Here is a 52,083-nt window from a genome sequence, read left to right as displayed (position 1 = left end):
GCCTCCACCGCTTCAAGCACGCGCTGGTGCCCGGCGCGTGCTTGAAGCGGTGGAGGCCCTGGTCGGTCTCGGGGTCGGGGAAGCGCGGGGCGCGGAGCAGCGAGACGCGGACCGTGGTGGTCGTCCCCTTGTCACCGTCGGTGCGGACCGTGCGGGTCACATCGTGGCCGTACGTCGAGTCGTTGACGACGGCGACGCCGAAGCCGGGCTCCTCGAGGTGGACGAAGCGGTGGTTGCAGGCCTCGAACTTGGCGGCCTCCCATGAGGTGTTGGTGTGCGTGGGGCGGTGGAAGTGCCCGAACTGGGTCTCGGACGCATACCGTTCGGCGTGCACGTCGAGCGGGAAGGCGAGCTTGAGGAACTTCTCGGTCTCGTGCCAGTCGACCTCGGTGTCGATGAGCAGCCGCCGCTCCCCCGGTGCGAGGGACAGCAGTTGGGTGACCCGGGACGTGCCGAAGGACCGTACGATCCGCACCGTGTTCCCGTCGGCTACGACCTCCTCCGCGTCCGTGAGGTCGGTGACGGTGTTGCGGTAGAACTCGTCGACGTCCCAGGCGTCCCACATGTTCGGGAAGTCCGGGTGGAGTTGGAGCAGGTTCGCGGCCCGGCCGGGGGCGATGGTCTCGCGGTCGGCCTCGATGTCGTAGGCGGAGACGACGAGGCCGCGGCCGTCGATCTCGATGCGCAGCAGGCCGTTCTCCAGGACGTGGCCGCCGCCGACCCGGGTCGCGAGGGCCGTCTCGCCCTGTGCCGCCGGGGTCTGTGCGCCGCCCGCGGGGACGCCTTCGCGGGTGTGGGGCGCCGAGTTGAAGACGACGGGGGTCGTCCCCTCCCCCGCCAGCGCGCGCTGGGCCGCGTCGATGATGCCGTTCAGCTCGGCGGCCAGCCCCTCGTAGGTCTTCCGGGCCTCGCGGTGCACCCAGGCGATGGAGGAGCCGGGCAGGATGTCGTGGAACTGGTGCAGCAGGACCGTCTTCCAGATCCGGTCCAAGTCCTCGTACGGGTAGGGGAATCCGGCCCGGACCGCCGCCGTGGCCGCCCACAGCTCGGCCTCGCGCAGGAGGTGTTCGCTGCGTCGGTTGCCCTGCTTGGTCCTGGCCTGACTGGTGAGGGTGGCGCGGTGCAGTTCGAGGTACAACTCGCCGACCCAGACCGGTGGTTCGGGGTTCTCGGCCTGGGCCTTCTCGAAGAACTCCTTCGGGGTCTCCCAGGCCACGGTCGCCGAACCCTCGAGGTCGTGCAGGCGGGCCGCCTTGGCGACCATCTCGCGGGTGGTGCCGCCGCCTCCGTCGCCCCAGCCGGTGGGCGCGAGGGAGTGCCGGGCGACGCCCTTGTCCTTGAAGTTGCGTGCCGCGTGGGCGATCTCACGGCCCTGCATGGAGCAGTTGTAGGTGTCGACGGGCGGGAAGTGGGTGAAGATCCGGGTGCCGTCGATGCCCTCCCAACGGAAGGTGTGGTGGGGGAACTTGTTCGTCTGCGACCACGAGATCTTCTGCGTCAGCAGCCACTTGGAGCCGGCGGCCTTGATGATCTGCGGGAGTCCCGCGGCGAAGCCGAAGGTGTCGGGCAGCCAGGCCTCCTCGTTCTCGATGCCGAACTCGTCGAGGAAGAACCGCTTCCCGTGCACGAACTGACGGGCCATCGCCTCCGATCCCGGCATGTTGGTGTCCGACTCCACCCACATACCGCCGGCCGGCACGAACCGCCCGTCCGCCACCGCCTTCTTGACCCGCGCCCACACCTCGGGCCGGTGCTCCTTCACCCAGGCCCACTGCTGGGCCTGGGACATGGCGAAGATGAAGTCGGGTTCGTCCTCAAGGAGAGCCGTCATGTTGGACGTCGTCCGGGCGACCTTGCGGACCGTCTCGCGCAGCGGCCACAGCCACGCGGAGTCGATGTGCGCGTGCCCGATGGCGCTGATGCGGTGCGCGGACGGGACGGCGGGCGCGGAGAGGACGGCCGTCAGCTGTGAACGGGCTTGCTCCGCCGTGCCGTTGACGTCCTGGAGGTCCACCGCGTCCAGCGCCTTGTCGACGGCCCGCAGCAGGTCCCAGCGGCGCGCGGAGTCCACCGGCAGCTCGGCCATCAGCTCGCCGACCACCTCCAGATCGAGGACGAGCTGCCAGACGTTCTCGTCGAGGACCGCGAGGTCCATGCGGGTGAGCGTGTACTGCGGTTCGCTGCCGGCGGTCTCCTTGTCGCCCAACTGGGTGGGCAGGAAGGGGTGGTAGTCGAGGATGACGGGGTTGGAGGCGGCCTCGATGTGCAGCCGCACCTCCTCTCCGCCCGCGACCGGCGCGCCGATCCGCACCCACTGGTTGCGCGGGTTGAGGCCCTTCACCGGGGTGCCGTCGGGCCGGTAGACGAGGCCCTCGCACTGGAAGCCGGGCATGTTCTCGTCGAAGCCGAGGTCGAGCAGCGCCTCGACGGTCCTCCCGGCCCACTCCTGGGGGACGGTCCCGGTGACACGGAACCAACTGGTCCCCCAGGGAGCACCCCACCGGGCGCCCACCTCGATCGGTTCGGGTGTGCCCGCGAGCCCCTCGGCCACCGGCACCGGCTCGTCGGGCGCGTGCCAGACGGCCACCTCCAGCGGCACGGACTCGGGGTACACGGCGGGACGGATGCGCTCTTCGAGGACGCGCTTGAGGCGGGCTTCGACCAGGCTGCGGTCGTCATGCATGCGGGGTGCTCCGTAGCTCGGTTGCGGGTGGGTCGCGGTTCGGGTCTCGGGTGCTACCAGGTGTGCGCGACGGTCACGGGGGCCGACGCTGTGTACAGCTCCCCTGTCGCGCGCAGTTCGAACCACGCCTGCTGCTCGCCCTGTTCGGCCTGCTGCCCACCGACGAAGAACGCGCGCTGGCAGGTGCCGCCGAGGAACCGCCGGGTGCCGTCGGGCAGCAGCCGGTGGAGCGTGTAGTGGCGTACGGCACCGGGTGCGGCGTCCCAGGCGAAGCGCAGATCGCCTCCGCTCGCGGCGGTGATCCGCAGGCCGTCGGGCGCGGCAGGCGGCTCGGTGTCGTTGACATCGCGAACAGCAAGTCCGCCGAGCCGCCAGTTCACCGTGCTCCCGCTCGCGTCGGCCGCGGTCAGCCGCACACCGATCGCATGCAGCGTCCCCGAAAGCCCTGTGAGCGGCACACTCACCGTCTGCCACCCGTTGACCGAGTTCACAGGCAGATAGGTGTACGGCGGCGTCAACCCCGCGCTGCTCGGCTCGGCCGTGGCGACGGCCAGCTCGACGTTCACACCGCCGCTGCCGGTGTCGGTGCGGAAGGTCAGGTCGACAACCGTGTCACCACCGATCGGCAGCTGTGAACCGTACACATCCACCGTCGTCGGTTGATCCAGTACACCCGAGACCAGCACACTGCTGCCGCCCCGCCAGGCGTCCGCGAAGTCGAAGGTCACGGTGGGCCGTTGCCCGGCCGTCCGCACCACCCAGCGCCGGGACGGCAGCCGGTCCTGGAGTCCCAGGTGATTCCATGCCGTGCTCGATGTGACCACGCCGTCCTCGTACCAGCGCAGCCCGTGCCCGGTGTTGAACACGCTCGCGAACGGCAGCGCGCCGCCCACCGTCGAACGGTCCGCGACCGACACGGCCGGTGCCCGCCAGGTGTCCGTGCTGTCCGGCTTCGACGGGTCGAGCGAGCGCCCGGTCCAGAACCGGTCGTCGGCCGCGTGGAAGTCGCCCGGGGTACGGCTCGCGGGCAGATGGTTGCGGGTCCACTCGGGCCGGTAGAACCCGACGGACGTGATGTGCGCCTTGGTCGTCGGCACCATCGCGTCCCAACTCACGGACGTACTGGACCCGTTGGACTCGACGTCGACGCCCGCCCACAGCTCGTAGCGGCTGCGCCCGAGGCCGTCCGCCTTCGTCCCGGACGCGGCCAGTGTGCTCGTGCTCCACCGGAAGTCGATGAACATGGAGTCGGCGGCCTGGAAGAACGCCTGGTTCGAGGTGTTCAGGGCGCCCTGCCAACTGACCGTCCCGTTCACGGTCATCGCGTCGTACCAGGTCACCCGCTGGCCCTGGGCGGCGGCGAGGGACTTCAACTCCCGTACGAAACCCTGCATGTCGGTGCCGAGCGCGGTGTTCCCGCCGCTGGTCTCCGCGTTGACGAACCACCCGTCGAAGCCGTACGCGGCGGCCACCGCGACGAGTTGGGCGGCCAGCGGGTAGTGCCCGGCGGAGTCCTTCTGGACCAGGTCGCGGGTCCACTGGAGTTGTCCGCCGTAGGCGACGGGCGGCAGGAAGATGTTGCCGAGGACGGGGACACCGTGCCGGTGGGCGGCGTCCACGACGGGCGCGTTCGGGGCGAGGATGATGCCCTCGCCGGACGAGCCGCCCCAGAAGACGAGTTCGTCGAGGTAGGACCAGTGGGTGAGGGCGTAGTAGTCGGCGGTGGCCGCGCCCTGGGAGGGGTTGCTCGACGTCGGCCCGAAGGAGACCAGGGACTGGATGCGGGCCTGGCCCGAGCGCGCGGTGCTGTTCGCGGGGGTCGGGGTGAAGCGTGCGGCCAGCGGGACGGCGGCCGCGTTGAAGGCGAGGTCCGCGTCCGAGGCGGCGGTCCAGCTCTTCAGGCTGTTCCAGGTGATGCCGGTGCCCGGGGTGCCGCTGGGCAGGGAGTCCGGGTACCAGTAACTGGCGTACGGCTGCCCGGTGTTGGTGGCGGCCTGCGCGGCCGCGAAAGCGGGCGTGGGCAATGGGGGCAGCAGGGTCGCTGCCGCGCCGGCGAGCAGGACGGTGCGTCTGGTGGGGCGTCCGGGGTTCACGAGCTGGTGCCTCCTTGTGGGGTGGGGAGTACCTGGTCGGGAGTGACGACTTCGGTGATGCCGCGCGCGGCGAGGTGTTCCTTGTCGTCCACGCGCACGTCGAGGACGGTCGCCGGGCGGGCACCGTCGGCGACGAGTCTGAAGTAGGCGTCGAACACCGGCCCGCCGGGACCGCAGAGCGAGCGGACCGACGGATCGGCGGGCACGACGAGGGCCGTGGTGCGGACGGCGGGTTCGTACGTGGGCTCGCGGGCCGCCTCCGCCAGCACGAGCGCGATGTCCTTGGCCTGCCGGTCGTTGGTCAACAGGCCCAGCCCGTACTCGAGTTCGGGGAAGTCGGCGAGGTCGCGGGACACGTCGTGGGAGCACCACCAGGTGATGCCCCAGAGGTCGGGACAGTCCAGGGCGTTGGCGGTGGTCGCCGAGGCGAAGTCCGCCGCGTGCTCGGCGGGGACGAGCGGCTGGGGCGCGCCGACCTCCTGGAGCCAGACGGGCCGGTGCGCTGCGTCGGCCCAGGCCTTGCTCAACTCGACGAGATAGGCGGCGTGATGCTCGCTCTGCACGGAGGCACGGCCGTGGCGTTGGCCGGTGCCGTTGAAGACCCAGGAGTGCACGGCCGTCATCGCGCCGTGGCGGGCGGCCTGGGCCGGGGTGAACGGCATGTCGTCCTGGTACCAGGTCGCGTCGTACTCGGCGTGCAGATGCGGCTTCCCGGGCGCACCCTCCGCGCAGGCCGCGAGCATCCGTGTCAGCCAGGCGTCGATCTGCTCCTCCGTCGCCCGGTCGGGGTCCGGATGCGGGCCTGCCGAGAACTGGTTGACCTCGTTGCCCAGGGTCATGCCGATGAAGTTGGGGCGATCGGCGAGGGCGGCGGCGAGGGTGCGCAGATAGGCGGCCTGGCCGTCGAGGACGTCCGGGTCGGTGAAGAGGTTGCGCCGGTGCCAGGTGCGGGTCCATGCGGGGAGGTAGTCGAAACTGCTCAAGTGCCCTTGCAGACCGTCCACGTTGACGTCGAGCCCGCGCTCACCGGCCGCGTCGACGAGCTCAACCAGCTGTCCTACGGCTTTGGTTCGGATCAGGGTCCGGTTGGGCTGGAAGTACGGCCACAGCGGGAAGACCCGGACGTGGTCGAGACCCAGCTCGGCGATCGAGTCGAGGTCGGCGCGTACGGAGTCGAGGTCGAAGTCGAGCCAGTGGTGGAACCACCCCTGGCTAGGGGTGTAGTTGACGCCGAAGCGCACGGCAGAGGACATCGGGATCCTGGTTCTGTAGTGCGTATCTGAAGTGCGTATCCGTAGTGCGTGTCTGAGGGCAAGGAGACGTCAGCCCTTCACCGCGCCTTCGCCCACGCCCCGGAAGAAGTACCGCTGGAGGCAGGCGAAGAGGGCGATCAGCGGGGCCACGGCGATGACCGTTCCGGCGGCGACGAGGCGTTCGTCGTTGGCGAAGGTGCCGTGCAGATAGTTGAGGCCGATGGTGAGCGTGAACTTGGACGGGTCGCTGAGCACGATGAGCGGCCACAGGAAGTCGTCCCAGGCGCCCATGAAGGCGAAGATCGCGACGACGGCGATCGTCCCCTTCACCGACGGCAGCGCGATCCGCAGGAACCGCTGCCACACGTTGGCGCCGTCGACGTAGGCCGCCTCCTCGATCTCGTACGGCAGGTTGAGGAAGGCGTTGCGCATCAGCAGGACGTTCATCGCGCCGATGCAGCCCGGGAGGACCACCCCGATCAGGGTGTTGTTGAGGCCCAGCTCCCGCATGGTGGTGAACTGGGCGATGATGATGCCCTCCACCGGCACCAGCATCGCGAGGATGAAGACGAGGGTGGCGACGCGGCGGCCCCGGTAGCGCAGCCGGGCCAGCGCGTAGCCCGCGAGGGCCGAACCGACGCAGTTCGTCACGACGTTGGCGGCGGCGACCTTCAGCGAGTTGAAGGCGTAGTCCCACACGGGGATGGTGTCGGCGACCCTCTTGTAGTTGTGCAGGGTGGGGTGTTCGGGCAGGAAGGTCGGCGGTGAGCTGTAGATGTCCTCGGTCGGGCCCTTGAGCGAGGTGGAGAGCTGCCAGACGAAGGGGCCGACGGTGATGGCGAGGACGACGAGCAACAGCGTGTAGCGCAGGGCGAGTTCCCAGCCGCGGATGCGGCGGCCGTGCTCGTCGGTGACGCGGGGTTCGCGAACCGCCGTCTCCGGTACGGGTCTTCTGCGCTCGATGACGCTCAAGCGTCCTCCTTCCGGTCGGCCCGCAGCACGAGCAGCATCAGGGCGACGGTGACGACGAAGACGACGACCGAGAGCGCGGAGGCGTAACCGACCCGCCCGGTCAGACCCGTGCCCGTGCGCTGGACGAGCATCACGAGGGTGGTGTCCTCGCCGGCCGGTCCGCCGCTCGGGCCGGCCATCAGGTAGACCTCGGAGAACACCTTGAAGGCGGCGACCGAGGACAGCGCGCCGACGAGGACCATGGTGGAGCGGACGGCGGGCACGGTCACCGTGAAGAAGCGGCGGATCGCGCCCGCGCCGTCGACCGAGGCGGCCTCGTGCAGTTCGCGCGGCACACTGGCGAGCGCGGCCAGATAAATGATCATGTAGTAACCGAGGCCCTTCCAGACCGTGACGGCCATGGCGCTGAGCAGCAGCAGCCACTGGTCGCTGAGGAAACCGATCCGGCCGACGCCGATCGTCTCCAACAGCGAGTTGACCAGGCCGCGTTCGTCGAGCAGCCACACCCAGATCAGCCCGACGACGACGATCGACGCGACGACCGGGGTGTAGAAGGCGGACCGGAAGAAGGTGATGCCGGGGATGTTCTTCTGCACCAACAGGGCGAGCAGCAGCGGGAGTACGACGAGCGCGGGGACCACCCCGAGGATGTACAGGGTGCTGTTGCGCAGGCCGGTCCAGAACATGTCGTCGTGCCACAGCTCGCGGAAGTTGGCGAAGCCCACGAAGTGGCCGGGGATCAGCGTGCGCCGGTCCGTGAAGGAGTTGGCCACGGTGGAGGCGAACGGATAGAGCACGAAGGCGCCGACGACGAGCAGCCCGGGGGCGGCGAACAGCCAGGGACTGGAGGGCAGTTGGCGCCGCACGCGGGACACGTCGGCCATGGGACCCTCAGCCTTCCTGCTGGAGCAGTGTGTCGCAGGCCTTGACAGCGTTGTCAAGAGCCGTCTCGGGGCTCTCCTTGCCCTGTAGCGCCTTGGCGACCTCGTTGCGCAGCGCGGTCTTCATCTGCTCACTGAACAGCACCGGCGTGTAGTTCTCCGCGTTCTTCAGGGACTTGGCGGCGGCGATCCGCACCCGGGTCTCGTCGGTGCCGTCCTCCTTGGTGAAGTACGGGTCGTCGAGGGAACCGGCGGTGCTCGGGAAGATGGCGACCTTCTTCGCGAACGACATCTGCTGCTGGGCGTCGGTGACGTAGTGCGCGAAGGCCACGGACGCGGGCGTGTGCTTGGTCTTGGAGTTGACCATCACGCCCATCACGTACATGTTCACGTGCCCGGTGCTGGTGATCTGGTCGGTGATGCCGATGTTCTTGTACAGGGTGGGCGCCTGCTTCTTGAAGTTGTCGAGGTCCAGGGCGCTGCCCGGGTTCATCGCGACGGCCCCGGTGAGGAACTTCTTGCCGGACGACTCGGGGGTCGCGGTGAGCGCCTGCGGGTCGAGGGCCTTCGCGTCGTACAACTCCTTGTACTTGGTGAGAAGTTCGATGCCCTTCGCGTCGTTGAAGGCGAAGGCGGTGCCGGCCTTGTTCATGAGCTGGACGCCGTAGCGGCCGAAGTCCTCGACGGTGGGGACGTTGGCGAGGGTGGCGACCTTGCCGTCGGTCTTCTTCGCCAACTGGAGGGCCTGGGCGAAGAGTTCGTCGTACGTCTTCGGCGGCTGGTCGGGGTCGAGTCCGGCCTGCTTGAAGAGGGACTTGTTGTAGAAGAGCGGGCCGGTGTTGAGGTACCAGGGGAAGGCGTAGGTGCCGGTCATGCCCGGTATCTCGTGGCTGGCCCAAGCCCCGGCAAGGTACTCGCTCTTGTACTTCGCGGCCGACTTGTCGAGGTCGAGCGCCAGGCCCGCCTTGGCGAGCGGGGCGACCAGGTCCGGGGAGACGTTGACGACGTCGGGCAGGGTGCCGCCGGCGGCGTCCGCGCTGATCTTGTCGGCGTAGCCCTCGGCGGGCTGGTCGATCCACTTCACATGGGTGCCGGGGTACTGCTTCTCGAAGCCGGAGATCACGCCCTCGAAGTACGACTTGAAGTTGGCGCGGAGGTTCCAGGTCTGGAAGGTGATGTCGCCCTCGACCTTGCCCGAGGCGTCGGTCGAGCCGCCGTCGTCTCCCCCGGAGCCGCAGGCGCTCAGCGGCATGAGGACTACGGCGGCGGCAGCGGCGGCGAAGACTCTGCGGGAGATGCGCACGGAGTGTGGCTCCTTTGCGGTGGGGGTGGCCAATCGTGCCGGGGCAGACCTTGCACGCTCTCCGGCGGGCGAGTCAATGGATTCCGCTCAGCTAAATTCATTAGTTGGCCGGATCCGGCCAACATCCCTGATGAGAGAGGTGCGTTGGCATTCTTGCGGTCGATCACTAATGCGCTTTAGGGTGTGCTGACTCAAGCGCATTAGTGCGCAGTGCCGGTGGAATGGAGAACGGGCTTGTCAGGCAAGCGGTCGCCCGCGCGTCGGCCGACGATGAAGGACATCGCGCAGCGCGCCGGTGTGTCCGAGAGCGCGGTCTCCTTCGCGCTCAACGGCCGGCCCGGCGTCTCCGAGATCACCCGCGACCGGGTGCGCCGGGTCGCGGAGCAGTTGGGCTGGCGGCCCAGTACGGCGGCGCGGGCACTGTCCGGGGAAGGTGCGGCGACGGTCGGTTTCGTCCTCGCCCGTCCCGCGGAGACACTCGGAGTCGACTCCTTCTTCCTCCAACTCGTCTCGGGCATCCAGGAGATACTCGCCGAGCGCCATCTCGGGCTGCTCTTCCAGATGGCCGAGGACGTCGAGGACGAGTGCGCGGTGTACCGGCGCTGGTGGGCCGAACACCGCGTGGACGGCGTCCTGGTGGCCGACCCGCGCACCGCGGACCCGCGGCCCGATCTCCTCGACGAACTGGGCCTGCCCGCCGTGGTGATCGGCGGCGCGCCGGACGAGCAGCATCCCGGTCTGTCGACGGTGTGGGCCGACGACGCGGGCGCGATGGCGTCGGTGGTCGACGAGTTGTACACGCGCGGCCACCGCCGTATCGCGCACATCGCGGGCCTGCCGGGCCTCGCGCACACCGAGCGCCGGATCCGCGCCCTGCGCGCCGAGGCCGCGCGCCGCGGACTGACCGAGGTGCACTCGGTGACCACGGACTACTCGGACGCGGCGGGCGCCGCGGTCACCCGCCGGGTCCTCGAAGTCGCCGCTCCACCAACGGCGTTGATCTACGACAACGACGTGATGGCCGTCGCGGGGGTGGCCGCCGCGACCGAACTCGGCCGCTCCGTACCGGCGGACGTGTCGGTGGTCGCCTGGGAGGACTCCGCGCTGTGCCGCATGGTCCGGCCGTGGCTGTCGGCACTGTCCCGGGACAGTGTGGAGTTCGGCCGTACGGCGGCGCGCGAGTTGACCGCGCTGCTGGACGGCGGCCCGGCGCGCACGGTGCGGGTGCCGGTGCCGCGGCTGATCGAGCGGGACAGCACGGGACCGGCCCGGCTGTGAAAGTGCTGTGTCTCCCGGTTCGCGGCCGAATCGCCGGACACCGCCGGGTACTTCGTGTGAGGCTTTGCCCATGACCTCCGAAGACCCGCTGGCCGACCGGCTCCAGCTCGACCGGCCGCACTCCGCCCGTGTGTGGAACTTCCTCCTGGGCGGCAAGGACAACTACGCCGCCGACCGCGAAGCCGGCGAAATGATCATCCAGATGTTCCCGGACATCGCCCTGCTCGCCCGCCTCCAACGAGGCTTCCTGGTCCGGGCGGTGCACTATCTCGCCGCGGAGGCGGGCATACGCCAGTTCCTCGACATAGGAACAGGCCTGCCGACCGTCGACAACACGCACGAGGTCGCGCAGCGCATCGCGCCCGAGAGCCGCATCGTCTACGTCGACAACGATCCGCTGGTGCTGGTGCACGCGCAGGCGTTGCTCACCAGCGCCCCCGAGGGCGCCTGCGCCTACGTCGAGGCCGATGTGCGCGATCCCGAGCGGATCCTCGAAGCCGCGGCAGAGACACTGGACTTCAGCAAGCCGATCGCCCTGACGATGCTGGGCATCCTGGGCCAGATCCCGGACTCGGACGAGCCCGATGCCGTCGTGGCCCGCTTCCTGGAGGCGCTCCCCCCGGGCAGCTATCTCGCGCTGACCGACGGCACCGACACCAACGAGGCGCTCAACCAGGCGATCTCGGTGTACAACGCCAACTCGGCCAGCTCCTACTACCTGCGCAGCCCCGCGCGGGTGACGGCCTTCTTCGACGGTCTCGAAGCCGTCGAACCCGGCATCGTCCCCATTTCACGGTGGCGGCCCGAGCCCGTCGACGTGGGCCGTGGTCCGTCCGACGTGGACACGATCTGCGGTATCGGCCGCAAGGTCTGAGCAGCAACAGCGAAGCGGGGCACCGGCGTTGAGCCGGTGCCCCGCTTTCTTGTGTGTCCGGTTCCTTGTGCGTGCGGTTTCTTGCGCGCCCGGCGTCAGAGTCTGAACAGTGCCCACACCGTCTTGCCGCCGCCCGCCCGCAGGTTCCAGCCCCACGACTCGCTGAGCGCGGAGACCACTTGGAGACCGCGCCCGGACTCCGCGAACTCGTCCGGGCTGCCCTCCACGGGTATGCGATCGCTGTCGTCGGTGACCGCGCACACCGCGTACGGCAGCCGGTCCCACACCGCGAGCCAGAGCGAAGGCTGCGGTTCGGCAGGGGAGTTGGGCGCCCGGCCGTAGCGCAACGCGTTGCTCACCAGCTCCGACACGGTGACCGCCATGTCGTCGAGGACCTCGTCCCCGGCCCGGCCGGTCAGTGCCGCGCGAGTGAAGTCCCGTGCCACATGGGCCGATTGAGGCATCGGCGGGACGACCAGGACGGAACAGAGGGCGGGGTCGCGCCCGTCCCCGACCGTGGGGACCAGGGTGACGGTCTGTCCCGGCTCGGGCCGGCCCACCTCGTCCACGGCTCGGCACAGCCACTCCCAAGTCCCCTCGATGTGGAGGGTGTTGGTCGGCCGTACGACTTGCTCTGCGGACATCGCGACCCCTGAGACCCCTGGGAGGAGAACAACTGCGCGGCTACACCTGTCCGGAACATGGTCCTCCGACTGACCCTGCGAACGCAAGTGCATCGGCAATTACCGCTGCAATTGCAGATGATCTTGCGAGCGGTGTCCCCGAGGGCTATCGTCCTCCACATCACCAATGGGTGCAATTGAAGCTGCAATTGCATCTGATCTTCCGGGGGAGCGATGAGGCCTCAGATCGTGCACGAGAACGGCATGGCGGCGACCCTGCTGAACGGCGCTCAGTGGCGCAAGAGCCACCACAGCAACCCCGAGGGCAACTGCGTCGAGTTGGCCGCGCTCTCGGACGGTCACATCGCCGTGCGCAACTCGCGCCATCCCGAAGGTCCGGCGCTCGTCTACACCAGTGCCGAGATCTCCGCGTTCGTCCGCGGTGTGAAGGACGGCGACTTCGACGGCCTACTCCCCGGCCGCTGAGGTCAGGCAAACCCGCGGATCGGCCGGAAGGCGCCGGACACAGGCCGGCGCCTTCCGGCTCCTTCACTCCCCGCAGTTATCCGGAACCTCGGTGCTACGATCCTCCTTTGAGTCCCGAAAACTTGCGGACGGTATCGGCGCGACCGCCGAGGGGATGAACATGACTGCAGCTCAACCTGAATACGCGCCTTCGGGTTCGGACGTGCTGAGCCTTCAGCGCGGTGGTCCGACGGTCCAGCGCATCATGCTGGGCACGCGCCTGCGCCGCCTGCGCGAGTCCCTCAACATCAGCCGGGACACGGCCGCTTCGGCGATACGCGCCTCGGACGCCAAGCTCTGCCGCATGGAGCTGGGCCGCGTCGGCTTCAAAGAGCGCGACGTGGCCGACCTGTTGACGCTGTACGGCCTCCAAGAGCCCGACGTGCGCCAGGACTTCCTGGACTCGGCCCGCCGGGCCAACGAACCCGGCTGGTGGCGCGCCTACGGCGACTCCTTCCCGGCCTGGTTCGAGCAGCACCTGGGGCTGGAGGAGGCCACCTCACTCATCCGCACCTACGAAGTCCAGTTCATTCCCGGCCTGTTGCAGACCGCCGGGTACGCGGAGGCCGTCATCCGGCTCGGCCGCCCCACCGACACCCCGGACTCGATCCGCCGCCGCGTCGAACTCCGCATGACCCGCCAGGAGTTGCTCACCCGGCCCGGCGCTCCGAGGCTGTGGGTCGTGGTGGACGAGGCGGCGCTGCGCCGTCCGCTCGGCGGTGCGGACGTGATGCGCGAGCAGGTGCGGCACCTCATCGAGACGGCCGCCCTGCCGAACGTGACCCTTCAGGTGCTGCCGTTCCACGTGGGCGGCCATGCCGCCGCCGGCGGTCCGATCACCGTGCTGCGCTTCCCGGTGCCGGACCTGCCCGACGTCGTCTATCTCGAACAGCTCACCAGCGCTCTCTACTTGGACAAGCCCGACGAGGTCGACCGCTATCTCGCGGTCATGGACCGGCTGAGCATGGTGGCCTCGCCGGCCCCCGAGTCCGTGGCCTTCCTGGAGAAGCTCCTCAAGGACAGCTGACCGTCACACCCGCGACCGGTACAGCCCGAACTCCGCGATGCGTACGGCGTCCCGGGCCGCCGTCACCCGGATCCGCCACCGCCGGGCCTCTACGGGCGTGGCCAGCAGCAGGATGCGGCTCGCGCCGATCGTCCCGGCGCGGGTGACCTCCGTCCAGGCCCCGTCGAGGTACGCCTCGACCACGAAGCCCTCGACCTGCTGGCCGTAGCGCCCGATGTCCTCCGCCAAGCGGAAGCGGTCCACGGCCTGTTCCCTACCGAGGTCGACGGTGACCCGTCCCGGCGAGACGACTCTCCGGGCCCCGCGCGCCAGGTCCTCGGGCAGCTCCCGGTGCACGCGCTCGCGGAACTCACGCAGGCGTGCCACGTCCGGGGCGGCCAGCAGACCGTCCGTGTCCGGCGGCACGTTGAGCAGCAGGACAGAGTTACGGCCGACCGACCCGAAGTAGATGTCGATCAACTCCTCGACGCTCTTGGGGACTTGATCGGGATGGTAGAACCAGCCGTCGTGGATGGACACATCGCACTCGGCGGGCCACCACTGGAGGTAGTCGGTGGTGGGCTGCGCCGAGACGAGCGCGGTACGGCTGCCCTCGTCGGGGGTGTCGTACGACAGCGCCCAGTCCGTGCGGCCGTACTGCTCCTCCTTGACCGGGAGGACGCTCCACTCGTCCTGGCGCGCGGTGCCGCCCTCGTTGCCGACCCACCGCACATCCGGTCCGGTCACGGCGATCGCCGCGTCCGGGGCCAAGGTCCTGACCAGGGTGTACCAGCTGTCCCAGTCGTAGTCCTCGACCTTGCCCGGCGGGATACGGCCCTGGGCGCCGTCGAACCAGACCTCGTCGATCGGGCCGTACTCGGTCAGCACTTCGTAGAGGGTGTTGAGCATATGGGCGCCGTAGTCGGTGGCGTCCAGTGCGTAGAAGGCGTCCGGTGCGCGGTCGTCGCCGTCGACGAGTGTGGGGATCGTGTGTGTGGCGCGTGCGCTGCCGTTGGCGTAGACGCCGTGGAGGTACTGGTTCTCGTCGGCGGGCGAGAGATAGACGCCGGCCTTGAGGCCGTACCGCCGCATGGAGTCGGCGAAGGAACGCAGTACGTCTCCCTCCCCCGCACGCCAACTGCTGTGGGCGACCGTGTGGTCGGTGTAGCGGGAGGGGTAGAGGACGAAGCCGTCGTGGTGCTTGACGGTGAGGATGGCGAGCTTGAAGCCGCCGTCACGCAGGGCGCGGGCCCACTGGTCGGTGTCGAGACCGGTCGGCTGGAACACGTTCGGGTCCTCGTCGCCGGTCCCCCACTCCAGACCGGTGAAGGTGTTCACGCCGAAGTGCAGGAACGCCGTCCGCTCCAGTTTCTGCCAGGCCACCTGCCGTGCGGTGGGCCGGACTTGGGAGGCCTTGCGGACCAGGTCGGCCTCGGTGTCGTCCGGGCCGACGGGGATGCGGGAGCGGTCGCCGGTCGGGGGCAGGGGCGCCGCGAGTGCGGGCAGCGTGGTGGTGCCGGTCGCGGCGAGCGCGGTGGCCGAGAGGACGAAGAGACGTCTGGAGAGCGCCATGGGGGTGGGACTCCTCTGGTCTGGTCAGTGTGCGGTCAAGTGCCAGGTGGCGGGCGAGTGTTGGTCCGGCGGGTACTGGACGAGCCGGCCGTCGTCCGCGATGCTCAGCGCCATCCGCGTGATCGCGTTCACCAGCCGGTAGCCGCCCGGTGCGGGTGCCAACTCCCAGCGCTGCATGGTGTTCGCGGCGTCGCAGGGCTGCGGGGTCGCCGAGACTCCGGGCTGGAGCGGCACGTTGAGGGTCAGCTTGCCGCCCTTTGTCTCCAGGCACCCCTCTGCCGTCCGCACCGTCGCATAGCCGTCCGGGGTGCGTTGCACCGTGGCATCGAGGGAGGCGCCCGCCGTGCGGAGGGTGTACGTCCCGTCCGGCACCGGTACCCGGGTCAGGTCCCGCCACCCGGGCGCATGCCCGACCGCCGTGCCCCGCGCGGTGAATTGGGCGTAGGTGGCGTCGGGGTGCGGATCGCCCCAGGTCGCCTGGGCGAGGTGCCGCAGCGCGGGCTCGGTGTCGGTGGTGACCTCGTTCTCGGTCTCGCCGCGTCCGTTGTCGGGCCAGAGGCTGATCTTCGCGCCGGTGATGCCGGCGCTGGAGGCGAGCTTCTCGCCCTCGAAGCTGCGCGGGTCCCAGCTCTGGTCGTACAGCGACTCGGTGTCGCTGTGGAAGCCGCCGCGTACGAGGTAGAGGGAGTAGGCCGCGTTCATCAACGGGTAGCCCTGGGCGATGAGTTGGCTCGGTTTCGTCTGGACGTTCAGCCAGTGCTCGACCGTGGTGCCCGCCGCCACCGGCACGGTGTTGGCGCCGGTGAGCCCGTCGTTCCAGATGCGCAGCTTCTTGCCCTTGCTCGCGGCGTAGGCCTGGACGCGGTTGATGAAGTCGATGTAGGCGTCCTGCGGGGTGGCGTTCGCGCCGTACTTCTCCTGGGCGTAGCGCAGCATCTGCGGGTACTTGGAGTAGTCGGAGCCGAGCATGTACTCGTCGGCGCCCATGTGCCAGGACGGCGCGGTGAAGACCTGTGCGTATTCGTCCATCAGGCTCGTGTAGTAGTCGAACGCTGCCTGTTGGGTGACGTCGAGCCGGGCGGGCTGCTTGGTTCCGTCGCTGTCGGTGAGCTGGAGGTCGGGGCGGTTCTCTATCCACGGGTCCATGTGGCCCGGGGAGTTGATCTCGGGGATGATCTCGACGTGGTACCTGTCGCCGAGGGCGACGAGGCGGCGCAGCTCGTCCTTGGTGTAGTAGCCCCAGGTGTTCGCCTCGGGGTGCGCGTCGCTCTTCACCTTGATTTCCAGGAGCAGTTGGTCGAGCTTGTGGTACGCCATCTCGCGCACCAGGTTCTCCAGCCAGGGCAGGGAGATGTGGATGTAGCAGGCGCAGACGCCGACCCCGCGTTCCTGGTAGCGCGGTACGTCGACCGTGCGGCCGGCCGGTATGTGGTCGCCCTGGGCGAGCAGTTGGAGGAGGGTGCGGGTGCCGTAGAAGGCGCCGGTCTCGGTCGCGCCGGTGATCGACAGCCGCTTGCCCGCCCGGAGTTCATAGCCCTCCGCGCCCAACGAGCCCTGGGTCGGCCGGACTTCGATGACGATGTCGCCGGGCCGGGCGGCACCGCCCCGCACGACGGGCACGGTTCCGTGGCCCGCCGCCTTGAGGTCGTCGGCGAGGGTGTCGGCGACCCTGCGCTCACTCGCGCTGCCGGCCAGCAGCCGGGTCCCGCCGCCGAAGTCGTAACTGCCTGACTCCGGCGTCCAGTTGGACAGCGCGGGCACGGTCACCGGCGTCGCCGTCCGCTCCTGCTGGACCGCGACCGCCGGTACGGGCGCCGCGAGCAGCGCACACACCGCCACGAAGCCGATCAGCCGGTACCGTCTCTTCCTGCGCTCAGCCATGCCACTCCACCGGTCGCGATTGATCGGACGTCTGATAATTGGACCGACCTCAGGGGCTGTCAATGGGCAACGGGGGCAGCCAAGTTGGGCCAGTGATCGGAGGACCGGCTGGTCAGCGGGCAGCTGCCCGGAACCGGCCCGCGAAAAGTCCAACAAGACGGTCACGTATGTCCAAGGCGAACCGCTCCCGACTTTCCGGGGGCGAAGGACCCTCGACGTGACGCCGACATCGGGGCACAGTTCTCCGTACATACTCACGAGTAGGTCGAAGGAGCGCGCCCGTGACCAGCTGGATCGGTCGTACCGCCGCCGAGATGTCCGCCGCCGTACGCGAGAAGCGGGTCACTCCGCGTGAGGTGGTGGCCGAGCATCTCGCCCGGATCGAGCGGCTCGACGGGCGGATCGGCGCGTTCCGGGTGGTACGGGCGGAGGCGGCGCTCGCGGAGGCCGACGAGGTGGCCGCGCGGTCCGATCTGGCCCAACTGCCCCTGGCGGGCGTGCCGGTGGCCGTGAAGGACAACCTGGCGGTGACGGGCGAGTCCAACCGGGTCGGCTCGGCCGCGACCCCGGACACCGCTGCCGACCACGACCATGTCACCGTGGCGCGCCTGAGGGCGGCGGGTGCGGTGGTCGTCGGACTGACGAACGTGCCCGAGCTGTGCGTCTTCGGGACCACCGAGGGCGTCCACGGAACCAGCCGCAACCCGTGGGACACCACCCGCACCGCAGGGGGTTCCTCGGGCGGCAGTGCGGCCGCGGTCGCCGCCGGCATGGTGCCGATCGCGCTCGGCAACGACGGCATGGGCTCGCTGCGCATTCCGGCCGCGAACTGCGGTCTCGTCACCATCAAGCCGGGGTTCGGGGTCGTCCCGGCCGGTATCGGCGACGGCGACTGGTTCGGAATGTCCGAAAACGGACCCCTGGCGACGACCGTCGAGGACGCCCGGCTGATGTTTTCGGTCATCGCGGACACCGAGGTCGTACGTCCCGACGAGCCCGTCTCCCGGAACATCGCCGTTTCCGTGCGCAGCCCGCTCGCCGGAGTGGCCGTCAGCAAGCCGTATACGACCGCCGTACGGGAGGCGGCCGGGCTGCTGACCAAGGCAGGTCACACGGTGCAGCGTGCCGATCCGCCGTATCCGCTGTCCCTGAGCAACACCTCGCTCGCACACTGGACTGCGGGAACCTCGGTGGACGCGGCGGGGCTCGACCCGCGGAAGCTGACGCGGCGGACCCGGGTGCACGCGGCGATCGGGCGGCGCTTCGTGAAGAGCGTCCGCACCGGGAAGAGCCGGGAGCGGCTCCGGGAGCGCCTCACCCCCTTCTTCGCCGAGCACGACGTCCTGCTGACGGCGGCACTGGCCCGCCGCTCCCCCAAGGCCGGGCCGTGGCACGAGCGGGGCTGGCTGCGCAATGTGCTGGCCAACACCAACTACTCGCCGATGACGCCCCCTTGGAACCTCACCGGCTGGCCCGCCATGTCGGTCCCGTTCGGCACGCTGCCCTCGGGCGCGCCCTGCGCCGTACAGCTGGTGGGGCGTCCGGGATCGGAGGCGGCGCTGCTGGAGCTGGCGGAGCAGTTGGAGAGGCTGCGCCCGTGGGTGCGGACCGCGCCGCTCGACTAAGAGGTCCGTCCTCTCGGCCAAAGGTTCCTTCTAGAGCGCCCGGTGCATGATGTGCAGGCCCACGCGGCCGTCGCGGGGATGGTCGAAGGCGTCCGGCACCGTGCCCAGGATCGTGAAGCCGAGGGAGAGCCAGAGCTTGACGGCGGGGTTGGTCTCGACGACCGCGTTGAAGACCATGCCACGGAAGCCCTGCTCGCGGGCGGCGGTGAGGATGTGCTCGGCGAGGGCGCGGCCGACGCCCCGGCCGCCGTGGTCGGGGTCGACCATGAAGCCGGCGTTGGCGATGCGGTCGGCGGGGCCGCCGTAGTTCGGGGTAACGAAGGCCGAGCCGACGACGGTTCCGGTCTCGTCCTCGGCGACGTACACGCGCTTGGGCGGGGACGTCCACAGGGCCCGGGCCGCCTCTTCGGAGGTGTCCCGGGCCCAGGTGTAGGTGTCGCCGGCAGCGACGATCCGGTGCCAGAAAGGCCAGATCCGCGGCCAGTCGTCGGCCGCGGCTTCTCTGATCAGCATGGGCGCGATTTTCGCACGCCCATGCCGTCGGCGAGCGCGAAGGGTCCCGTGGGGGTCAGTCCACGCTGGGCAGGATGTGGGGCTCGGCGAGGTCGTCCTCGTAGCCCGCGAGACGGATGGGGGCGGACCGTGCCCACACGGCCAGGCTGCCGAGCTCGTCGGACCGGTGGCCCGCACGCTCCACGTAGTCCTTGGGGCGTTGCTCGCTGTTCGTCTTCTCCGGTGTCACCGCACACTCCTTATGCGTCGGGTCACCCTCGGGGCACACCGGCCGGTCTCCGGTCCGGTACCTGAGCCCGCTCGGGCGTGGGTTGAAGGCAGTTCGGACGCGGTGGCGCCGGTTACTCGTGTGAGAGCAGGCCGTTGTGACCGGCTTGTCCCGGGACGGACCATGGGTGTGGGTGGGACCCCTTGTCGCTGTCCGTCCGCCTCAGGTTAACCAAATGAGCGGGCCGCCGCTCGATGGGGCTGAAAACATGGGGTAAAAAATAGCAACACGCCGCCACTGGGTCTCACCAGCCCGGACCCGCTGGGTGGCCGGAACCAGTGCACATCCCGTGCACACCAGTGCGGGCAGGGCGTGTTCGGAGTCGGTCGCCGGGGCTCCGTTCAGTCTCCATGGTCCTCTCCTTCCTCACGACTCGACGGGTGCGGTGTCCGACGGAGGAACGCGCTCGGCCCTGGGCACCGGCGCCGCTTCCGGCAGGCCGGGCGGCGCCGGGATACCGAAGAGTTCCTCGAAGGAGGCGGGTGCGTTCTCCCAGTCCACCTCCAGGGCGAACCCGTAGGTGTCCAGCGTCATCGCGAGGGTGCCGTGGCGCATGCGTATCTGGACGCTCCGCGGTGGAACTCCGGATGCGATCAGAACGGCGTCCATGAAGTCGCGCAGGTGCCGGAAGGTGGCCGTCTCAGGAACCATCACGCCTCTGGCCCGTGCGGCCGCCTTGGCCGCTTTGAAGGCAGTACTCAGAGTGGCGTGTCGTACCGGCGTTCCGTGACGATTCACCGTCACGAGTGCCTCATAACCCTCGGGACGCGCGCGACCACCTGACTGAACACGTCCACGCGGACCGGCGGTGGACGGCGCCGCGCGCCGTCGCGCCATGTGCGCGCGGTACTTGTCCACCACGAACGAACCGATGGGCAGTACTGCGTAGCTGTAGTCCGTCTTGAGTGGCGCGGGCTTGCCGTGTTGCCGCTGTTCCTGGATCTCCATCCTCTTCAGCTGGAGCTTCATGTCCGTTGTCCGGATGCCAGTGGCTTCTGGAGTGACCCCCGAGATTCCGACAGCTGGGTGCTGGATGTTTCGTCATCCAGGGGAAGTGATCCATGGTGGCAAAGCGAAGGGAATCTCTCGGACGAGTTCAAACGGGACGCAGGCGACCTTGCGTGTTCCTCGAAGGACCGCACCCTCACCGACATCGCTCGGGGCCTGGGTATCCATCTGAAAACCCTGCGGAAGTGGGTCCGGGAAGACGCCACCCGACGTCCCCGGACGCCGGGCGAAAACCATCCGTTCGGGAGCAGAACCGGAGACCCGAACCTAATGATCCGTGCGCGTGCGCTACTTTGTCGCCTCCGCGCGGGCCTCGCTCGGGGTGAGTCCGAACCTGGCGCGGAAGAGGCGGGCGAAGAGGGCCTGGCTGGAGAACCCCCATCGGTACGCGACATCGGCGATCCTGGTCTCCCGCGCCCCGGGCCCGGTGAGTTCCCGGTGCGCCATGACCAGGCGCCGCTCCGCAATATGCCGTGCCGGAGACCTGCCGGTGGATTCGAAGATCCGCCCCAGGTGCCGTACCGAAATGCCCAGGACACCGGCCACCTGCGCGGCTCCAAGTCCAGGGTCATGGAGATGCCGCTCGATGTAGTCCTCGGCCACGATGAGCTGCGACCGGCGGGTGTCGGACCCCGGCCTGCCTCCCGTACGCTCCTCGGCGAGTCGGCGGAGCAGGTCGAGCACAGCCCCCTCGGCGTCTGCGGGACCCTGCGGCACGTCACGCATCGCGGCCAGCCCGCCGAGCCGGGAACTCAGCGCGGCCACGAGCGCGCCCTCCCGCGCTGCGCTCCGCCCGAACAGCATCGGTCCGGGCCACCCGCCTCCTTCGCACCCCGGCGCGAACAGGCTGCGGGGCACGTCCACCAGGATCTGGCGCATCGAAGAGGAGAACCCGAACAGATACGGCCTTCGCGTGTCGTAGATGATCAGCTCACCCGCCGTCGCCGCGAGGCATCCGTTCTCATGCAGGAACACCGCCTCTCCCTTGAGCAGAAGAGAGGCGAACACCGAGTCCTTGGGCGCCGACCTGACTGTCTCAGGGCTGCGCTCGATGGCATGGGCGTTACCGGTGATGTCGGCGAGGCGCAGACCGCCCAGCTCGATGTTGGTCTGCCTGGCCAGCAGGCCCTGCTCGGAATAGGAGGTGCAGGACAGGCCCACCAAGGCCTCGCGGTTGTAGTCCTCCCAGTAGGAGATGCGCTCGGCGGGTGCGATGTGCTCGGTGGTGGCCTGGGAGATCACGGAGGGCCTGGACATGTGACCTCCTCGCACTGCATGCGTGTCGAGGGCTCAGCGTAGGCGACCGTCACACGACCAGGTAGCCCCTTCCACGGGAACGACCGCACCTGTGAAGTACGAAGTCGCTGCTGGGCACAGGAACCCGGCCGTCGAGGCGATCTCGCACAACGGCCCAAGGCGCCCGGCCGGAATACGGATCGGCACCCGCGCCGTGGTCGTAGGGCAGCGATCCCCCTGGCCCCCCGCGGACTGACCACAAAGCCGGGCGCGACGGCATTGCCCCTGATGCCGTCGGCGGCCTGTGGAGCGGCCATGGTGATCCCGATGGCCTGCTGCCTGCGAGCACGCCCGGATCCCCGCGGTCGCGGCTGACACCGACGCCCGGTTGGGCGAGGAGAACGGCCGTCGCCACGCCCCAACTTGTCCAGGTACCGCGGCTCAGCGGAAGAGGGAATTGACGTACTCGGCCCCGAGCCCGACCTTCTCGTAGTGCTCGCGGCACAACTTGATGTAGTCGTGCACGTCGAAGAAACCGTCGGGCTCTCCGCTCTCGTCGAGCCAGACGAGTGGGCCCTTGACAATGAAGAACGCCTTCATCGGCTCGTCGCTCTCATAGGCGACCAGCGTGTGCCCCTCGCCCGGGGCCTCATAGACGAAGTCGCCCGCGGTCGCCGTCCAAGGCCGCTCCAGGTAGCCCCACTTGCCGGAGATTGTGTACGCGAACACCTCGTGCGGGTGGTAGTGCCGGTTTACCAGCCCTGCCTCCTTTGCCCGCAGGATGTCGGCCCAGCTGTTGTCCTTGACGTTGATCCACAGCGGGCGGGAGCCGACCGTCTCGGTGAACGGCACGTAGTAGCGGTCGTCGTCCGTGGCCACCTTGGACAGGTAGACCTCGGGGAGGGCGTCGGGGCGGAAGGAGTTCTCGATCGGCCTGAGGTCTTTCCAGAACTCTCCGGTGGGCAGGTCGGGCATGTGAAGGGCCTCCTTCGTCGCGGGCTGATTGGAGTGAATCCCGCGGGGGGAGGCGTCGTCTTTCCCTTGGCAGACCTGACCGTTTGCAGATTCCGGACATCCGCCGGTGGCGGCCACGGTCGGTCTCGCACCCTTCCGGAACAGCGTCGGGGACGGGCAGGCCCGGATGGAGGCTCGTCGAGTGCTTCCGGGATACCCCAGGTCAAAGCGGCGGCCCGCGCTCTGGCGCTGAAGGAGTCGACTCACTACGGAGGTGGGGATGCGCGCTCAGTCGTGTGCCGACTCCGACCGGCTGACCACGACGATTCGCGCCGTGGCCGACGGTGACCGACCATACGTTGGCTGCGCGCTCAGGGGAGACAGGTCAACTGCTCTGAGCCCGACGGGCGAACGCCTCGCCCGTCGGGCTCAGCTCGGTGCGATGCCGGCCCGGTGCAGGCCTCGTCACCGATCGATCGGCTCGTACTCGAACCAGTCGAAATGGACGGAGCCGACACCGGCGAACATGCCGATCACCCGGCCGGTGAAACCGCCGGCGACCTCCGTGGAGAGGTACTTCCCGTCCAGGGAGGCGAGTTCGACGACGGTGCCGTCCGGCTCCTCGATGCTGATCGTGACGGTGTCGGGGCCGGTGCGGGCATCGTTCACCGCGTGCACGCCAGTCGTCTCGATGCGGAGGACCACAGGCCCGGGCGGTAGCGGACGGGATGCGACGACGGTGCTCAACGGGCCGATGCGGGCCCGCACTTGAGCCTCGCCGGGCGTGGCCTCGATGTCGTAGTGATGCTGCTCGTCGAGACGGACGGCGAGGCCGCCGCTGCCGCCTTCGACGTCGATCCTGGCTCGCACTCGGCAGGAGACGTGTTGTTGCCGTCGGCCGACGAACGTGACGTCGGTGTCGTCGAGGGATCCGGCGCGTGCCTGCAGAGTGAGCCAGCCGGGCTTCTCCTTCGTGGTGCACGACTCCGAAAGTCGGTGCCGAAGTGAGATCCAGTGCGGGGCGAGTGCCGGCATGTCGAAGTCGTCCCGCGCCGGAACTGCGGCCTGCGGATGCAACGGCCAGTTCGGGACGGGCATCGAGGCCGACAGTTCCCCGACAACCGGCCAGCCGTCGACCCAGTCGACCGGCACCAGGAAGGTCTCCCGCCCCAGTACATGCCAGCCCGGAGTACCACCGCCCGGCCGCACGCCGAGCAGCACCATCCACCACGTGCCGTCGGGTGCCTGTACGAGGTCGGCGTGGCCGGTGTTCTGGATGGGGTGGTCGGTGCCCCGGTGGGTCAGGACCGGGTTGGACGGGCACGGCTCGAACGGTCCCGTGGGTGTGCGGCTGCGGGCGATCGAGACGCCGTGGCAGCGTTCGGTGCCGCCTTCGGCGATCAGCAGGTACCAGTAGTCGCCGATCTTGTAGAGGTGTGGTGCTTCGGGCGCCTTGGCACCGGGGGCGCCGGACCAGAGCCGGTGCGCTGGGCCGAACGTCTCGCCGGTGTGGGGATCGATGCGGATCTGTCCGACTCCGGCGGTGGTGCACCAGCAGTTGCCGTCCTCGTCCCAGGCGAGGTCCGGGTCGATGCCCTGAACTCCGGGCAGACGGACCGGATCGGACCAGGGCCCGGCCGGATCGGTGGCCGTGAAGAGCAGATTGCCGTCCCCGCTCACATTGGTGACGATCAGCCAGAAGCGGCCGTCGTGGTGGCGGAGGGTGGGTGCGTAGATTCCGCCCGAGGACCGGGCGTCCAGCGGCAGGCGCAGCTGGCTCGGCCGGTCGAGCGCGTTGCCGATCTGGGCCCAGTTCACGAGGTCCCGGCTGTGGAAGATGGGGACCCCGGGGAAGTACTCGAAGCTGGAGCAGGCGAGGTAGTAGTCCTCGCCCGCCCGGCAGACGGAGGGGTCGGGGTGGAAGCCGGGGATCACCGGGTTGTTGATGGTGTTGGTCTTCTCGGGCTTGCTCGACACCCTCATCGAATCCTTACGTTGTTGGTGGGTTGGTTCAGCGGTGGAGCTGGACGACCACGATCGAGTACGCGGGTACCGTCTGGCGGGTCGCGCTGCCCGTCGTCGCGGAGCCGATCGAAGTCGCGTTCTTCAGGTACGAGTACACGGTCGGGGTGGCGGCGGACGGGCTGAACCCGGTGTACGAGAGCGTGACCGTCGCGGCGTTGACGGGGTCCTTGTTGATGAGCATGACGCTGAGGTCGCCGTTGGCCCGCCGCACGGCGTGCGCGGAGACGGTCGAGGTCGAGCCGGCGGTCCGGACCAGCGTGTCGCCGGGTGCACCCAGTGTGGTGATCATCCGGGTGCCGTAGTACGGCGCGAAGGGTGTGTTCAGGGGCGGCTCGCAGGAGGCTCCGCTGGAGAGGATTCCGCCGTCGTCGTAGTCCGTGGCGCCTTCGACCGTGGTCACGTGGGTGCAGTCCGTGCCGTTGTGCAGGTTCCACCAGTCGACGGTGAACGCGCCGTTCTCCATCCAGGTCAGGTACTCGTCCGGTGCGAACAGGCCGTTCGGGGATGTGTCCTTGTAGGCGTTGGCGTTGGCCTCGGTCACCGCGATGCCCACGTTGGACGCGTTGGTCCCCGCGTACTGGTTGATCAGTGAGCGCAGGGTGGCGGCCATGTTCGGGATCTCCGCCTGGGGCTTGCCCAGCAGGTCCGCCTGGCTGTTGCCGATCGGATAGTGGTGCACGATCACGAAGTCGATCTTCGATCCTGCGATCGACAAGACAGTGTGATTCCAGTCCATCGGGTCGCCGGCTCCCGTGATGCCGTCCGGCCAGGCTCCGGGGGTGGTCAGGACTGCGCCGATCTTGATGGACGGGTCGACGGCTTTCATCGCGGTGGCGTACTGGACGAGGTTGGTCGCGTACGTCGTGGCGGACTTGCTCGCGTGGTGGTCGGTTTCCCAGGTGGCGCCGTAGAGGCCGTTGCCGTAGACCTCGTTGCCGATCTCCCAGTACTTCGCGCCGTAGCCCTTGGTCACGTTGGCGTACCGCACCCAGGCCGCGGCCTCCTCGGGTGTGCCCGAGCCGTAGTTGGCGGTGATGATCGGCTGGGCGCCGGCGGCTCGTACCGTGCCCATGAAGGTGTCGAACTCCGTGTTGGGCGCGACGTAGCCGCCCTCGACGGTGTGCGTCTGCCAGTGGTAGCCGTCGGCGTAGCCGCCGCCGGGGTAGCGGACCATCCCGGTGCCGGCGTCCTTCAGGAGTCCGGGGATGTCGGGGTGGTTCATGTTGCCGTCGTAGACCGCGACGTTCATGCCGACACCGGTCGCCGGGATTCTCGCCAGCGCACCGCCCGCGTCGACGGACACCGAGGCACTGATGGCCGTAGGCGCAGCCACTGCTGACGGTGTGACAGCAGCTGCCAGCGACAGCACTGCGGCAAGCCCGACCAGACGGGCGCCATACCTGTGAACCAACCTCCGCATGAACTCCTCCAAGGGGTGCGACCGAGGCGGGTGAAGCGAGGACGGCGTTCATGCTCCGGTGAGTCGCGCGCTTTCGCCAGACTCATGAGAAGAACGAAACTTTCGTTCTTCAAAGTCAGATAATTTCCTGGCCGAGGTTAGCCAGCGGGGCCCTGATGGTCAACGGTCGCTCGGCCCACTCTCTTCGCGGGAAGCCTCGGACACGCCAAGACGCCCACTACCGACGGGCTGTCGGGGGCGGGCGTCTTCGCAGTTGGTGAGGAGGGAGCAGCGTGTAGCCGCTGCGGGTCAGCCCTTGGGAGGAGCCGTGCTGCCCCGGACCGTGAGGGTCGTCGCGATCTCCACCCCGACCTGAGGCGCCGCTTCACCTCGGCCGAGCGTGAGGGCCAGCTCGGTCGCGGCCACGGCCATCTCGGTGAGCGGCTGGTGGACCGTGGTCAGTGGCGGGTCCACCCAGGCCACGACCGGCAGGTCGTCGAAGCCGACGACACTCAGGTCGTCGGGGATCCGCAGGCCGGCCTCGCGCGCCGCCTGGTAAACGCCCAGCGCCTGGAGGTCGTTGGCGGTGAAGATCGCGGTCGGGCGGTCGGGCAGGGCCAGCAGGGAACGGGCCGCCGCGCGGCCGTCCTCGTGGGTGAGGGTCGCGTGCACGACGAGTTCCGGATCCACCGGCAGGCCCGCGGCCTGCATCGCGGAGCGGTATCCGTCCAGCCGGGCGCAGCAGTACAGCTGGTCCTCCGGGCCGCCGATCATGGCGATGCGACGGTGCCCGAGTTCGGTGAGGTGGCGGGTCGCGGCCCGGCCGCCGGACCAGTTGGTGGCGCCCACGAACGGGACGTCGTCGGGCAGTTCGGTCGCGGGGTCGAAGACGACGAACGGGATGCCCTTCGCCGTCAGTTGCGCGCGCTCGGCCTCGGAGAGCTGGGCCACGGACAGGACGCAGTTGGGTCGCCTTGCGACGGTGTCGTCCCAGGTGGGCTCGGCGGTGTCGTGCAGCCCGAACTCGGAGACCATGAGGCCGACCCGGTGCTGGCGGGCGACCCGTTCGACACCCCGGATGATCTCGACGGCCCACATGTGCTGGAGCTCGCGGAACACGAGTTCCACGACGTTGTTCCTGTTGGCCCCGGAGGGTTTGCGGTAGCCGTGCTCGTTGACCAGTGCCTCGACCCGGGCACGCGTGTCCGCGGAAACCCCGGACTTTCCGTTGATCACCTTGGACACGGTCGGGACGGAGACCCCCGCCGACTCGGCGATGAACGCGATGGTCACCGGACGGGACGTGTCGCCCTGCCCGTCGCCCTTGCCCGCCGGTCCGTCAGCTGCGTTGTCCGCCAAGGTCGCCTTCCCGGTCATCGAATCGCTCGCACCAGGCGGGGCCGGATGCAGGAGACGGTTGAACAGCGCTGTCTGGTCATGCCCGGCCATTCTGGCATCTCTTGCCGACGGACCTGTGGCCCTGAGCACATCTTCATGTTAACTTCTCCGCCGCATAGCGCGAAAGTTTCCTTCACCACGGTACGACTCGGTCGCAACGAGGCCGATCCCCCATGGGCCGAGCGCGTCCGACACAGGGACCCGCCAGGGTCTGCGCCGCCCCAACCGGAAGGTGCACGCGATGACAGGGAGACGGACACGATTCCTCATGCGACGGCGCCGGCCGTCGCGACCTCGGCGGAGGCTGACGGCGCTGCTCCTGGCGATCGTCCTGCTCCCGCTGTTACCCGCCACCGCACAAGCTGACGATCCGCCCGCCCCGCCGCCGAGCGCCCCGGCCGCCCGCAGCACGGTGGCGGCCATGCAGCCCGGCTGGAACCTGGGCAACACCTACGACGCCATCCCCGACGAAACGTCCTGGGGCAACCCGCCCGTGACCCGGGCCCTGCTGAAGAAGGTCAGGTCGCAGGGGTTCAAGAGCATCCGACTGCCCGTCACCTGGGGCATTCACCAGGGTTCCGCCCCGGATTACACGATCGACCCGGCCTGGATGGCGAAAGTCCGCCAAGTCGCCGACATGGCGCTGGACGAAGGCCTGTACGTGCTGCTCAACATGCATCACGACTCATGGATGTGGGTCAACAACCTCTCGACCGATCACGACGCCGTGCTCGCCCGCTACGACGCCACCTGGGCCCAGATCGCGGCGGAGTTCCGCGACGAACCGCCGAGACTGGCGTTTGAGAGCATCAACGAGCCGACGTTCAGCGGTACTTCGGGCGACGACGAGAACTACCGGCTGCTGGCCGAACTCAACCGGGCCTTCCACACGATCGTCCGTGACTCCGGCGGCGAGAACACCCACCGTCTGCTCGTGCTGCCCACCCTGTACACGAACGCGGACCAAGGCCGACTCGACGCACTGGCCGCCGAACTGAGCTCCCTGCACGATCCCATGATCGCCACGACGATCCACTTCTACGGCTGGTGGCCGTTCAGCGTGAACATCGCCGGCTACACCAGGTTCGACGCCACCGCGGAACAAGACCTCACCGACACCTTCGACCGCGCGTACAACACCCTCGTCGCGCGCGGCATCCCGGTCATCATCGGGGAGTACGCCCTGCTCGCCTACGACCACAACCGCCCCGGCATCATCGAACGCGGTGAGCAGCTCAAGTACTTCGATTTCCTCGGCGACTACGCGCGCCGGCGGAAGCTCACCACCATGCTGTGGGACGCCGGCCAGTTCCTGAACCGCGAGACCCTGCAATGGCGGGACCAGGAGCTGTTCGCTCAGATCAAGTCCAGCTGGACCACACGTTCGGGCACCGCCTCCAGCGACACGGTGTTCCTCGCCAAGTCCACCGCCATCACGAACCAGACGCTCACCCTGAACACCAACAGCACCGACTTCCAGGGTCTGCGCCACGGCTCCCGCAACCTCGTGCGGGGCAAGGACTACACCGTCTCCGGCGACCAACTCACGCTCACGGCCGCCACGCTCAGCCACTTGGCGGGCGACCGCTCGTACGGGGTCGCCGCATCCTTGGAAGCCCGGTTCTCCCGCGGTGTTCCGTGGCGGATCGACGTGATCACGTACGACACTCCGGTCCTGGCGAACGCCTCGGGAGACACCACCGGCCTGAGCGTCCCCACCGCGTTCCGGGGGGACAGGCTCGCGACCATGGAGGCCAGGTACGACGACGGGAGCAACGCGGGCCCGGCGAGCTGGACTCCCTATCAGCAGTGGGACACCGCCTTCTCGGCTTACACCGATGACTCGATCAAGCTGACGTCCGAGTTCTTCGCCTCGCTGAAGGACGACTCCCGGGTGACGCTCACCTTCCACTTCTGGAGCGGTGCCTCCGTGACGTACCACGTCACCAAGTCCGGCAGCTCCGTCACCGGCACAACCGCCTGACCTCGTCCACCGCGGTCCCGGCCTCCCAACGGGCCCGTCGTCGAAGCGCTTCCGACGACGTCACAGCCCCCTTCACATCTCACCGGCGAAAGCAGCCCACCCATGACTTTCGACATGAACCGCAGAACCCTTCTGAGCACGGCCGCGGCCGTCGCCGGCACCGCCGCGATGGCGCCACTGCTGTCCGCGTGCGGCGACGGCGGTCAGAGCACCGGCGGAGCCAGCACGAAGAAGGGACTCAAAGCCGCACTCCCGTCCTTCGAGCCCAACAAGTCGCTCAAGCCGGACATCCCGTCCGTCGCAGGCGGCGCCGACATCGCGACCGACCCCGGCTTCCTGACCTACCCCGCCCAACAGGCCAGGACGGTCAAGGGAGTTCCGGGCAAGGGCGGCCACTACACCGCCGTCACTCCGCTGTGGGGAACCGTCCCCTCCCCCGGCAACTCCTTCTACCAGGCCATGAACAAGGCCCTCGGTATCGACCTCACGATCAAACCCACCGACGGCAACAACTACCTCACCATCATCCCCACAATGACCTCGGCCAAGAAGCTGCCCGACTGGATCCAGCTGCCGGCCTGGTGGAACTCCGGGTTCAACACGGGCGGCCTGGCCGGCACCCAACTCGCCGACCTCACACCGTACTTGGCCGGAGACAAGATAAAGAAGTATCCGAACCTCGCCGCCATCCCCAGCGGCGCCTGGCAGGCGGGCGCCTGGGGCAACAAGATCTACGGCATCCCGTCCTACTCCAGCAGCTGCGTCGTCGCGGGCACCACCTTCTACCGCCGCGACGTCCTGGACGCCAAGGGAATCACCGCCGACCAGATCACCTCGGCGGCCGACCTGTTCGCGCTGGGCAAGGAGCTGACCGACGCCAAACGCGGCGTCTGGGCGTTCGACGACGTGTGGACGTACCTCTTTCCCTTCTGGGGTGTGCCGAACAAGTGGAAAGTCGAGAACGGCAAGCTGATCAACAAGTACGAGACCCCGGAGTTCCTCGACGCCCTCGACTGGCACTACAAGCTCGCCAAGTCCGGCTTCATGCACCCGGATGCCCTGGCCGGGCAGGAAGCCTCCGCCAGCACCCGTTTCTACTCGGGGAAGGTCCTCATCTCCGGTGGTGGCACCGGCGCGTGGAACCTCAGCGACCAGCAGTCCGGTTCGGCCGCGAACAAGGACTACCGGCGCGGGGCCTTCGGTATCTTCGCGGGCGACGGCACGTCCAAGCCGAGCCTGTTCCTGGGCAACTCCACGGGCGTCATCAGCTATCTCAACCGCAGGCTCGGCAAGGACCGGATCGAGGAACTGCTCGCGGTGGCCGACTACTTGGCCGCCCCCTACGGTTCGGCCGAGTACACCATGGTCAACTTCGGCGTTGAGGGCGTCCACCACACCATGGTCAAGGGAGTCCCCACCTTCACCGACGCGGGAAAGAAGTACGTACAGCCCCAGACGTACTCGTTCCTGGCCTCGTGCCCGCAGGTGATCAGCAACCCCGGAGCCGACCAGGTCACCAGGGACTTCACCGCCTGGCAGGCCGCCAACGTCAAATACCTCTACAAGCCGGTGTTCTGGAACATGAACATCTCCCTGCCCGCCTCCCTGGCCACCGCAGACGCCGCGCAGTCCGTGGAGGACACGATCAAGGACTGCTGCCACGGCAAGCAGAAGGTCTCCGACGTCCAGGCCGCAGTCGCTGCCTGGAAGAGCAGCGGCAACCGACTCAGGAACTGGCTGACGACCAACGTCCTGGAGAAGTACGGCACCGGTCAGTGAGGACAGCGCAGACGTGACCACCACCATCTCCCCCAAGACCGAGAAGAACCCGACGCGACAACCGCCGCAGGCGCACGTCAGACTTCACTGGCGGATCAGGCTGCGCCGGGACAAGTCCCTTGTCATCATGACGATTCCGGCCGTCGTGCTGCTCGTCGTGTTCAACTATGCGCCGCTCTTCGGCCTGATCACGGCCTTCCAGTACTACGACCCCCTCGTCGGCGTCTGGCACAGCCCGTGGGCCGGGCTGGACCAGTTCACCACCCTCCTCCAAGACCCCTTGTTCTGGAGGGCGTTGCAGAACACGCTCTACCTCAGCCTCGTCCAGCTCATCCTCTTCTTCCCGATCCCGATCGTCCTCGCCCTGCTGCTCAACACCGTGCTCAGCGAACGGCTGCGCAACCTCATCCAGTCGATCGTCTACCTCCCCCACTTCTTCTCGTGGGTGCTGACGATCACGGTCTTCCAGCAGATGCTCGGCGGGGCGGGCGTGCTCAACCAGTTCCTGCGGCAGCACGATGCCGGCACCTGGGACATCATGACGAACTCGCACACGTTCGCCCTGCTGGTCACCTTCCAGGCGGTCTGGAAGGAGGCGGGCTGGGGCATCATCGTCTTCCTCGCCGCACTCGCCGCGATCGACACCCACCTGTACGAGGCCGCCGCTGTGGACGGGGCCGGCCGCTGGCGCCGCATGTGGCACATCACGCTGCCCGGGATGCGCGGGGTGATCGTCCTGATGCTGGTACTGCGCCTGGGCAACGCGCTCACCGTGGGCTTCGAGCAACTCCTGCTCCAACGCGCGGCCGTGGGCCACAACACGGCCGACGTGCTGGACACCTTCTCCTTCTACTACGGCATCGCCACCAACAACTACAGCTACGGAGCTGCCGCGGGGCTCTTCAAGAGCGTCATCTCGCTGCTGCTGATCTGGGGCGCGAACAAACTCGCGCACGTCTTCGGAGAGGACGGGTTGTACCGCCGATGAGCACTGCCATTCCCCTACGGCAACGTCGCAGCGACAGACGCCCGGTCTGGGAAGAACAACCGACGGCCGCCACGACCACGAGCAAGAGCGCCGCTCTCACCCTGGTCGCCGCGGTCGTACTGGTACCGCTGTGGATCATCGTGGTCACCAGCTTCTCCACCCAGGCCGCCATCAACCGGGCCGGCGGCCTGGTGGTCTGGCCCGACGGGCTCACCGCCTCCGCCTACCGCGAGATGCTCGCCGACCCCACCGTGCGTACCGCCGTGCTGGTCAGCCTCGGCATCACACTGGTCGGGACAGCCGTTTCGATGGCGGTCTCCGTCCTGTGCGCCTACGGACTGTCCCGCGCCCGCTCCTACGGACACAGACCGATCCTGACGCTGCTGGTCATCACCATGTTCGTCAGCGGCGGCCTGATCCCCACCTTCCTGGTGGTCACCGGCCTCGGCGGCTACGGCCGGTACTGGGCCCTCATCCTGCCCAGCGCGGTGTCGGTCTTCAACATCCTTGTGCTGCGCTCCTTCTACGCAGGCACGTCGGCGGAACTCATCGACGCCGCCCGGATGGACGGAGCCGGCGACTGGCGGACCCTGTGGTCGGTGGTCCTGCCGACCTCCCGCGCCGTCACCGCGGTCATCACGCTCTTCTACGCCGTCGGCTATTGGAACGCCTTCTTCAACGTCATGCTCTACATGCCGACGGAGAGCCAGAAATGGCCCTTGCAGTACGTGCTGCTGACCTACGTGAACCGCGGCAACGGGCTACCGGGCTCCGTCAACAGCGGCTTCGGCAACACCCACGCCGAGACCGCTCCACTGTCCTTGCAGATGGCCGTGGTCGTGCTCACTCTCGTCCCCCTGCTCGTCGTCTACCCGTTCATGCAGAAGCACTTCAGGACCGGTGTTCTCACCGGAGCGATCAAGGGATGAGGGTTTCAGCGGCGGCCGCGCCAGGAGCAGGCCGCCGTTCCCCCGACCGGTACAGGAAGACTGAGCACCGCGCCGGAGGTGGCGGTCGGGTTCTTCACCCCATATCGGGCCGTGGTGACGTAGAGGCGATTGTCGCTGGGATGCAGGCACACCGAAGTGGGGTGTGGTGCGGGGACGGTCACGGTGTGGAGCAGGCGGCCATCGGGGTGGTACCTACGCACCGCGCCTGCGCCCCACATCGCGACCCACAAGCAGCCTTCGGCATCGACGGTCATTCCGTCCGGGCTGCCTTCGCCATCACGCAGTTGGACAAAGGTCTCCAGGCCGCCGAGGTCGCCGGAGACGGGGTCGACGCGGCAACGGAAGACGGTGCCCGCGGCCGTGTCCGCGAGGTACATGATCGTGCCGTCGGCGGTGAACGCGGGTCCGTTGGCGATGGTCAGGCCCTCGAGAACGCGTACGACCGTGCCGTCAGGGTCCATTCGGTAGAGCGAGCCCGCGCCCTGGGTGCCGTCGTAGGCCATGCTGCCCGCCCAGAAGCGGCCGGCGGGGTCGGCGACGCCGTCGTTCATCCGGCTGGGGACCGGGGTGCGGTCCTCTGGCCGGTCCAGCCATTCGAGTGTGCCGTCAGGCGTGAGCAGTGCGATGCCGGTGTCCGCGGCGGCGATCCACGCTCCCGGACGGTCGCCGACCGGCGCGACGGCTCCCAACGGCACGTCGAGCCGGGCCAGTTGGCGCACAGCCGCCGGTTCGGTGTCGTCGCGCAGTTCGAAGAGCCGACCGCTGAGGATGTCGACGTACACGTACCGGTCGTCGACCCAGCGACCGCCCTCGGCGAGTTCGTACGCTCCGTCTACGACGATCGCCGCCGTCGCTGACGTAGATGCCATGATCAGTACTCCAGGTCAGCGAATGGTCGTGCCCTCGGGCTGGTCGAACAGGCCGAGTTCGTCCCGTGTCGGAAGGCCCTCCCAGTCACCCCGGGTGGCGACGGCGAAGGCCGCGGTCGTGACGGCTCGGTACAGCCGGGCGGGGATGTCCACGCCGTGGAGGTGTCCGGACAGGTATCCCGCCACGAAGGCGTCGCCCGCACCGACCAGGTCGACCGCGCCGACCTCTCGCGCCGGGCAGTCGTTCGCCCCGTCGGTGGTGAAAGCGGTCGCACCACGTGCACCGCGTTTGATGACCACCTCGGTCACGCCGGCGGCCAGGATGCGTTGCACGGCCTCGGCCTCGCCCGCTCCGGGCGATTCCAGCATCAGCGGCAGCTCGTCCTCGGAGGCGATGAGCAGGTCGGTGTGGGCCAGCAGCGGCCGGAGCGCTGTGCGGGCGCAGTCCGAAGTCCACAGCCGGGAGCGGTAGTTGACGTCGAGGCATACGGTGATGCCCGCGTCGCGGGCGGCCGTGACGGCGGCCAGCGCGGTCTCGGCCGCCGTCACGCTGAGTGCCGGCGTGATGCCGGTCAGATGCAGGACGCGGGGGCCCGAGGCCAGCGCGGGCAGTATGTCCGCCGGTGAGAGGGCCGAGCCCGCGGAACCCGCACGGTAGTAGTTGACGCGCGTGAGTGTGCCCAGGCGGGGTTCGGTCAGCAGCAGTCCCGTGGGCCGACCGGTGTCGTCGGTGACCGCGTGGTCGGTGTCGACGCCTTCGGCGCGCAGCGTGCGCAGGACCAGCGCGCCGAGTTCGTCCGCGCCGACTCTGCCGACCCAGCGCACCCGGTGCCCGAGCCGGGCGAGGCCGATGGCGACGTTGGACTCGGCTCCCGCGACGGACAGGCCGAGGCTGCCGCCGAGCCGCAGGGCGCTGTGGGCGCGCAGCGCCGCCATCGTCTCGCCGAAGGTCACGACTTCGGGCGGGGCCTGGTGTTCCGGCGTCGTCATATCGTCTCCTGTGCGGTCATCTTGCGGAACTCGGCGGCGCGGGCGCGGAGTTGGTCCAGGTCTCCGCCGTCGGCCGCGTCCCCGACGAGGGGTGAGCCGACGCCGACGGCGAGGGCGCCCAGGTCGAGGTAGTCGCGGGCGGCCTGCGCGTCCACTCCGCCGACGGGCACGAACGGCACCTCGGGGAGGGGGTCTCGTAGGGCACGCAGATAGCCGGGTCCGCCGAGGGAGCCGGGGAAGAGTTTGATCGCGGCGGCTCCCCGTGCGAGGGCGAGTTCGATCTCGCTCGGCGTCAGGGCTCCCATCAGCACGGGTACGCCGTAGGCCTCCAGCCCGTCGACCAGTGCCGGGGTGACGAGGTAGGACGCGCCGGCGTCCACGGCGCGATCGGCGTCCCGGGCCGAGCGCACTGTTCCGGCGCCGACCAGCGCGTCGGAGCCCAGTTCGGCGCGCGCCTGCCTGATCACAGACAGCGCGTCGGCGGTGGTCAGTGAGACCTCGACGGTCGTGATCCCCTCCTCGGCGAGGGTGACCACGGTGCGCAGGGCCGCGGCAGGATCCTTGCCGCGCACGATTGCCAACAGGCGGTGGGCTCGTAGGGATTCCACCAGGTTCATGGGAGCAAGGTCTCCTTGTGCGTGGGGTGCGAGGGCCTGACGGTGGTCACCATTCGGTGAACGCCCCGTCCCGGCCGCGCCATACGGGGTTGCGCCAGCGGTGTCCGATCTCGGCAGCGCGGCGTACCGCCTTCTCGTCGATCTCGATGCCCAGCCCCGGACGGGTGGAGGCGACGGCGTACCCGCCCTGGAACCGGAAGGGTTCGGGATCCATCACGTAATCCAGCAGGTCGCACTGCTGGTTGTAGTGGATGCCCATGCTCTGTTCCTGGATGAGGAAGTTCGGTACGGAGAAGGCGATCTGGAGGCTCGCGGCCAGGGCGATCGGGCCGAGGGGGCAGTGTGGGGCCACGGTGACGTCGTAGGTCTCGGCCATGGCCGCGATGCGGCGGACCTCGGAGATGCCGCCGGCGTGGGACAGGTCGGGCTGGGCTACGGCGATGCCGCTCGTCATGACCTCGCGGAAGTCCCAGCGGGAGTAGAGGCGTTCGCCGGTCGCGATGGGGATGCTCGTGGATTCCACCAGGCTGCGCAGGTGGCCCGAGTGTTCCGGCAGGACGGGTTCTTCGACGAACAGCGGGTGCAGCGGTTCGAGCAGGGGCAGCAGGCGGCGTGACATGGCGGTGGAGGCCCGGCCGTGGAAGTCGACGGCGATGTCCCGTTCGTCGCCCAGTACTTCGCGGACGGCGGCGACGCGGGCGACGACCTCGGCGGTGCGTGCCGGGGTGTCGATCGGGGCGAGTTCGGCCGAGCCGTTCATCTTCACTGCGGTGAAGCCGGCCTTCATCTGTTCCTCGGCCAACTCGGCGACCTCGCTGGGGCGGTCGCCGCCGATCCAGGCGTACATGCGGACGCGGTCGCGGACCGGGCCGCCGAGGAGGCGGTGCACCGGGACGCCGTAGGTCTTGCCGGCAATGTCCCACAGGGCCTGGTCGATGCCGGCGACGGCGCTGGAGAGGATGGGGCCGCCGCGGTAGAAGCCGCCCTTGGTGAGCACCTGCCAGTGGTCCTCGATACGCAGCGGGTCCCGGCCGACGAGGTAGTCGGCGAGTTCGTGGACCGCGGCGCGTACGGTTTCGGCGCGTCCCTCGATCAGTGGCTCGCCCCAGCCGGTGACGCCCTCGTCGGTGGCGACGCGCAGGAACAGCCAGCGCGGAGCCACCAGGAACGTCTCAAGTCCGGTTATTTTCAAGGAGTTTCCTTCGGCGGCGGGTCGGTCGCGACGTCGTCGGCGCGGTCTTCCTTGTCTTTCCGTGCCTGTACGGCTGCCAGGTCGTCGGTGGCCTGGGCCAGGAGTGACTCGACGGCGGCCACGGCGGCGTCCGGATCGCCGGCTTCGACGGCGTCGAGCAGTTTCTGGTGCACGGGGATGGAGTCGGCGAAGTGCCGGGCGCCGTGCACGATCCGGTCGCGCACGCGCAGGCCTGCCTCGATGACGACCTCCATCCGGCTGAGGAGTTCGTTGTGCGCGGCGTCCAGCAGGGCGCGGTGGAAGGCCAGGTCCGCCTCGACCATCGCGTCCGCGTCCGTGCCCGCCGCCGCCATCGCGTCGAGTGCCTGGCGCAGTGTGTCCAGGTCGGCCGGGGTTCGGCGGGTGGCGGCGAGCCGGGCTCCGGCGGGCTCGACGATCGCGCGGACCTCGGCGAGGTCCCCCAGGAAGCCGTCGGTGGGAGCGCTGCTGCCCTGCCAGCGCAGCAGGTCGCTGTCGAGCAGGTTCCAGTCGGCGCGGGGCCGGATGGTCGTGCCGCGTTTCTGCCGTGATTCGAGCAGGCCCTTGGCGGCCAGCACGCGCAGTGCCTCGCGCACCACGGTCTGGCTGACGCCGAGTTCGGTCTGGAACTTGGCCGGGTCCACCACGGTGCCCGGGGGGTAGTCGCCGCGCATGATGCGCCGGCCCAGTTCTTCCACCGCTTGGCCGTGCAGCCCCCTACCGGGTTTGCTCACCAGGTTCTCCGTTTCCGTCTCGGTGCTGTTCGCGGAGGCCTCGTACGGCATACCGCGAGGTGCGCGGTGCTCACGAGGACTCCTTCATGACGCTCCATCCTCCATCGACCACGAGGCTGGCTCCGGTCACATAGGAGGCGTCCGCCGATGCGAGGAAGGCGACCGCGGCGGCCACCTCCTCCGGCTGCCCGAAGCGCTTGGCCGCCGTGGCCGCCACACTGCGCGCCCGGTCGGGCTCCGGTATGCCCTCCCACGCGGCGGTGAGGATGGGCCCGGGAAGCACGGTGTTGACCCGGATGTCCGGCCCGTACTCGACGGCCAACTGCCGCCCCAGCGAGCACAACGCACCCTTCGCGGCGGCATAGGCGGCATGGCCGGGAATGCCGATGACCGCGTGCACCGAGGAGGTGAGCACGACGGACCCCGACGCCTGGCGCAGCATGGCCGCGAAGGTCTTCATCCCGCGCCAGGCCGGTTTGAGCAGTACGGCCATCTGACCGTCCCACTCGGCCTCGCTCAACTCGTGGGCGGGCTTGTTGAGTTGGGCGAAGGCGTTGCTGTGCAGTACGTCCAGTCGCCCGTGGTGCTCAGCGACATGGCGGGCCAGGTTCTCCCAATCGGCGGCCGAGGTCACATCGCACCGTACGTACTCCGCGCGTCCGCCGCTCTCCCCGATGCCTGCGGCGAGCGCCTTGCCCGCTGCGTCGTCCACGTCCGTGACCACGACGCTCGCGCCCTCGTCCGCCAGCCTTCGTGCCGTGGCGGCGCCGATCCCGTGCGCTGCGCCGGTGATCACCGCCACCCGCCCCGCCATCCTGCGGCACTCCGTCATCGCGTGCGTCTCCCCTCTGATGACTGCTGCGCGCACCCACCATAGCTGTTTCAATTAATTATGAATATATCTTGACGAGGTGGCAATGCCGCTCCGAGACTGACCGGCAGCAACAGGCACGTTTCAGCACGAAGCGAGGAAGGACCTCCTCCCATGAGCCGCACCACACACCTCCGCAGAAGCCGGGGCGCACTCGCAGCGACCCTTGCCGCCACCGCCCTGGTGATCTCCGCCTGCGGGGGTTCGAACAGTTCGCAGGACAAGGGAGCCCAGGCGCCTGCCAAGCCCGGCCAGAAGGTCGACCTGCGCTTCTGGTCATGGGTTCCCGGCGTCGACAAAGCCGTCGACAAGTGGAACGCCACCCACCCGGACATCCACGTCAAACTGGAGAAGATCCCGGCGGGCAGCAGCGGCGGCTACGCGAAAATGCGCGCCGCGCTCAAGAGCGGCAACGCGCCCGATCTGGCACAGGTGGAATACCAGGAGATCCCCTCGTTCCTGCTGGAGAACGGCCTGGTGAACCTGTCCCAGTACGGCGCGGACAAGGACAAGTCCAAGTTCGTGGACTGGCAGTGGCAGCAGGGAGTCTTCGACTCGAAGGTCTACGCGATCCCCCAGGCGTCCGGCCCGATGGGCCTGTTCTACCGCTCCGACCTGTTCAAGAAATGGGGCATTGCGCCGCCCGCCACCTGGGACGAGTTCGCCCAGGCCGCGCAGAAGATCCACGACGCCGATCCGAAGGCCTACATCAGCACCTTCCCCGCCGGAAACTCCGCCTGGTTCACCGCACTCGCCTGGCAGGCCGGCGCCAAGTGGTTCGGCGTGAACGGCGACACCTGGACGGTGAACATCGACTCCCCGCAGACCCTCAAGGTCGCCGCCTTCTGGGACAAGCTGCGCGGCGAGAAAGTGATCAAGACCGAACCCGACTTCGCCAACGGCTGGTACAAGGACCTGCAGACCGGTGCCATCACCTCGTGGGTCAGTGCCCAGTGGGGCGACGCCATCATCAGCGGCAACGCTCCCCAGACCACCGGCAAATGGGCCGTCGCACCCATGCCGCAGTGGACGAAGGGCGCGAACGTGTCCGCGAACTGGGGAGGATCCTCCACGGCTGTCCTCAAGGGCGCCAAGCACACCCCCGAGGCCCTGAAGTTCGCCGAGTGGCTCAACACCGACCCGGCAAGCGTCGACCTGCTGCTGCAGGGCGGATACGGCTGGCCCGCGGGGGCCGACGCGTACAAGGGCTCCTCGCTGGACAAGCCGTCGAAGTTCTTCGGAGACCAGAAGTACAACGAGGTCTTCGCGCAGGCGGACAAGAGCATCGACACCTCGTGGAAGTGGATACCGACGATCGACGCCACCTACCAGCACCTCAACGACGGCTTCCAGGCCGCCCTGGCCGGCAAGGGCACGTTCGTCTCCGCGGTCCAGCAGGCGCAGAAGCAGACCGTCGAGGACCTGAAGAGGAAGGGCTTGAAGGTCTCCACCGGCCAGTGACCGCCTCCGGAGGGCGCGACACGGCCGCCGCCGTTCTCCCCTCCGGACTCCAGAAAGAATCCTGATGTCCACCCGAGCGCCCCGCCGCCGCAGAAACCTGGTGCCCGTCGCCTTCGTCGCGCCATTCCTCCTTCTGTTCCTACTGACCTTCGCCGTCCCCATCGGCTACGCCGTCTACCAGAGCGTCATGGATGTCGAGCACACCGGAGCCCTGGGACTCGGCGGCAGCCACACCGCCTTCGTAGGGCTGCGCAACTACTCCGACGCGTTGTCCGACCACGCCTTTGTGCGCAGCATCGGCCGCGTACTGCTGTTCGCGGCCGTCCAGGTGCCGGTGATGGTCGCGTTGTCCGCCGGGCTCGCGCTGCTGCTGGACAGCGCCTCGGCCAGAGGCGTGCGGTTCTTCCGCGCCGCCTTCTTCCTGCCCTACGGCGTTCCGGGGGTGATCGCGTCCATCCTGTGGGGCTTCTTGTACGTTCCGGGAGTCAGCCCGCTCGTGGACGGCATGCACCACCTGGGCATATCGGTCGACCTCCTGGGCGGAAACACGGTCCTGTGGTCCATCGCGAACATCGTCACCTGGGAGTTCGCCGGCTACAACGTCCTGGTTCTTGTCGCCCAGTTGCGCACCATCCCCGCGGAGCTGTACGAGGCCGCCCGCATCGACGGCGCCAGCGCGTGGGCGACGGTCCGGCACGTCAAACTGCCGCTGCTGCGCCCCGCGTTGATCCTCACCACGGTCTTCACCATCATCGGCACGCTGCAACTGTTCGCGGAGCCGCTGGTGCTCAAGCCCGTCTCATCGAGCATCGACAGCGCCTACACCCCCAACCTCAGCGCCTACAACGAGGCGTTCACCAACGACAACTACCACCTCGCCGCCGCCGAAGCAGTGCTGCTCGCCCTCGCCGCATTCGCGCTCTCCTTCGGATTCCTGCGGCTGATCAACAAGAGAGGTGAGGACGCGTGAGTCTCCAGACACCGGCCCGCGAAGTCCCGCCGAGTGCCGAGTCGCCGGCCTCCGACGACAGCACGACACCGCGCGGCGGCATCACCGGGGTCACCACGCGCAGTCGCATCCTCGTCACCGGCCTTCTCGTGGCCGCCGCCGGGTACTTCCTGCTCCCCGTGTACTGGCTCGCCGTGGCCTCGACCAAGTCCACCGGCAACCTGTTCGGCAGCTTCGGACTGTGGTTCTCCCATCCCCAGTTCCTGAGCAACCTGCACCAAGTGGTCACCTACGACCACGCGATCTACCTTCGCTGGGCGTTCAACAGCCTGCTGTACGCGGGCGTCGGCGCAGGCGTGGCGACACTTCTGGCCGCGATGTCCGGCTACGCGCTGGCCAAGTTCTCCTTCACCGGCCGCGACACGATCTTCAACGTCGTGCTGGGTGGCGTCCTGATCCCTGCCACGGCGCTCGCGCTGCCCATGTACCTGCTGTTCAGCAAGGCGGGCCTGGCCAACACCTACTGGGCCGTGCTGCTGCCGAGCTTCGTCAGTCCCTTCGGTGTGTACCTGTGCCGGATCTACGCCGCAGCATCCATACCGGACGAGTTGTTGGAGGCAGCCCGCATCGACGGCGCGGGAGAGATCCGTATCTTCACGGTCGTCGCTCTGCGCATCATGACCCCCGCCCTGGTGACGATCTTCCTTTTCCAGTTCGTCGGCATCTGGAACAACTACTTCCTGCCACTGGTCATGCTGTCCGACTCCAAGCTGTATCCCATCACCCTCGGCCTGACCTCGTGGCAGTCCTTCGCCGACCGCCAACCACAGCTCTACCAACTGACCGTCGGAGGTGCCTTCGTCTCCGTCGTCCCCCTGATGATCGCCATGGTCGCCCTGCAGCGCTTCTGGCGCAGCGGTCTGACCGAGGGCAGCGTAAAGGGCTGACGCCGCCGGACCGGACGGTCCCGCCCCTCGCGACGGACCAAGTCGCCGTCCCACTCCAGGCTTGAGCCAATGTCGAGGGTCGCCACCCTTGAGTGCCCATGTCCGGTTGCTCGCACTGGCGTTGGCGATGCCACACGCAGCGACCTGCGTGGCTTCCTGGCGTTGCCCGAGCGGTGGATCGTCGAGCATCTCTTCACCCGCCCGATGCGCGACTTCGCACGGCGCACAGCCGTACTCGACGAGGCTGCCGGCGCAGACCAGGGTCGGCGCCCATGCCACGTGGCGCCGCCTGGACCGCCGTGTCGTCAGGCGATGGACGTGGACCCTGCGGCCGAGGTCACAGCGCACGCACCCCGTCGTCCTGCGGCATTCCGTCATCACGCGCCTCTCCCCTCCCGTACTCACCCCGCCTCAGATGTTTCAATTAATTATGAATACATCTTGACTGTCTGGCGATGGCGCTTCAAGACTGACCGGCATGTACCAAGCACCCTCAGTACCGATCGACAACCGACGGCGTCTGCGCCCGGCCGGGATCGCCTTCGGCGGCGACTACAACCCTGAGCAGTGGCCGGAGGAGGTGTGGGCCGAGGACGTCGCGCTGATGAAGGAGGCCGGCGTCTCCATGGTCACGGCCGGGATCTTCTCCTGGGCCAAGGTGGAACCAAGGCCCGGCGAGTACGACTTCACCTGGTTCGACCGGGTCATGGACAACCTCGCCGGGGCCGGCGTGGCCGTATGCCTGGCCACCATGACGGCGTCCCCGCCACCCTGGCTGTCCCGGCTGCACCCCGAGATCCTCCCCGAGACCGCCGACGGCCGCCGCATGTGGCCCGGCGGACGCCAGCACTACTGCCCCTCCAGCCCCGTGTACCGCGAGTACGCCGCGCGTCTGGTCGAGCAGCTGGCCACCCGGTACGCCGACCATCCCGCGCTGGAGCTGTGGCACATCGGCAACGAGTACGGCTGCCACACCCCGCAGTGCTGGTGCGACGAGTCGGCGAGCGACTTCCGGCGCTGGCTGTCCGAGCGCTACGGCAACGTCGAAGCCCTCAACGACGCCTGGTCGACGGCCTTCTGGGCGCAGCACTACGACAGTTTCGACGAGATACTGCCGCCGCGGCTTGCACCGACCTTTCCCAACCCCGCCCAGCAGTTGGACTTCGCCCGCTTCTCCGACGACGCGTTGCTGCAGTGCTACCTGGCGGAGAAGGAGGTCCTGCGCCGGATCACCCCCGACGTTCCCGTCACGACGAACTTCATCGGCGTCCACAAGCCCGTCGACGCCTTCCGGTGGGCCGCCGAGGAGGACGTCGTCTCGGTCGACGTTTACCAGGACCCGCACGACAAGGACACACGTGTCGCGGCGGGGTTCATCTTCGACGTCACCCGCTCCGCCCGCGCGGGACAGCCGTGGATGCTGATGGAGCAGGCGCCCAGCGCGGTCAACTGGCGTGAACGCAACGGACCCAAGCCGCCGGGCCGGATGCGGCTGTGGAGTTGGCAGGCCATCGCTCAGGGCGCGGACGCGGTGCTGTACTTCCAGTGGCGCCAGTCCCGGGGCGGTGCCGAGAAGTACCACTCGGCGATGGTTCCGCACGGCGGCACCGACACCCGCATCTTCCGCGAAGTGCGCGAGCTGGGGCGGGAGTTGGCCTCCGTGCCGCAGATCGCCGGCACCCGCTCGACCGCCAAGGTCGCCCTGGTGCTGGACTGGAACAGCTGGTGGGCCCTGGAGCTGGACTCGCACCCGTCCACCGCGCTCAGCCAGATGGACATCGCGCTCGCCCACTACCGCCCGCTGTTCGAAGCCGGCATCGCCTGCGACGTCGTACCCCCCGACCGGGATCTGTCCGGCTATCGCCTCGTCGTCGCGCCCAACCTGTACCTGCTGAAGGAACGGGACGCCGAACGCCTCACCGAGTTCGTCCGCGGCGGCGGCCACCTGCTGATGTCGTTCTTCTCCGGCATCGTCGACGACTGCGACCGGGTGCACCTTGGCGGATACCCAGCCCCACTGCGCGAGGTGCTCGGCCTTCGCGTCGAGGAGTTCTGGCCGCTGGCGGAGAAGGAGACGGTCGACGTCCGGCACGCGGACGGCACAGTCAGCCGCGCCGACCTGTGGTCGGAGTCCCTCATACCCGAAGGCGCCCAGACGGTGGTCGAGTTCGACTCCGGACATCTTGCGGGGCAGCCGGCCGTCACCCGGCACTCCTTCGGCGAGGGACATGCCTGGTATGTCGCCACGCGTCTCGGACCGGAGGCCATGCGGTCCCTGACCGACGACGTGTGCCGTACGGCGTCCGTCGCGCCCGTACTCCCCGGGCTTCCCGAGCACGTCCAGGCGACCGTCCGCGAGGACGACGGCGGACGCTTCGTCTTCCTGCTGAACCATGGTCAGGAGGAGGTCGAGATCGGGCTCCCCGAGCCGATGTCCGACGCCCTGACCCCAGGGAGGACGTCCATCGACCGCATCACGCTGCCCGTGGCCGGAGTAGCCGTACTGACCGAGCCGTAGAAAGCCGAACAAGCCGCCAACACAAAGGGGAGGGGCAGTTCGCCCCTCCCCTACTCACCGGCCCGCGTTCCGCAGGGTCACCGGCCCTTCGGACGGGCGGCCGTGCGGAACGCGTCGTAGACGAGCTTGGGCCGCTCCTCGGCGAACGTGAGCAGACCCATCACTGAAATGCCGTTGTAGGCCTGGTTGTAGCCGGCCCGCTCCTTGTAGTCCTTCAGGACCCAGTAGGTGAAACCGGCGACGAACTCGCTGCGCGCGGTCACCTGCGCCCAGTGCGCGGTGAAGCTCGCCGCCTGCCATTCCTCGGTGCCCTGCGTGGTGCCGGGGCCGTGGGTGCCGGCCACGGACCAGGTGCCGTTCTCCGTGATCAGGATCGGCTTGTCGGGGTACTTCGCGTGCACGGCGTCCAGCGTGGGGCCGAGGTCGGCGTCCTTGCCGTAGAAGTAGCCGAAGTACTCGTTGAACCCGATCACGTCCGCGAGGTCGAAGGCGGGATCGTTGCTGGTGTTGGACGCCCAGGTCACGGGTCGGGCGGTGAGGTCGACCGCCTTCACGGCCGCCTTGAGGTCGGCGAGCCAGGCCCGGTAGACCGGGGCACCCTGGGCGTCGATCTCCGACTCGTTCTGGAGTCCCCAGAGGATCACCGAGGGGTGGTTGTGCTGGTTCCACGCCATCGTCAGGGCCAGGGCGCGGGCGAGGCCGTAGCGCTCGGTCTGGAGCTTCTCCTGAGCGGTGTTGAGCCACATGGTGTCGATGTCGTCCATCACCAGTACGCCGTGCTCGTCCGCCCAGTCGTAGACGTAGGGGTGGCGGTTGTAGACGCAGTTGCGGATGAAGTTGGCGCCCAGTTTCGTGATGTGGCCCAGTTCGCGGTCGTACTCGGCCGGTGTCATCGCCCTGCCGTGCGCGGCCGTCTCCTCGTGCCAGTTGAGCCCCTTGAGGAAGACGGGCTTGCCGTTCAGCTTCAACTGCGCGTCGTCGACGGTCAGTTCGCGCATGCCGTACACGGTGGACAGTGTGTCCACCCGCGGGCCGGCGTGGTGCCCGGCGGTCAGGGTGGCGCGGGCGGTGAGCGTGTGCGGCGAGGCCGGGCTCCATCGCGGGGCACCGGGTACGCGGAGAACAACCCGTACGACGCCTGCCGACCGGGCGGCGATCCGGGCCGCGACGACGGTGGGCCGGCCGCCGCTGGCCCGGCCGGGATCCAGCGTGAGCCGGCCGTCGAAGTCGGAGGTCCCGTGGTTCTCGACGACCGCGTGCACCTCAAGACGCCCATTCGCTGCGGCCACGAGCAGCTTGGCGATGGTGACCTGCGGGACCGCCTCGATCCAGGCCGAGCGGGTCAGCCCCGCGTAGGGCCAGTAGTCGACGGGCTTGTACGGCACCTCGTACTCGTCGGTGACCGGCTGCGGAGTCGAGGCCGTGTAGTCCGTGTAGCTCGCCCGGCGGAAGACCCGCACGGCGATCGTCTGCCGCGTTCCGGGCCGCAGCGCCCCCGAAACCGGCAGCGCGAAGGGCGAGTTGGCGCCTTCGTGCTTGCCGAGATGCGTGCCGTCGACCCAGACCTCCGCGCTGTAGCCGGCGGCCAGGAAGGCAATGCGTACGTGTCGGGCACGCCAGGACGCGGGTACGTCGACGGTGGTCCGATACCAGGCGTAGCCGTCGCTGAACGCCGTGCCCTGACCGAAGGGGGCGGTCTCCGACCCGAAGTCCGGCGTGTCCAGCAGGTCCCAGGCAGCCGGGACGTCGATGCGGTCCCACGCTCTGTCGTCGTGGCGCGGGGACTGCCAGCCTTCGCCGAGCCCCTGGTCCTCGGGGTCGAAGCGGAAGCGCCAGCGCTTGTCCAGGGACAGGTAGTCGCGCGTGGACTCGTGGGTACGCCAGCCGTCGAAGGCGGGGAGCACTGTGCCGTACTGGAAGACGACGTTGGTCCCGCCGACATCCCGTACATGGGTGCCGGAGGGCTCGGTGGCCGGGTGGGTGTCGAGCACCGGGCCGTTCGCGGCGGCCACGGTTGTACCGTCTGCCGCTCGCGCCGTCGCCGGCCAGGCCGGCAGGGCGACGAAGGCGGCGGCGCCGAATGCCGTGACGACGGTGCGCCGGGACGGATGGATGGATTCGGTCATGACGGGCGGCTCCTTGAGGCACGTACGTGTTCGTCCGCCCCACAGCCTGGACAAGCCCGCCACCGTCGTCAAGGATTATTCATAAATAATGAATTGAGCTAGCGTGGTGCCGCCGAGCCGCCGACGGCGCCCTTCCGCACACGAACGACGGGTGACCCCATGACCTCCGCATCGCAGCAAGCCACCACGCCCGACGGCGCGCGCCGCCTGGCCATCACCCTGTGGGACTTCAGCTGGTACACGCAGGCAGGACCCGGTGAGCCCTTCGCCGACCTCGACCGCGCCTTCGCCGAGACGGTGGAGCGGGGCTTCAACACCGTGCGCGTCTGCGCCATGCCCTTCCTGCTGTTCTCCGGACGCGTCCCCGCCCCGGAGAGCCTCCAAGTCCGCGGTCTGGGCGAGCAGTTCGGGCAGCGCACCCGCTGGTACAACGTCCGCGGCGGCTATCCTCTGGACGGCCGCCGACGGCTCGTCGAACTCTTCGAGACAGCGGCCCGGCACGACTGCAAGGTGATCGTGTCCTCGTGGGAGTACCAGCAGTCCCCCAGCTTCGCCGACACCGATACGTGGCACCGCGCCCTGGCCGAGGTTCCCGGCCCGGACCGCGCCGAAGCGGTGGCCGAATCGCTCGCAGACCTGCTGGACTTCGTCGACGAGCGCGGACTGCTCGACCGCGTCGCCTACGTCGAAGTGCACAACGAGGTCGACAACTGCTCCCTCGTACCGGCCGACGGCACCGCGGGCCACTACGCCCGGCTGCGCGGCCCGCTCGAACGCGCCGTCAAGCTCCTGCGGGCGCGCCACCCCGCCGTCCCCGTGACCTACTCGCTGGGCGAGCCCTGGCCCGCCGAGCTCGACGACCTGCCCGAACAGGCCCAGATCGCGCACTTCCACTTCTACGTCTACGGCGTCCTCGGCGCGCTGTACGAAGCGGTCGGGCTCGGCCACGGCACCGAAACGGCGCCCGAGACCACCACGTGGCCGACCCCCGAACTGGCCGCCATGCTGCGCCCCGACGCGCCCGCCTTCACCGACTACCAGCCGGACGAACCCTGGCGACTGGCCGCCACCGGGATCCCCCGCGAACTGTTCTACGCACACGACTGGGTGGACCCCGACCGCTGGGACCTGTGGCTCTACGAGAACTATCCGGCACACCGGCAGGCCATGCGGGACACCTTGGCCGGGTGGGTCGACTCCGTCGCCGAGTTCTCCCGCCAGCGCGGCATCCCCGCCGTCCTCGGCGAAAGCGTCGTCGGATACACCCCACTCCTGACCCGCTTCGAAGAGGACGCCGTCGGCAAGGACATCGCCGAGTTCGTCATCGACCGCTGCCTCGCCGCAGGCTTCCAGGGCATCGTCCTGACCTCCAACGCGGCCCCGCACCACCCCATGTGGCACACCGACCGGGACTGGATGCGGCGGGTCAACTCCCGTGTCACAGCAGGCTGAACGCGATCCCGGGGCGGCCCGGAGTGCGGCCGGCAGACCGTGCCGTCCCAAGGACCAGGCAGCACACGAGCCGGCGGCCAGGAGAAGCATGGCTGACCCTGGCTTCCGGCCGTGCGCTGGGCATCTGCGTCACTGATGACGCCGCCCCGGCACCTGGGGTCGCCTCGTCTGCCGCATGCTCCAGTAATACGTCGTCCCGGGGGACGTCGATCCTTGTGCTGCCCGAGGCCCCGCCGCCCGCCGCCGTTACCGCGCGATGGCAGGCCCCACGCGAACGGGCTCGGGTGCCGCCTGAGTTGGCGGCCTCGGCTCGCAGTGCGCGTCGACGGCGTGGCGGACGTCCGTCGACAACGCCACCGGTTGGACCTCACTCCGAGGAATCCATCGCCGCGGTGTGGCACTGTTCGACGACCCGGTGCACATCTTGTGCCGCACCGGGTCCGAGAACCGCACGATCGGCTCAGGAGAACCCAGTGCCCACGGCCTACGGTCCTCGCCCTAGGAATGTTCACGCCAGGCAACCTCGGCGACGTCTCAGCGGCCCACGGCGGCGCAGTCCGAGGTGGTCGACGGCGGCCAGCCCATAGGTTTGGTGATCGCGAACGCATGTCTGCCCGGACCGCTTCCGGCGGCGGACACGGTTGGGTGGACCATTGGCGGGGACCGACATACAGGAGTCGGAAGTAGTGCAGGAACAGAACCCGGCCGACCACTCTGCCGGGCTGAGGGCCTGGCGGCACCAGAAGGACGGCGTTGGTCGGGCTGCTGGGCGCCTGCATGGACGGGCCGGAGCAGGAAGGGAACGTGCCGGGCCATGACGGCGTCGGCCGCTTGCCGGGCGGCGCCCCAGGGAGACTCCCAGTTAGACGCCATTTCAGTTGGTGTGATCTTGCGGCAGTCCGGGGTGATGGCTGCTGCGCTTGTCGAACGGTTGGCGCCGGATGACCTGTGGGACTTGTTCCAACGGGTGGTTCCGCCGGCTCCAGAACGCCCGCAGGGCGGAGGGCATCGTCGCCGAGGAAACCGTGAGGTGCTGACCGCGATCATCTTCGTGGCCACTTCGGGCTGCACCTGGAACCAACTGCCACCGGGCTTTGGGCTGTCGGGAGTGACCGCCTTCCGCCGGTTCAGCGAATGGAGTGAGGCCCGTGTGTGGGCCAGGCTCCACCGCCTGGTCCTGGACGAACTCGGTGCCCGGGGCGATCTGGACTGGTCGAGGTGCGCGATCGACTCCGTCAGTGTCCGGGCCCTCAAAGGGGGCAGCTGACGGGACCGAATCCGACCGACCGCGGCAAGAAGGGTTCGAAAATCCACCTCATGGTGGACCGCAGTGGCCTGCCTCCGTCGGTCGGCATCTCGGCCGCGAATCTCCACGACAGCCAGGCCCTTGCCCCACTGGTCCGCGGCATCCCGCCCATCGGCTCACGCCGCGGCCCTCGCCGTCGCAGGCCCGGCAAACAGCACAGGGACAAGGGCTACGACTACCGACACCTGCGACGATGGCTGTCCTCCCGCGGCATCCGACACCGCCTCGCTCGCAAGGGCGTCGAGTCGTCCCGACGCCTGGGCCGACACCGCTGGGTCGTGGAACGGACCGTGCCCTGGCTGTCCGGATGCCGCCGACTCCACCGCCGCTACGAACGCAAGCCGGAACACTTCCTCGCCTTCACCACCATCGCCGCGACCCTCATACGTCACCGCAGACCAGCCAACTGAAATGGCGCCTAAAGCGCTCCGCAGTGAACGCGCGCTTGCCGGCCGCGGTCCCCATCGTGGCCGTTGGGGCGCCGGTGGAGTGGGGACCTGCGTCGGTGCGGCGCGTCGCGGTTTCCCACGAAATCCGGTGGAGTGCCAGCGGCTGGAAGTGGTTGGGTCCTCCTCCATGCTTCGCTGACACGACCCGGCTCAGTGCGAGGCGCAAGGTCCGAATCGCAGGCCTGGTCCAGCCCGCGTCGCGTCGAGTGATGGAGGTTATCGCGGTGGCTGGTTATGGGGCGCTTTCCGACGTATACGAGTGGCTGATCGGGGACGACAGGTTGACCCGCGCCAAGGCAGCCGCGGTTTACTACAGCGATGTCGTGGGCTTTCTGCCGCCCGACGTGCGCGTCCTCGACTGCGGCCAGGCCCGAGCAGATCACCCCTCTTTACTGGGAACTGCACACCAGCAAGCGCGACGAGGCCGAGCTCGTCTTCCGCCTCGACTCCGAAGGCTTCCCCCGCGCCTGACACCGCGCCGGCTCTGCCGACTCGCCGAACCCAGATCGTGTCGCGGCGTCCCACCGCCGCGACACGGCTGTGAACCCACCCTCACGGGGAGGCCCGCACACCTACGCGTCGGCCGCCTGCCGCGGCCCGGGCAGGACGGCCGAGAAGGATGCGTTCGTCATCGTCGGCCAGGGCACGCATGAGCCAAGATCCTGGCCTCCTGCCGCCCGGCGACGAGCCAGCCGGCGACCTGCGCACTCTGACCGCCCGTCGCCTCGACCTGGTCAACGACCGGACACGTCAGACCGCTCGGATCCGTTCGCACGCGCAGACCGGTCGGCCGGCGTCGCGAGGCTTCAGCTGCTCGGCCAGGTGCTGAGGGCCTGGTCGACGACGCGGTGCATGTCTTCTGGACTGGCGCCGCCGGAGGCCTGCACTGCAAGGCCCTGCCCGACGGTGTTCACGTAGCGGGCGAGGGCGTCCGGGTCGGCGGTGGGGGGCAGGTCGCCCTCGGCCTGGGCTTGTTCGAACCGTTTCCGCAGGGCGGCCACTCCGGCCTCGCGGCGTTCGGCCAGGTCGCGGCGGACCGTTTCGCCGTCGGGGCCGACGGCCAGCGCGGACTGCACCAGCAGGCAGCCGCGCGGACAGCCGGGGAGGGTGTGGGCGTTGACACCTCCGCGCAGCATCGCCTCTACGACCTGCCGGGCGGTGGGCAGCTCAAGAGCCGGGGCCACAAAGGCTCCCGGGCCCTGCACATAGCGATCGACGGCCTTGCGGAAAAGCTCCTCCTTGTTACCGAAGGCGGCGTAGATGCTGCGCCGGTTGATCCCCATGGCCTCGGTCAGCGCGGCGAGCGAGGCGCCCTCGTAGCCCTCGGCCCAGAACACCCGCATCGCCACCTCCAGCGCCTCGTCGGTGTCAAAGGACCGGGGCCGTCCCGTCGTGGGCATCGAAGTCTCCTTGAGGAAAAGTTCGCCGCGGCGGAATGAATCCGCGGCTTGCTCAGGTTAGTGTCATCGTGGTTATAGTAACCGAGCGGTTCGGTTCGTAAGTAAGTGGACGAAATTCGGAGCACATGTCATGAGCACCCAGGTTGGCTCCAGCACCACCCAGTCCGGCGTACGGCCCCTTGATGGCAAGACCGCCCTGGTCACGGGCGGGTCCCGGGGTATCGGTGCCGCGATCGTGCGCCGTCTGACCGCCGACGGTGCCCAGGTCGCCTTCACCTACGCCAGCGCCAAGGAACAGGCCGACATCGTGGCCGGGGCGACGGGCTCTCTGGCCATCCAGGCGGACAACGCGGACCACGAAGCCGTCCGGGCCGCGGTCAGCCATACCGCGGAGCATTTCGGCGGACTGGACATCCTCGTCAACAACGCCGCCATCACCTACGCCGCGCCGATCGAGGACTTCACGCTCGAGGAGTTCGACCTGATCATGGCGGTCAACGTCCGGGGCGTTTTCAGCGCCGTCCAGGCCGCCGCCGCCCACCTCGGGCAAGGGGGTCGCATCATCACCGTCGGCAGCGTCAGCGCCGATCGCGCCCCCCCCAGCCCGGCATCAGCGTCTACGCCCTGACCAAGGCCGCCGTCGCCGGTTTCACCCGCGGCCTGGCCCGCGAACTCGGTCCGCGTGGCATCACGGTCAACACCGTGCAGCCCGGCCCCACCGACACGGACATGAACCCCGACTCCGGCCCGGCCGCGGAATGGATGAGACAGCTCACCACGGTCGGTCACTACGGCAAGCCCGCCGACATCGCCAGTGCCGTCGCCTATCTCGCCAGCCCCGAAGCCCGGTTCGTCTCCGGCAGCACCTGGAACGTCGACGGCGGCTCCTCTGTCTGACCGCCCGCCCCGGGCGGCCGCAATCCCCTTGAACATCCCGGTGCCCGCGATCGGCGCAGAGTTCTCGGCCGGCGCAGGCCACCTGCTCTCCGGCCAAACCGCCGCACACGACAGCACCCGCTACTGCACCCCCTAGCAAAAGGACGTACCACCACCATGAACGCTTCCACCACAGCTTCCACGACCGCCCTGGCCGTCGGGTCGGAGGATCCGCTC

Annotated in this window: 43 protein-coding genes and 1 pseudogene; 19 read left to right on the top strand and 25 right to left on the bottom strand. The window is 68.8% G+C overall.

Going from position 1 to position 52,083, the window contains the following annotated elements; genetic code table 11:
- The 6 genes from JHN63_RS17230 to JHN63_RS17205 form a co-directional block, all read right to left on the bottom strand.
- The coding region (locus JHN63_RS17230) for an alpha-mannosidase (RefSeq protein WP_200681945.1) at positions 1-2,683 on the bottom strand (2,683 nt) is incomplete at its 3' end.
- Between the two features lie 53 nt (positions 2,684-2,736).
- Positions 2,737-4,776: an endo-beta-N-acetylglucosaminidase gene (locus JHN63_RS17225; RefSeq protein ID WP_200681944.1), complete on the bottom strand. Its 2,040-nt coding sequence runs from the start codon at positions 4,774-4,776 to the stop codon at positions 2,737-2,739.
- Positions 4,773-6,017, bottom strand: a complete 1,245-nt coding sequence (locus tag JHN63_RS17220; protein WP_200681950.1) for a cellulase family glycosylhydrolase — start codon at positions 6,015-6,017, stop codon at positions 4,773-4,775. Before JHN63_RS17220 ends, JHN63_RS17225 begins: the two co-directional genes overlap by 4 nt.
- An 81-nt stretch (positions 6,018-6,098) precedes the next feature.
- Complete coding sequence (locus tag JHN63_RS17215) at positions 6,099-7,001, bottom strand: carbohydrate ABC transporter permease (protein ID WP_200681943.1); 903 nt, start codon at positions 6,999-7,001, stop codon at positions 6,099-6,101.
- A complete protein-coding gene (locus JHN63_RS17210; RefSeq protein WP_200681942.1) occupies positions 6,998-7,885 on the bottom strand; it encodes a carbohydrate ABC transporter permease in 888 nt (295 codons plus the stop codon). The genes JHN63_RS17215 and JHN63_RS17210 overlap by 4 nt, the downstream gene beginning before the upstream one ends.
- 7 nt (positions 7,886-7,892) lie before the next feature.
- The gene (locus JHN63_RS17205) at positions 7,893-9,185 is read right to left on the bottom strand and encodes an ABC transporter substrate-binding protein (protein ID WP_200681941.1); all 1,293 of its coding nucleotides are present in this window, start codon (positions 9,183-9,185) and stop codon (positions 7,893-7,895) included.
- A 270-nt stretch (positions 9,186-9,455) separates the two neighbouring features.
- Between JHN63_RS17205 and JHN63_RS17200 the strand changes: the two genes are divergently transcribed.
- Both JHN63_RS17200 and JHN63_RS17195 read left to right on the top strand, forming a co-directional pair.
- Entirely contained in the window at positions 9,456-10,463 is a 1,008-nt protein-coding gene (locus tag JHN63_RS17200; protein WP_200681949.1) for a LacI family DNA-binding transcriptional regulator, read from the top strand.
- Between the two features lie 70 nt (positions 10,464-10,533).
- Positions 10,534-11,337: an SAM-dependent methyltransferase gene (locus tag JHN63_RS17195; protein ID WP_200681940.1), complete on the top strand. Its 804-nt coding sequence runs from the start codon at positions 10,534-10,536 to the stop codon at positions 11,335-11,337.
- 95 nt (positions 11,338-11,432) lie between these two features.
- On the opposite strand, the gene JHN63_RS17190 is transcribed toward JHN63_RS17195, so the two are convergent.
- A complete protein-coding gene (locus JHN63_RS17190) occupies positions 11,433-11,981 on the bottom strand; it encodes an ATP-binding protein (RefSeq protein WP_200681939.1) in 549 nt (182 codons plus the stop codon).
- Between the two features lie 213 nt (positions 11,982-12,194).
- Here JHN63_RS17190 and JHN63_RS17185 point away from each other — a divergent pair, with 213 nt between their 5' ends.
- Together JHN63_RS17185 and JHN63_RS17180 are read left to right on the top strand one after the other, a co-directional pair.
- Complete coding sequence (locus tag JHN63_RS17185; RefSeq protein ID WP_234477210.1) at positions 12,195-12,446, top strand: DUF397 domain-containing protein; 252 nt, start codon at positions 12,195-12,197, stop codon at positions 12,444-12,446.
- 160 nt (positions 12,447-12,606) lie between these two features.
- Entirely contained in the window at positions 12,607-13,512 is a 906-nt protein-coding gene (locus JHN63_RS17180) for a helix-turn-helix transcriptional regulator (protein WP_200681938.1), read from the top strand.
- A 3-nt stretch (positions 13,513-13,515) separates the two neighbouring features.
- Here JHN63_RS17180 and JHN63_RS17175 read toward each other — a convergent pair whose 3' ends face one another.
- Positions 13,516-15,063 (bottom strand): alpha-L-fucosidase, encoded by a 1,548-nt coding sequence (locus JHN63_RS17175; protein ID WP_200681937.1) that lies wholly within the window; start codon positions 15,061-15,063, stop codon positions 13,516-13,518.
- Between the two features lie 24 nt (positions 15,064-15,087).
- Positions 15,088-16,944 (bottom strand): family 20 glycosylhydrolase, encoded by a 1,857-nt coding sequence (locus tag JHN63_RS17170; protein WP_200681936.1) that lies wholly within the window; start codon positions 16,942-16,944, stop codon positions 15,088-15,090.
- Between the two features lie 281 nt (positions 16,945-17,225).
- Between JHN63_RS17170 and JHN63_RS17165 the strand changes: the two genes are divergently transcribed.
- Positions 17,226-18,569 carry an amidase gene (locus JHN63_RS17165; RefSeq protein WP_200681935.1) on the top strand — a complete coding sequence of 448 codons (1,344 nt, stop codon included), beginning with the start codon at positions 17,226-17,228 and terminating at the stop codon, positions 18,567-18,569.
- 30 nt (positions 18,570-18,599) lie between these two features.
- Here the strand turns inward: JHN63_RS17165 and JHN63_RS17160 are convergent, their stop codons facing one another.
- The 8 genes from JHN63_RS17160 to JHN63_RS17125 form a co-directional block, all read right to left on the bottom strand.
- A complete protein-coding gene (locus tag JHN63_RS17160) occupies positions 18,600-19,082 on the bottom strand; it encodes a GNAT family N-acetyltransferase (RefSeq protein ID WP_200681934.1) in 483 nt (160 codons plus the stop codon).
- Positions 19,083-19,137: 55 nt separating this feature from the next.
- Positions 19,138-19,311, bottom strand: coding sequence for a hypothetical protein (locus JHN63_RS17155; RefSeq protein ID WP_200681933.1), 174 nt, complete (start codon positions 19,309-19,311; stop codon positions 19,138-19,140).
- 405 nt (positions 19,312-19,716) lie between these two features.
- The gene (locus JHN63_RS17150) at positions 19,717-20,334 is read right to left on the bottom strand and encodes a tyrosine-type recombinase/integrase (protein WP_307781907.1); all 618 of its coding nucleotides are present in this window, start codon (positions 20,332-20,334) and stop codon (positions 19,717-19,719) included.
- 312 nt (positions 20,335-20,646) lie between these two features.
- Positions 20,647-21,615 carry a helix-turn-helix domain-containing protein gene (locus JHN63_RS17145; RefSeq protein WP_200681931.1) on the bottom strand — a complete coding sequence of 323 codons (969 nt, stop codon included), beginning with the start codon at positions 21,613-21,615 and terminating at the stop codon, positions 20,647-20,649.
- A 420-nt stretch (positions 21,616-22,035) separates the two neighbouring features.
- Positions 22,036-22,569 carry a 2,4'-dihydroxyacetophenone dioxygenase family protein gene (locus JHN63_RS17140; RefSeq protein WP_200681930.1) on the bottom strand — a complete coding sequence of 178 codons (534 nt, stop codon included), beginning with the start codon at positions 22,567-22,569 and terminating at the stop codon, positions 22,036-22,038.
- Positions 22,570-23,013: 444 nt separating this feature from the next.
- Positions 23,014-24,531 carry a glycoside hydrolase family 43 protein gene (locus tag JHN63_RS17135; protein WP_200681929.1) on the bottom strand — a complete coding sequence of 506 codons (1,518 nt, stop codon included), beginning with the start codon at positions 24,529-24,531 and terminating at the stop codon, positions 23,014-23,016.
- A gap of 28 nt (positions 24,532-24,559) precedes the next feature.
- Complete coding sequence (locus JHN63_RS17130; protein WP_200681928.1) at positions 24,560-25,906, bottom strand: cellulose-binding protein; 1,347 nt, start codon at positions 25,904-25,906, stop codon at positions 24,560-24,562.
- Positions 25,907-26,281: 375 nt separating this feature from the next.
- The gene (locus tag JHN63_RS17125; RefSeq protein WP_200681927.1) at positions 26,282-27,349 is read right to left on the bottom strand and encodes a LacI family DNA-binding transcriptional regulator; all 1,068 of its coding nucleotides are present in this window, start codon (positions 27,347-27,349) and stop codon (positions 26,282-26,284) included.
- Positions 27,350-27,638: 289 nt separating this feature from the next.
- On the opposite strand from JHN63_RS17125, the gene JHN63_RS17120 reads away from it, so the two are divergent.
- The 4 genes from JHN63_RS17120 (at position 27,639) to JHN63_RS17105 (ending at position 33,050) form a co-directional block, all read left to right on the top strand.
- Positions 27,639-29,354 carry a cellulase family glycosylhydrolase gene (locus JHN63_RS17120; protein WP_234477204.1) on the top strand — a complete coding sequence of 572 codons (1,716 nt, stop codon included), beginning with the start codon at positions 27,639-27,641 and terminating at the stop codon, positions 29,352-29,354.
- Positions 29,355-29,468: 114 nt separating this feature from the next.
- Positions 29,469-31,133, top strand: a complete 1,665-nt coding sequence (locus JHN63_RS17115; RefSeq protein ID WP_200681925.1) for an ABC transporter substrate-binding protein — start codon at positions 29,469-29,471, stop codon at positions 31,131-31,133.
- A 13-nt stretch (positions 31,134-31,146) separates the two neighbouring features.
- The gene (locus JHN63_RS17110) at positions 31,147-32,121 is read left to right on the top strand and encodes an ABC transporter permease subunit (protein WP_307781906.1); all 975 of its coding nucleotides are present in this window, start codon (positions 31,147-31,149) and stop codon (positions 32,119-32,121) included.
- Entirely contained in the window at positions 32,118-33,050 is a 933-nt protein-coding gene (locus tag JHN63_RS17105; RefSeq protein WP_200681924.1) for a carbohydrate ABC transporter permease, read from the top strand. The genes JHN63_RS17110 and JHN63_RS17105 overlap by 4 nt, the downstream gene beginning before the upstream one ends.
- Positions 33,051-33,055: 5 nt before the next feature.
- Here JHN63_RS17105 and JHN63_RS17100 read toward each other — a convergent pair whose 3' ends face one another.
- The 6 genes from JHN63_RS17100 to JHN63_RS17075 form a co-directional block, all read right to left on the bottom strand.
- On the bottom strand, positions 33,056-33,940 hold the full coding sequence (locus JHN63_RS17100; protein ID WP_200681923.1) for an SMP-30/gluconolactonase/LRE family protein: 885 nt from the start codon (positions 33,938-33,940) through the stop codon (positions 33,056-33,058).
- A gap of 15 nt (positions 33,941-33,955) precedes the next feature.
- Positions 33,956-34,930 (bottom strand): sugar kinase, encoded by a 975-nt coding sequence (locus tag JHN63_RS17095; protein WP_200681922.1) that lies wholly within the window; start codon positions 34,928-34,930, stop codon positions 33,956-33,958.
- Positions 34,927-35,547 carry a bifunctional 4-hydroxy-2-oxoglutarate aldolase/2-dehydro-3-deoxy-phosphogluconate aldolase gene (locus JHN63_RS17090; RefSeq protein ID WP_200681921.1) on the bottom strand — a complete coding sequence of 207 codons (621 nt, stop codon included), beginning with the start codon at positions 35,545-35,547 and terminating at the stop codon, positions 34,927-34,929. The genes JHN63_RS17095 and JHN63_RS17090 overlap by 4 nt, the downstream gene beginning before the upstream one ends.
- A gap of 46 nt (positions 35,548-35,593) precedes the next feature.
- Positions 35,594-36,739: a galactonate dehydratase gene (gene dgoD, locus JHN63_RS17085; protein ID WP_200681920.1), complete on the bottom strand. Its 1,146-nt coding sequence runs from the start codon at positions 36,737-36,739 to the stop codon at positions 35,594-35,596.
- Positions 36,736-37,494, bottom strand: coding sequence for a FadR/GntR family transcriptional regulator (locus JHN63_RS17080; protein ID WP_200681946.1), 759 nt, complete (start codon positions 37,492-37,494; stop codon positions 36,736-36,738). Before JHN63_RS17080 ends, dgoD begins: the two co-directional genes overlap by 4 nt.
- 67 nt (positions 37,495-37,561) lie before the next feature.
- Positions 37,562-38,305, bottom strand: a complete 744-nt coding sequence (locus JHN63_RS17075; RefSeq protein ID WP_200681919.1) for an SDR family NAD(P)-dependent oxidoreductase — start codon at positions 38,303-38,305, stop codon at positions 37,562-37,564.
- A 171-nt stretch (positions 38,306-38,476) separates the two neighbouring features.
- Here JHN63_RS17075 and JHN63_RS17070 point away from each other — a divergent pair, with 171 nt between their 5' ends.
- The 4 genes from JHN63_RS17070 (at position 38,477) to JHN63_RS17055 (ending at position 44,237) form a co-directional block, all read left to right on the top strand.
- On the top strand, positions 38,477-39,823 hold the full coding sequence (locus tag JHN63_RS17070) for an ABC transporter substrate-binding protein (RefSeq protein WP_200681918.1): 1,347 nt from the start codon (positions 38,477-38,479) through the stop codon (positions 39,821-39,823).
- A gap of 64 nt (positions 39,824-39,887) precedes the next feature.
- A complete protein-coding gene (locus JHN63_RS17065) occupies positions 39,888-40,793 on the top strand; it encodes a carbohydrate ABC transporter permease (protein ID WP_200681917.1) in 906 nt (301 codons plus the stop codon).
- The gene (locus JHN63_RS17060; RefSeq protein WP_200681916.1) at positions 40,790-41,719 is read left to right on the top strand and encodes a carbohydrate ABC transporter permease; all 930 of its coding nucleotides are present in this window, start codon (positions 40,790-40,792) and stop codon (positions 41,717-41,719) included. Before JHN63_RS17065 ends, JHN63_RS17060 begins: the two co-directional genes overlap by 4 nt.
- Positions 41,720-42,197: 478 nt before the next feature.
- The gene (locus JHN63_RS17055) at positions 42,198-44,237 is read left to right on the top strand and encodes a beta-galactosidase (RefSeq protein WP_200681915.1); all 2,040 of its coding nucleotides are present in this window, start codon (positions 42,198-42,200) and stop codon (positions 44,235-44,237) included.
- A 77-nt stretch (positions 44,238-44,314) separates the two neighbouring features.
- Here the strand turns inward: JHN63_RS17055 and JHN63_RS17050 are convergent, their stop codons facing one another.
- Positions 44,315-46,363, bottom strand: a complete 2,049-nt coding sequence (locus JHN63_RS17050; RefSeq protein WP_200681914.1) for a glycoside hydrolase family 2 protein — start codon at positions 46,361-46,363, stop codon at positions 44,315-44,317.
- Positions 46,364-46,522: 159 nt separating this feature from the next.
- On the opposite strand from JHN63_RS17050, the gene JHN63_RS17045 reads away from it, so the two are divergent.
- The 4 genes and pseudogenes from JHN63_RS17045 (at position 46,523) to JHN63_RS17035 (ending at position 50,041) form a co-directional block, all read left to right on the top strand.
- Complete coding sequence (locus JHN63_RS17045; RefSeq protein WP_200681913.1) at positions 46,523-47,815, top strand: cellulase-like family protein; 1,293 nt, start codon at positions 46,523-46,525, stop codon at positions 47,813-47,815.
- A 907-nt stretch (positions 47,816-48,722) separates the two neighbouring features.
- A protein-coding gene (locus JHN63_RS17040) for an IS5 family transposase (protein WP_200681912.1) occupies positions 48,723-49,531 on the top strand; the annotation gives its coding sequence in 2 pieces (ribosomal slippage) (positions 48,723-49,070 and positions 49,073-49,531; 807 coding nt in all).
- A 248-nt stretch (positions 49,532-49,779) separates the two neighbouring features.
- Positions 49,780-49,932, top strand: a pseudogene (locus tag JHN63_RS52715) (SAM-dependent methyltransferase); the annotation flags it as partial.
- Positions 49,889-50,041: a hypothetical protein gene (locus JHN63_RS17035; RefSeq protein ID WP_234477201.1), complete on the top strand. Its 153-nt coding sequence runs from the start codon at positions 49,889-49,891 to the stop codon at positions 50,039-50,041. The pseudogene JHN63_RS52715 and the gene JHN63_RS17035, both read left to right, overlap by 44 nt.
- A gap of 335 nt (positions 50,042-50,376) precedes the next feature.
- Here the strand turns inward: JHN63_RS17035 and JHN63_RS17030 are convergent, their stop codons facing one another.
- A complete protein-coding gene (locus tag JHN63_RS17030) occupies positions 50,377-50,970 on the bottom strand; it encodes a TetR/AcrR family transcriptional regulator (RefSeq protein WP_200681911.1) in 594 nt (197 codons plus the stop codon).
- A gap of 130 nt (positions 50,971-51,100) precedes the next feature.
- Between JHN63_RS17030 and JHN63_RS54690 the strand changes: the two genes are divergently transcribed.
- A complete protein-coding gene (locus tag JHN63_RS54690; RefSeq protein WP_374222919.1) occupies positions 51,101-51,598 on the top strand; it encodes an SDR family NAD(P)-dependent oxidoreductase in 498 nt (165 codons plus the stop codon).
- The gene (locus JHN63_RS54685; RefSeq protein WP_374222920.1) at positions 51,580-51,867 is read left to right on the top strand and encodes an SDR family oxidoreductase; all 288 of its coding nucleotides are present in this window, start codon (positions 51,580-51,582) and stop codon (positions 51,865-51,867) included. The genes JHN63_RS54690 and JHN63_RS54685 overlap by 19 nt, the downstream gene beginning before the upstream one ends.
- The last annotated feature ends 216 nt before the right edge of the window (positions 51,868-52,083 follow it).

It is taken from the genome of Streptomyces sp. MBT65 (genome assembly GCF_016612545.1).
Lineage (GTDB): Bacteria > Actinomycetota > Actinomycetes > Streptomycetales > Streptomycetaceae > Streptomyces.
This window is presented reverse-complemented; position numbering and strand designations above follow the sequence as displayed.

Bases quoted from the DNA above. Each gene is read 5' to 3' on its own strand.
- JHN63_RS17190 (WP_200681939.1), bottom strand. From the start codon at position 11,981: ATGTCCGCAGAGCAAGTCGTACGGCCGACCAACACCCTCCACATCGAG.
- JHN63_RS17115 (WP_200681925.1), top strand. From the start codon at position 29,469: ATGAACCGCAGAACCCTTCTGAGCACGGCCGCGGCCGTCGCCGGCACC.
- JHN63_RS17120 (WP_234477204.1), top strand. From the start codon at position 27,639: ATGCGACGGCGCCGGCCGTCGCGACCTCGGCGGAGGCTGACGGCGCTG.
- JHN63_RS17180 (WP_200681938.1), top strand. From the start codon at position 12,607: ATGACTGCAGCTCAACCTGAATACGCGCCTTCGGGTTCGGACGTGCTG.
- JHN63_RS17185 (WP_234477210.1), top strand. From the start codon at position 12,195: ATGAGGCCTCAGATCGTGCACGAGAACGGCATGGCGGCGACCCTGCTG.
- JHN63_RS17125 (WP_200681927.1), bottom strand. From the start codon at position 27,349: ATGACCGGGAAGGCGACCTTGGCGGACAACGCAGCTGACGGACCGGCG.
- JHN63_RS17160 (WP_200681934.1), bottom strand. From the start codon at position 19,082: ATGCTGATCAGAGAAGCCGCGGCCGACGACTGGCCGCGGATCTGGCCT.
- JHN63_RS17070 (WP_200681918.1), top strand. From the start codon at position 38,477: ATGAGCCGCACCACACACCTCCGCAGAAGCCGGGGCGCACTCGCAGCG.
- JHN63_RS17175 (WP_200681937.1), bottom strand. From the start codon at position 15,063: ATGGCGCTCTCCAGACGTCTCTTCGTCCTCTCGGCCACCGCGCTCGCC.
- JHN63_RS17210 (WP_200681942.1), bottom strand. From the start codon at position 7,885: ATGGCCGACGTGTCCCGCGTGCGGCGCCAACTGCCCTCCAGTCCCTGG.
- JHN63_RS17145 (WP_200681931.1), bottom strand. From the start codon at position 21,615: ATGTCCAGGCCCTCCGTGATCTCCCAGGCCACCACCGAGCACATCGCA.
- JHN63_RS17170 (WP_200681936.1), bottom strand. From the start codon at position 16,944: ATGGCTGAGCGCAGGAAGAGACGGTACCGGCTGATCGGCTTCGTGGCG.
- JHN63_RS17105 (WP_200681924.1), top strand. From the start codon at position 32,118: ATGAGCACTGCCATTCCCCTACGGCAACGTCGCAGCGACAGACGCCCG.
- JHN63_RS17200 (WP_200681949.1), top strand. From the start codon at position 9,456: ATGAAGGACATCGCGCAGCGCGCCGGTGTGTCCGAGAGCGCGGTCTCC.
- JHN63_RS17195 (WP_200681940.1), top strand. From the start codon at position 10,534: ATGACCTCCGAAGACCCGCTGGCCGACCGGCTCCAGCTCGACCGGCCG.
- JHN63_RS17035 (WP_234477201.1), top strand. From the start codon at position 49,889: ATGTCGTGGGCTTTCTGCCGCCCGACGTGCGCGTCCTCGACTGCGGCC.
- JHN63_RS17075 (WP_200681919.1), bottom strand. From the start codon at position 38,305: ATGGCGGGGCGGGTGGCGGTGATCACCGGCGCAGCGCACGGGATCGGC.
- JHN63_RS17135 (WP_200681929.1), bottom strand. From the start codon at position 24,531: ATGAGGGTGTCGAGCAAGCCCGAGAAGACCAACACCATCAACAACCCG.
- JHN63_RS17140 (WP_200681930.1), bottom strand. From the start codon at position 22,569: ATGCCCGACCTGCCCACCGGAGAGTTCTGGAAAGACCTCAGGCCGATC.
- JHN63_RS54690 (WP_374222919.1), top strand. From the start codon at position 51,101: ATGAGCACCCAGGTTGGCTCCAGCACCACCCAGTCCGGCGTACGGCCC.
- JHN63_RS17090 (WP_200681921.1), bottom strand. From the start codon at position 35,547: ATGAACCTGGTGGAATCCCTACGAGCCCACCGCCTGTTGGCAATCGTG.
- JHN63_RS17050 (WP_200681914.1), bottom strand. From the start codon at position 46,363: ATGACCGAATCCATCCATCCGTCCCGGCGCACCGTCGTCACGGCATTC.
- JHN63_RS17065 (WP_200681917.1), top strand. From the start codon at position 39,888: ATGTCCACCCGAGCGCCCCGCCGCCGCAGAAACCTGGTGCCCGTCGCC.
- JHN63_RS17030 (WP_200681911.1), bottom strand. From the start codon at position 50,970: ATGCCCACGACGGGACGGCCCCGGTCCTTTGACACCGACGAGGCGCTG.
- JHN63_RS17055 (WP_200681915.1), top strand. From the start codon at position 42,198: ATGTACCAAGCACCCTCAGTACCGATCGACAACCGACGGCGTCTGCGC.
- JHN63_RS17095 (WP_200681922.1), bottom strand. From the start codon at position 34,930: ATGACGACGCCGGAACACCAGGCCCCGCCCGAAGTCGTGACCTTCGGC.
- JHN63_RS17045 (WP_200681913.1), top strand. From the start codon at position 46,523: ATGACCTCCGCATCGCAGCAAGCCACCACGCCCGACGGCGCGCGCCGC.
- JHN63_RS17100 (WP_200681923.1), bottom strand. From the start codon at position 33,940: ATGGCATCTACGTCAGCGACGGCGGCGATCGTCGTAGACGGAGCGTAC.